This window comes from Pseudomonadota bacterium (assembly GCA_026388315.1).
Lineage (GTDB): Bacteria > Desulfobacterota > Syntrophorhabdia > Syntrophorhabdales > Syntrophorhabdaceae > MWEV01.
In genome coordinates this window covers 1-57,671 of the sequence record JAPLKA010000094.1, presented here as the reverse complement: position 1 = coordinate 57,671, position 57,671 = coordinate 1, and the positions used below count along the sequence as shown (strand labels likewise).

General features: G+C 47.1%; 50 protein-coding genes (1 of these 50 running past the window's edge). 24 read left to right on the top strand and 26 right to left on the bottom strand.

The features are described from left to right. A protein-coding gene (locus tag NTX75_13835) for a TraX family protein (protein ID MCX5817297.1) crosses the window boundary here: on the top strand, nt 1-615 show its 3' portion. Its footprint begins 84 nt before the window's first position; 615 of the gene's 699 nt are visible here — the last part of the coding sequence; the start codon falls outside the window, past its left edge; its stop codon occupies nt 613-615. Between the two features lie 95 nt (nt 616-710). Here NTX75_13835 and NTX75_13830 read toward each other — a convergent pair whose 3' ends face one another. Together NTX75_13830 and NTX75_13825 are read right to left on the bottom strand one after the other, a co-directional pair. Beyond that, the gene (locus NTX75_13830; GenBank protein MCX5817296.1) at nt 711-2,711 is read right to left on the bottom strand and encodes a PAS domain S-box protein; all 2,001 of its coding nucleotides are present in this window, start codon (nt 2,709-2,711) and stop codon (nt 711-713) included. 337 nt (nt 2,712-3,048) lie between these two features. Beyond that, a complete protein-coding gene (locus tag NTX75_13825) occupies nt 3,049-3,210 on the bottom strand; it encodes a hypothetical protein (GenBank protein MCX5817295.1) in 162 nt (53 codons plus the stop codon). Nucleotides 3,211-3,466: 256 nt separating this feature from the next. Here NTX75_13825 and NTX75_13820 point away from each other — a divergent pair, with 256 nt between their 5' ends. After that, nucleotides 3,467-4,462 (top strand): hypothetical protein, encoded by a 996-nt coding sequence (locus NTX75_13820; GenBank protein MCX5817294.1) that lies wholly within the window; start codon nt 3,467-3,469, stop codon nt 4,460-4,462. A gap of 195 nt (nt 4,463-4,657) precedes the next feature. On the opposite strand, the gene NTX75_13815 is transcribed toward NTX75_13820, so the two are convergent. After that, nucleotides 4,658-5,725: a tartrate dehydrogenase gene (locus NTX75_13815; GenBank protein MCX5817293.1), complete on the bottom strand. Its 1,068-nt coding sequence runs from the start codon at nt 5,723-5,725 to the stop codon at nt 4,658-4,660. Between the two features lie 248 nt (nt 5,726-5,973). Here NTX75_13815 and NTX75_13810 point away from each other — a divergent pair, with 248 nt between their 5' ends. From NTX75_13810 to NTX75_13800, 3 genes are all read left to right on the top strand, one after another. Next, nucleotides 5,974-7,395 (top strand): anion permease, encoded by a 1,422-nt coding sequence (locus tag NTX75_13810; protein MCX5817292.1) that lies wholly within the window; start codon nt 5,974-5,976, stop codon nt 7,393-7,395. Between the two features lie 136 nt (nt 7,396-7,531). After that, complete coding sequence (locus NTX75_13805; GenBank protein MCX5817291.1) at nt 7,532-7,705, top strand: DeoR family transcriptional regulator; 174 nt, start codon at nt 7,532-7,534, stop codon at nt 7,703-7,705. Nucleotides 7,706-7,807: 102 nt separating this feature from the next. Continuing rightward, nucleotides 7,808-9,175 carry an FAD-binding oxidoreductase gene (locus tag NTX75_13800; GenBank protein ID MCX5817290.1) on the top strand — a complete coding sequence of 456 codons (1,368 nt, stop codon included), beginning with the start codon at nt 7,808-7,810 and terminating at the stop codon, nt 9,173-9,175. 97 nt (nt 9,176-9,272) lie between these two features. Here NTX75_13800 and NTX75_13795 read toward each other — a convergent pair whose 3' ends face one another. The 7 genes from NTX75_13795 to NTX75_13765 form a co-directional block, all read right to left on the bottom strand. After that, nucleotides 9,273-9,878 carry a PqiC family protein gene (locus tag NTX75_13795; GenBank protein MCX5817289.1) on the bottom strand — a complete coding sequence of 202 codons (606 nt, stop codon included), beginning with the start codon at nt 9,876-9,878 and terminating at the stop codon, nt 9,273-9,275. 2 nt (nt 9,879-9,880) lie between these two features. Next, nucleotides 9,881-10,846, bottom strand: a complete 966-nt coding sequence (locus tag NTX75_13790) for an MlaD family protein (GenBank protein MCX5817288.1) — start codon at nt 10,844-10,846, stop codon at nt 9,881-9,883. After that, complete coding sequence (locus tag NTX75_13785) at nt 10,827-11,690, bottom strand: ATP-binding cassette domain-containing protein (protein MCX5817287.1); 864 nt, start codon at nt 11,688-11,690, stop codon at nt 10,827-10,829. Before NTX75_13785 ends, NTX75_13790 begins: the two co-directional genes overlap by 20 nt. Then, complete coding sequence (locus NTX75_13780; GenBank protein MCX5817286.1) at nt 11,687-12,046, bottom strand: four helix bundle protein; 360 nt, start codon at nt 12,044-12,046, stop codon at nt 11,687-11,689. Before NTX75_13780 ends, NTX75_13785 begins: the two co-directional genes overlap by 4 nt. Nucleotides 12,047-12,130: 84 nt before the next feature. After that, on the bottom strand, nt 12,131-13,288 hold the full coding sequence (locus NTX75_13775; GenBank protein MCX5817285.1) for an ABC transporter permease: 1,158 nt from the start codon (nt 13,286-13,288) through the stop codon (nt 12,131-12,133). A gap of 84 nt (nt 13,289-13,372) precedes the next feature. After that, a complete protein-coding gene (locus NTX75_13770; protein MCX5817284.1) occupies nt 13,373-14,038 on the bottom strand; it encodes a TRIC cation channel family protein in 666 nt (221 codons plus the stop codon). Between the two features lie 284 nt (nt 14,039-14,322). Continuing rightward, entirely contained in the window at nt 14,323-14,493 is a 171-nt protein-coding gene (locus tag NTX75_13765; protein MCX5817283.1) for a hypothetical protein, read from the bottom strand. A gap of 131 nt (nt 14,494-14,624) precedes the next feature. Between NTX75_13765 and NTX75_13760 the strand changes: the two genes are divergently transcribed. Then, the gene (locus NTX75_13760) at nt 14,625-16,220 is read left to right on the top strand and encodes a bifunctional aspartate transaminase/aspartate 4-decarboxylase (GenBank protein ID MCX5817282.1); all 1,596 of its coding nucleotides are present in this window, start codon (nt 14,625-14,627) and stop codon (nt 16,218-16,220) included. 11 nt (nt 16,221-16,231) lie between these two features. After that, nucleotides 16,232-17,935 carry an aspartate-alanine antiporter gene (gene aspT, locus NTX75_13755; GenBank protein MCX5817281.1) on the top strand — a complete coding sequence of 568 codons (1,704 nt, stop codon included), beginning with the start codon at nt 16,232-16,234 and terminating at the stop codon, nt 17,933-17,935. Between the two features lie 67 nt (nt 17,936-18,002). Here the strand turns inward: aspT (NTX75_13755) and NTX75_13750 are convergent, their stop codons facing one another. From NTX75_13750 to NTX75_13710, 9 genes are all read right to left on the bottom strand, one after another. Continuing rightward, entirely contained in the window at nt 18,003-19,436 is a 1,434-nt protein-coding gene (locus NTX75_13750; protein MCX5817280.1) for a DcaP family trimeric outer membrane transporter, read from the bottom strand. Between the two features lie 15 nt (nt 19,437-19,451). After that, nucleotides 19,452-20,525 carry a type II asparaginase gene (locus NTX75_13745; protein ID MCX5817279.1) on the bottom strand — a complete coding sequence of 358 codons (1,074 nt, stop codon included), beginning with the start codon at nt 20,523-20,525 and terminating at the stop codon, nt 19,452-19,454. A 236-nt stretch (nt 20,526-20,761) separates the two neighbouring features. Further along, nucleotides 20,762-21,025, bottom strand: a complete 264-nt coding sequence (locus NTX75_13740) for a DUF1805 domain-containing protein (protein ID MCX5817278.1) — start codon at nt 21,023-21,025, stop codon at nt 20,762-20,764. 44 nt (nt 21,026-21,069) lie between these two features. Then, entirely contained in the window at nt 21,070-22,455 is a 1,386-nt protein-coding gene (locus NTX75_13735; GenBank protein MCX5817277.1) for a glutamate decarboxylase, read from the bottom strand. Nucleotides 22,456-22,482: 27 nt separating this feature from the next. Further along, complete coding sequence (gene aspT, locus NTX75_13730) at nt 22,483-24,189, bottom strand: aspartate-alanine antiporter (GenBank protein ID MCX5817276.1); 1,707 nt, start codon at nt 24,187-24,189, stop codon at nt 22,483-22,485. A 17-nt stretch (nt 24,190-24,206) separates the two neighbouring features. Beyond that, complete coding sequence (locus NTX75_13725) at nt 24,207-25,649, bottom strand: efflux transporter outer membrane subunit (protein MCX5817275.1); 1,443 nt, start codon at nt 25,647-25,649, stop codon at nt 24,207-24,209. A gap of 32 nt (nt 25,650-25,681) precedes the next feature. Then, the gene (locus NTX75_13720) at nt 25,682-28,813 is read right to left on the bottom strand and encodes a multidrug efflux RND transporter permease subunit (GenBank protein MCX5817274.1); all 3,132 of its coding nucleotides are present in this window, start codon (nt 28,811-28,813) and stop codon (nt 25,682-25,684) included. Nucleotides 28,814-28,815: 2 nt separating this feature from the next. Beyond that, nucleotides 28,816-31,974, bottom strand: a complete 3,159-nt coding sequence (locus tag NTX75_13715; GenBank protein ID MCX5817273.1) for a multidrug efflux RND transporter permease subunit — start codon at nt 31,972-31,974, stop codon at nt 28,816-28,818. Between the two features lie 6 nt (nt 31,975-31,980). Then, on the bottom strand, nt 31,981-33,165 hold the full coding sequence (locus NTX75_13710; GenBank protein ID MCX5817272.1) for an efflux RND transporter periplasmic adaptor subunit: 1,185 nt from the start codon (nt 33,163-33,165) through the stop codon (nt 31,981-31,983). A gap of 614 nt (nt 33,166-33,779) precedes the next feature. Here NTX75_13710 and NTX75_13705 point away from each other — a divergent pair. The 10 genes from NTX75_13705 (at nt 33,780) to NTX75_13660 (ending at nt 44,743) form a co-directional block, all read left to right on the top strand. Next, nucleotides 33,780-34,526, top strand: coding sequence for a CerR family C-terminal domain-containing protein (locus NTX75_13705; protein ID MCX5817271.1), 747 nt, complete (start codon nt 33,780-33,782; stop codon nt 34,524-34,526). Continuing rightward, nucleotides 34,523-35,878, top strand: coding sequence for a TolC family protein (locus tag NTX75_13700; GenBank protein MCX5817270.1), 1,356 nt, complete (start codon nt 34,523-34,525; stop codon nt 35,876-35,878). The genes NTX75_13705 and NTX75_13700 overlap by 4 nt, the downstream gene beginning before the upstream one ends. Before the next feature lie 175 nt (nt 35,879-36,053). Continuing rightward, nucleotides 36,054-37,043 (top strand): efflux RND transporter periplasmic adaptor subunit, encoded by a 990-nt coding sequence (locus tag NTX75_13695; protein MCX5817269.1) that lies wholly within the window; start codon nt 36,054-36,056, stop codon nt 37,041-37,043. A 91-nt stretch (nt 37,044-37,134) separates the two neighbouring features. Next, nucleotides 37,135-37,491 (top strand): DUF559 domain-containing protein, encoded by a 357-nt coding sequence (locus tag NTX75_13690; protein MCX5817268.1) that lies wholly within the window; start codon nt 37,135-37,137, stop codon nt 37,489-37,491. Nucleotides 37,492-37,574: 83 nt separating this feature from the next. Beyond that, nucleotides 37,575-38,525 carry an ABC transporter ATP-binding protein gene (locus tag NTX75_13685; protein MCX5817267.1) on the top strand — a complete coding sequence of 317 codons (951 nt, stop codon included), beginning with the start codon at nt 37,575-37,577 and terminating at the stop codon, nt 38,523-38,525. A 23-nt stretch (nt 38,526-38,548) separates the two neighbouring features. Beyond that, nucleotides 38,549-39,475, top strand: coding sequence for an ABC transporter ATP-binding protein (locus NTX75_13680; GenBank protein MCX5817266.1), 927 nt, complete (start codon nt 38,549-38,551; stop codon nt 39,473-39,475). A 37-nt stretch (nt 39,476-39,512) separates the two neighbouring features. Then, a complete protein-coding gene (locus tag NTX75_13675; protein ID MCX5817265.1) occupies nt 39,513-40,622 on the top strand; it encodes an ABC transporter permease in 1,110 nt (369 codons plus the stop codon). A 2-nt stretch (nt 40,623-40,624) separates the two neighbouring features. Continuing rightward, nucleotides 40,625-41,737: an ABC transporter permease gene (locus NTX75_13670; GenBank protein MCX5817264.1), complete on the top strand. Its 1,113-nt coding sequence runs from the start codon at nt 40,625-40,627 to the stop codon at nt 41,735-41,737. A gap of 441 nt (nt 41,738-42,178) precedes the next feature. After that, complete coding sequence (locus tag NTX75_13665) at nt 42,179-43,582, top strand: ATP-binding protein (GenBank protein ID MCX5817263.1); 1,404 nt, start codon at nt 42,179-42,181, stop codon at nt 43,580-43,582. Nucleotides 43,583-43,819: 237 nt separating this feature from the next. After that, nucleotides 43,820-44,743 (top strand): alpha/beta fold hydrolase, encoded by a 924-nt coding sequence (locus NTX75_13660; protein MCX5817262.1) that lies wholly within the window; start codon nt 43,820-43,822, stop codon nt 44,741-44,743. Nucleotides 44,744-44,785: 42 nt separating this feature from the next. Here the strand turns inward: NTX75_13660 and NTX75_13655 are convergent, their stop codons facing one another. After that, complete coding sequence (locus NTX75_13655) at nt 44,786-45,076, bottom strand: hypothetical protein (GenBank protein MCX5817261.1); 291 nt, start codon at nt 45,074-45,076, stop codon at nt 44,786-44,788. A gap of 245 nt (nt 45,077-45,321) precedes the next feature. Between NTX75_13655 and NTX75_13650 the strand changes: the two genes are divergently transcribed. From NTX75_13650 to NTX75_13635, 4 genes are all read left to right on the top strand, one after another. Then, nucleotides 45,322-45,780, top strand: a complete 459-nt coding sequence (locus NTX75_13650) for a universal stress protein (GenBank protein MCX5817260.1) — start codon at nt 45,322-45,324, stop codon at nt 45,778-45,780. 45 nt (nt 45,781-45,825) lie between these two features. Beyond that, nucleotides 45,826-46,269 (top strand): universal stress protein, encoded by a 444-nt coding sequence (locus NTX75_13645; protein ID MCX5817259.1) that lies wholly within the window; start codon nt 45,826-45,828, stop codon nt 46,267-46,269. 336 nt (nt 46,270-46,605) lie between these two features. Further along, nucleotides 46,606-47,727 carry a 4Fe-4S binding protein gene (locus NTX75_13640; GenBank protein ID MCX5817258.1) on the top strand — a complete coding sequence of 374 codons (1,122 nt, stop codon included), beginning with the start codon at nt 46,606-46,608 and terminating at the stop codon, nt 47,725-47,727. Nucleotides 47,728-47,753: 26 nt separating this feature from the next. Continuing rightward, complete coding sequence (locus NTX75_13635) at nt 47,754-47,954, top strand: DUF465 domain-containing protein (GenBank protein ID MCX5817257.1); 201 nt, start codon at nt 47,754-47,756, stop codon at nt 47,952-47,954. 10 nt (nt 47,955-47,964) lie between these two features. Here the strand turns inward: NTX75_13635 and dusB are convergent, their stop codons facing one another. Both dusB and NTX75_13625 read right to left on the bottom strand, forming a co-directional pair. After that, a complete protein-coding gene (gene dusB / locus NTX75_13630; GenBank protein MCX5817256.1) occupies nt 47,965-48,939 on the bottom strand; it encodes a tRNA dihydrouridine synthase DusB in 975 nt (324 codons plus the stop codon). Between the two features lie 216 nt (nt 48,940-49,155). Beyond that, nucleotides 49,156-49,491, bottom strand: a complete 336-nt coding sequence (locus NTX75_13625; GenBank protein ID MCX5817255.1) for a YajD family HNH nuclease — start codon at nt 49,489-49,491, stop codon at nt 49,156-49,158. A gap of 408 nt (nt 49,492-49,899) precedes the next feature. Between NTX75_13625 and NTX75_13620 the strand changes: the two genes are divergently transcribed. After that, on the top strand, nt 49,900-50,640 hold the full coding sequence (locus NTX75_13620) for a lysophospholipid acyltransferase family protein (protein ID MCX5817254.1): 741 nt from the start codon (nt 49,900-49,902) through the stop codon (nt 50,638-50,640). A gap of 27 nt (nt 50,641-50,667) precedes the next feature. Here the strand turns inward: NTX75_13620 and NTX75_13615 are convergent, their stop codons facing one another. Beyond that, nucleotides 50,668-51,390 (bottom strand): flavodoxin family protein, encoded by a 723-nt coding sequence (locus NTX75_13615; GenBank protein ID MCX5817253.1) that lies wholly within the window; start codon nt 51,388-51,390, stop codon nt 50,668-50,670. Between the two features lie 320 nt (nt 51,391-51,710). Here NTX75_13615 and NTX75_13610 point away from each other — a divergent pair, with 320 nt between their 5' ends. After that, nucleotides 51,711-53,000, top strand: coding sequence for a transglycosylase SLT domain-containing protein (locus NTX75_13610; GenBank protein ID MCX5817252.1), 1,290 nt, complete (start codon nt 51,711-51,713; stop codon nt 52,998-53,000). A 36-nt stretch (nt 53,001-53,036) separates the two neighbouring features. On the opposite strand, the gene NTX75_13605 is transcribed toward NTX75_13610, so the two are convergent. Further along, nucleotides 53,037-53,450 carry a hypothetical protein gene (locus NTX75_13605; protein ID MCX5817251.1) on the bottom strand — a complete coding sequence of 138 codons (414 nt, stop codon included), beginning with the start codon at nt 53,448-53,450 and terminating at the stop codon, nt 53,037-53,039. Between the two features lie 103 nt (nt 53,451-53,553). Next, nucleotides 53,554-54,027 (bottom strand): hypothetical protein, encoded by a 474-nt coding sequence (locus tag NTX75_13600; GenBank protein MCX5817250.1) that lies wholly within the window; start codon nt 54,025-54,027, stop codon nt 53,554-53,556. Nucleotides 54,028-54,200: 173 nt separating this feature from the next. On the opposite strand from NTX75_13600, the gene dinB reads away from it, so the two are divergent. Further along, entirely contained in the window at nt 54,201-55,421 is a 1,221-nt protein-coding gene (gene dinB / locus NTX75_13595; GenBank protein ID MCX5817249.1) for a DNA polymerase IV, read from the top strand. Nucleotides 55,422-55,665: 244 nt separating this feature from the next. Here dinB and NTX75_13590 read toward each other — a convergent pair. Beyond that, the coding region (locus NTX75_13590) for a PAS domain S-box protein (protein MCX5817248.1) at nt 55,666-57,671 on the bottom strand (2,006 nt) is incomplete at its 5' end.

Below are 57,671 nucleotides of genomic sequence, written 5' to 3'. Positions count from 1 at the left end.
ATAATGCGCCTTATCGGCAGGCTTGTTTTCCCGATGTTTGCCTATTTTATTGCTGAAGGCTACCGTCATACAAAAGACCCCACATCCTACCTGGGAAGGCTCTTCCTTTTCGCCCTTATTTCTCAGCCTTTTTATATGTTCGGCTTCAAATACCCGACCGTACATTTCAATGTTTTCTTTACACTCGCTGCAGGCCTCTATGCCATTTATGCCTATGAAAAATCAAAAAGTTATATTCCACTGCTTTTCGCGATGGCAGGATCTGAGCTTGTCGAGGCATCTTACGGCTTTACCGGTGTACTTATGATTTTTGTAATCCACAAGTTTTTTAATGACTATAAACGTATGGCATTATGGGTCTTTGTTGTCAATATCCTTGCAGGAATGCACACAATTGCCATGAAATATTCTGCTGATCCGAATTTTATTATCAGTTTTTCCTATATTGCAGAACACGCGGTATCCGGTCTTGTTCAACCATGTGCAGTACTTTCTGTTCCTCTTTTAGCCCTATATAACGGCAAGCGCGGCCCCAACGCAAAATATCTTTTCTACATCTTCTATCCGGGACACCTGGCCGTCCTTGGCCTTATCAGGATGTTTCTGGGCAGATAAGCAGATAAAAAGAAGCATTAGCAATACGAACATGCGCATCATGCTTGTTTTTGCATGTTGTTAAAAAATTGAGAAGTTTTTTTGACGTAAAAGACCTATTTATAATGTCTATATGCGTTTCTGCCACTCTGCTTTGCTTCATACATGGCAATATCTGCACATTTTATAAGGGTATCCCCGTCATGGCCGTCTTCAGGATAAATAGCAACACCGATACTCGTTGTAATGTAGAGTGTATTGTTTTCGATATCAAATGGTTTGTGAAAAACATCCAGTATTTTTTTCGCGATTGTATCGGCATCACTAACCTGTGCCATATTCGTCAACAGCACAAGAAACTCATCGCCTCCCATACGGGCAAGAGAGTCAGACTGCCGGAGGACGCCGGTAACACGTTCTCCGACTATTGTAAGCAATGCATCTCCCACCTTGTGCCCAAGAACATCATTCACATCTTTGAACTTATCAAGATCAAAGAGCATTACAGCGATTTGCTGGCGGAAGCGTTGTGCACTCGCAAGGGCAACTTTAAGACGGTCAAAATATAGCGTTCTGTTTGGCAGACCTGTCAGCATATCATGAGTAGCAAGGTGGGCCAACTGTAGCTCGTTAAACTTCTGCTTTGTAATGTCTTCAACGAACATAAGTAATTTTTTCTCTCCTGTTTCCTCAAAGGGAATACCGATAAAATTCCTGATAGTGGTTCTCTTCCCGAAGTGAGAAGTGTACTCCACTGAATCCATCCGGAAGAATTCTCCGTCCAGGCCGCGCTTCATTTTGTCCACAAGCCCTATCCTCTGGTATCCGAGGAGTTTGAACACATTCAGGCTCAGGAACTGTTCACGGGTTGAACCTGAAATCTGGAGCATCTCGGGATTGACAAAATCAACATCACCCTTTTTGTTGACGATAAAAATACCAATAGGGGCGCTCTCTATAATGTCCCGCATCGTCTTAAAAGACTTTGCCAGACTCTTCTGAAACTGCTTCTGCTCGGTAATATCGAGGAGAGAGCCAATACTCTTTTTTGTCCCGGATATCATGGCAATAATCAATAATACATTTTTTGTATTCATAAATCTGTCTGTGAAACGGAAATCGTAATTTCGCGGTGCAGTATCGGGGGTTATCTTTCTCATCTGGCGGTATTCACTAAGTTTCTGTACATCCTCCTTATCGAGGAATTCGGCGAAGCTCTTTTTTCCCTCTATCTCATCCCTCCCATAGCCTGACAGGGTTTCGAATTCTCTATTTGCCATTGTTATGATGGTGTTTTCCTCAATAATAATTGTGGCTGAACCGGTTGTTTCAAAAATACTCCTATACATTGTTTCTGATTCTTTAATTGCCTCTTCCATCTGCCTCTGCGCTGATATGTCACGGATAATCCCCTGATAGCAGAGGATAGTACCGTCATTTGCCCTCCTCGTTGTGGCTGTAAGAAGGCAGTGCATCACAGTTCCATCCTTTTTTCTCAACATAACTTCATAATCCCTCACAGCGCCTTTTGCCTCTATCTCAGCCCGAAATCTTGCGCGCTCGGATGGGTTAAAATAGGTGTGACCGGCAGTTATCTCTGCCAATCCATCCCTTGTATATCCAAAAAGATCAAGAAACGCCTTGTTTGCATTAATGAATTTCCCTTCGCTGGTGGTCATAAAAATGGCATCCCGTGAATCTTCAAAAAGTATTCTGAATTTCCGCTCGCTCTCTTTAAGGTCTTCTTCGGACCGTTTCTGCTGCGTTACATCAGACAATATCGTTACCGCCCTTCCATCGTCTAATAGGAACGGCCTGAATTCGATCTCTTTGACGCTCCCATCCTTGCAGACTATCCGGAATATCCTGTCAATGCCTTTTTGAGTAACATCTTGCCTCCAAAAATCAATTACCTTCTTCCTGTATTCGGCGTCCGGGTAGGCCTTATTAAGCCAGTCTTTCGATGTGGGAACATCTAAAAGCGTATAACCGGTAATATGCGTGAATTCCGGGTTTGCATAGATAAGTTTTCCATCACTATCTGTAAGTATTACCCCGTATGGAGCCTTTTCGAGAACGGCAAAACACGAATTAAGGTCTATCGTACAATCATCCATCAAGATATTCCTCCTGCCAAAGCATAAAATATTTTCATTTTCAGATTTTCTCACAATTGGAAAAACAACACAATTAAAAACTCTGCGAGGATGGGAACGGCGGGAACGTCAACTTTATATTTGTATTTTTTCTTTCAGAGGAATATCATGTGTTTATAAAGCAGTGGGAATAGGATGAGAATCGCGAAAGTTCAACATACCGCCTGCGGGGTCAATATTCCTTTGATTTTTACGGTCGACAGGATAAAATGGGGATGTTGGATACAGGATATTTTTGATTCTGGCATCTTGATTCTGGTTCAAACCAGTATCGAGCATCCGGCATCCAGACTGTGTTTCATGATGTCCTTTCACCTTTTTCCCTTCCCCTCTTCGCTCTATGCTCTATGCTCATCCTTCCATGGATCAGGCCAAAGAGATACTCTCTTTTATCCAGGCAAAGCTTCCCAATAAAGGGTATGTTGTGAATGGGATGGGGGAAGGTGACACCTACAACCATTCGATTCCTTCTTCAACCTGATCTCATGCCTCGACATAGCATGTTAGCAAGGGGTAATCAATACCCAAGTAGATATTGATTTTTTTGGTAGATATTATCAGATTTTTAACCATAAAATCGGCGTGTTCGGCACTTTCATGTTGATAGTTTGCTTTTCTTGTGTTATCCATCCGGTAACACGTGAATGAAATACCAGGGTTCAATCGGTATCTTGCTGAGCCGAAAAGCCTTCAAATAACCTCAAGAGGAGTGATATATGCAGGGTATTACATATGAAGTCAACCTCTTTGAGCCCCGTGATGCCGCAGGGGTGGCACAACTTTTTACTGAAGTGTACGGCAACTCCTATCCACAGAAAATCGTCTATAACCCGGAACAACTTATCACTGCCTTTGAGAGTCGGGATAATCTCCCCATTGTCGCCCGTACCGTATCCGGCCAGATCATCGCCTATACAGCCTTTTATCGTTCCACACCGAATAAAGCGCTCTATGAATTCGGCCAGACACTGGTCCTGCCGGAATACCGGAAAACAGCCGTTTTTGGCCTGCTGGCCCGTCACGTAGCCAAAATTGCACCGACACTCACCGATGTCGAAGCAGCCTTTTGCGAGAATGTTTGTAACCATATGGATACACAAAGGGCAGCAGCACTATTTAAATATATTGAAGCTACCATTGAGATAGACCTTATGCCTGAGGAAGCATATAAAAAGGAACAGAGCGCGACAGGAAGGGTATCGGCCATTAACATGTTCCGGACGTTTATACCGAAACCCCACACTGTGTTTGTACCTGACAGGTATGGCGATTATCTCCGGTATATTTACGAGGGCTTTGATGACACACGAACGCTTATTATCTCAACCGGCGAGCTGCCCACGGGACAGCAAACAAAGACAACCGCTCAGATCTTCGATTTTGCATGTGTAGCCCGTATCGCTGTTCATGAGGCCGGTATTGATTTTAAGGAATCTTTTAGCAAGGAAGAAGAGACTGCCCTTGGCCGGAATGCCCTTGTCATTCAGGTATGGCTCAAATCCTCATGGCCATGGATCGGCAAGGTTGTTGACATTCTCCAAAACAAAGGGTACTTTTTTGGTGGTGCACTCCCTCGATGGTTTGATGAAGACGGGCTTCTCATGCAAAAAATAATCGGACAGCCAAACTGGGAAGGGATTCATCTCTATTCTCCCAGGGCAAAAACGATACTGAAATTTGTGAAGAACGATTGGATGAATCTTCAGGGGTAATGTATTATGATAAGAATTGACGCTTCCCTTGATTCGCTGGAGCACAAGTCGGCACGGGAGCTTGCAGGTGAAGTCCAGTATCACAACCTAATCGTACACTGCCTATCAGGTCAAATTCTAATTTTTACAGATAAAGCTTCCATGTGCTCTTGATGTAGTAAATTTATACGTTCACAAGCGTTTTCCAAATCTTCTTCATTCACATAATTCTTTAGCCACTTCTGCAATAGTTCTCCCCAACTTCTCTGTGGTTGCCATCCCCCCGAGGTCAGGGGTTTTAATATTTTTGTTGGCCAGCACCATCTCGATTGCCTTTTCAATCATCTTTGCTGCATCACTATAACCAAGATGGTCAAGCATCATGGCGCCTGACCATATCTGACCGATAGGGTTGGCAATGCCCTTACCTGCTATATCGGGAGCAGAACCATGGACAGGCTCAAACATGGACGGGAAATCCCGTTCAGGGTTCAGGTTCCCTGATGGAGCAACGCCAAGGCTTCCCGCAAGAGCCGGTCCAAGATCCGAAAGAATGTCGCCAAAGAGATTACTTCCCACAAGAACATCGAACCTCTCAGGATGGGATACAATGGCTGCTGTGAGGCCGTCTATGTGGTACTGGTCGGCTTTTATCCCGGGGTATTGTTGAGATATTTCTCTGAATATTTCATCCCAGTAAGGCATAGTAAATACAATTCCGTTCGACTTCGTCGCTGATGTGACATGTTTTTTTGGTCGTTTTTTTGCCAGCTCAAAGGCAAACCGTATTATCCTTTCAACGCCCTTACGGGTAAAGATAGATGCCTGTATCACCATTTCCTGCTCAGTTCCGATATACATCTTTCCACCTACATTAGAGTATTCCCCCTCATTGTTTTCTCTTACTACACAGAAGTCTATATCTTCAGGCCTTTTATCCCTCAACGGGCTTATGATACCCTTCAGGAGCCTTACCGGCCTCAGGTTTACGTATTGACAGAATGTCCTTCGTATTGGGATGAGTAAACCCCACAGGGAAATATGATCGGGCACATCAGGGGCCCCCACAGCACCAAGATAGATAGCATCGAATCCTTTTAATGTTTTTAATCCGTCGGAGGGCATCATCTCGCCATGCGATGCGTAATATTCACAGCCCCATGGAAAAAATTCCCATTTACATTCGATACCAAAACTTTTTCCAACAGTTTCAATGACCCTGATACCCTCGGGTACTACTTCTTTCCCGATACCATCCCCAGGAATAACGGCTATCCTATGCATATTTCCTCCTAAAATTGTTTGATGTACCCCTTCTCATATAAAAGATAATTCCGCTAAAAATACTCAATAATACATTATTTTCCATAAAATGAATTTTAAAGGAAAATGTAAAAAAGGCAACAAAAAACAAAAAAAGTATGACACATACCTTTTTTAGTTTAAAATTTGCGTTATTTTGTGACAACCATGATATAATTTTGCCTAAAGTACATTATAGATTACCAAACATATTAAGGGGGTAAACTTATATGGACAAGAAATTGCTTAGAAATGCATTGATACCGGTAATTGTATGGATTGTTCTTGTTTTAATACCTGTTCCCCAGGGTTTACAGCCACATGCCTGGTACTATTTTGCTTTATTTGTTGGTGTTATCTTAGGCTTAATCATGGAACCAATACCGGCAGCTGCGATAGGCGTCATCGGCGTTACGTTAGCTGCTGTTTTACAGCTTATCAGCACTAAACCAGGCGACGCTATCAAGTGGGCTCTTTCCGGATTCTCCAATGGCACAGTCTGGCTGATCTTTGTAGCTTACATGTTTGCCATGGGCTACGAGAGAACAGGTCTTGGGCGTCGTATTGCACTGTTTCTGGTACAATGGCTCGGTAAGAAAACATTGGGGCTTGGTTATGCCATTGCCATATCAGACCTTGTTCTGGCGCCTTTCATTCCGTCAAATACCGCACGAAGTGGTGGGACAATCTATCCTGTTATCGAAAACATTCCTGGACTCTATGGTTCAGAACCTGGAGAGACATCCCGTAAGATTGGCTCTTATATCATGTGGACCGCTTTAGCTACTACCTGCGTCACCAGCTCAATGTTTTTAACCGGACTTGCACCCAACCTCCTGGCATTGGAATTGGTGAATAAAACCATTAAGGTGAGCATTACCTGGCGGGAATGGTTTTTAGGTTTTTTGCCGATGGGTGGACTGCTTTTCATATTAGTTCCTTATCTGGTTTATAAGATATATCCACCAGAGGTAAAGTCCAGCGAAAATGTCCAGGTATGGGCTCACGATGAACTGTCTAAGATGGGTAAGATAACACGTAACGAATTAATCATGGCAAGTCTGGCAATCATTGCACTGGTCCTTTGGATTTTTGGTGGCAAATGGGTTGACGCCACTACGGTAGCCTTGATGGTTCTCTCTCTCATGATTCTTACCGGCATCATAAACTGGAACAATTTACTGAACCACAAGCAGGCATGGAATGTGTTGGTATGGTTTGGTACATTGGTCACTCTGGCTGATGGCTTAAGACTTGTAGGATTCATCAAATGGTTCGCAACAATCACGGCAGGGATGATGAAGGGGGTACCGATTATCTGGATGGTGGTTCTGTTCGTTGCGATTTTTTTCTTAGTCCACTACATGTTCGCAAGTATTACAGCACATACTACAGCGCTACTCCCTGTATTTTTAGCAACGGCTATGGTAGTGCCAGGTATGCCTATAAAATTACTCGCTATGTTTCTCTGTTATACGCTTGGGTTGATGGGTATTCTTACCCCCTATGCCACAGGGCCAAGTCCTATTTACTACGGGAGTGGGTTTATAAGTCGTAAGGAGTTCTGGACATTGGGATTTATATTTGGAGTAATCTTCTTGGTAGTGTTTCTGATTATCGGGATTCCCTATTTGAGGTGGTATGTGTCTTAAGAAAATTGCCTGATATATTTTTGTAATGTATATTATTTTCATGGGGGTGTTAGAAATTCCTTGGGGACGTTTTTGCAATCGTTGCGTATGAAAAGTAATTGGGGTCGGACCAAACCTCAGTAAAATAGAGTAGCAAATGCATTTACGTGTTCCGCGGGGCAGGCAAATCAAGGCAGTCGATATTGCCGTACATTGGAAAGCATCTGAAAAAACCGCGAAACGGGATATTGCCGAGCTCAAAGAACAAGGTACAATAGAACATATCGGCTCGGCCAAGAAAGGCCTTTACCTGATAAAGCGAAGTAAATGAAGAGAAAAGATGAATTATTGCGGATTGCGGATATTTGAAACTGTTAACTGTAAACCAATTACATGCTGGGTTAAAGATTAAAGGAGATTGAGGAGGCGTTATATGATTGATATAAAAAACATTCAGGAACTTAAAACAATCGTTGGCGAGGAATGGGTCTCTGCAGGTCAGTCAGTAAGGGAGCTCCACTCTCATGATGAGTCCTTCCATTCCCCCGTGCTTCCGGATGTGGTTGTATGGCCTCACTCCACGGAAGAGGTAAGCAACATCGTAAAGTGGGCCTATGAAAAGGATATACCGATTACCCCATGGGGTGTGGGCACAAGTCTGGAAGGAAACCCCATCCCTGTCCGCAATGGCATTTCAATAGATTTTCAGGAAATGAACAAGATCCTCGCCATAAGACAGGAGGATTTTCAGGCAGACGTTCAGGCAGGAGTAATATATAAGGAATTAAACAAAACATTGGGTCACCATGGACTCCTTTTTCCCCCTGATCCCGGTGCAGCAGCTACAATCGGGGGCATGATCGGCAACAACGCCAGCGGTATCCGTACGGTAAAATACGGCGCAACAAAGGATTACGTCATGAGGCTTACCGTTGTATTGCCCGGAGGTGATGTTATCCACGCCGGGAACAGGGCACGAAAAAGCTCTTCGGGATATAACCTTTGCTCGCTTTTTACCGGATCAGAAGGCACCCTTGGGATTGTAACAGAAGCAACACTCCGTCTTGTGGGATTACCGGTGAATTTTATGGCAGTAAGGGCTGTCTTCCCCGCAGTCCTGAACGCAACAAACACGGTCTTTCAGGTCATGAGCTCAGGGCTTTCACCGTCTGCCATGGAACTGCTCGATGGTAAAGTAATGGAGGTGTTAAACCGTGATCGAGGATATTCTCTCCACGAACAGCCGACTCTGCTCATGGAATTTAACGGATACAGCGAAACAGGCCTCAGAGAAGAAATGGCCTATGTGGAAGAAATATGCCAGGAAAATGCATGCTCTTTCCTTGACAAGGGGATAGGGGCTGCAGAGAGAAGTCGTCTCTGGGATATGCGCCACCTCACATTCGAATCGATCAAAAGGTCTCATACAAATTTGTTGCCCCTTATCATGGATGTGGCAGTGCCTCTCTCACGGTACAGCGAAATTGTGGCTTTCGCCAAGGAAGAGGTGAAAGACCTTGTTGCGTATGTATTCGGTCATGCAGGTGATGGGAATGTCCACATAGTGGTTATGGACAACCCCGAAGATAAAAGAAGGTGGGCGCGCGTAGAAGAGGCCAACCGTAAAATAGTTCTCAAAGCACTTGATCTTGAAGGCACCTGCACAGGCGAGCACGGTGTGGGGATCGGCAAATGTTCATTCCTCAAAAAAGAACACGGGGAAAGCCTTGCATTAATGAAAAGAATCAAAGCCCTTCTTGACCCCAAAGACCTCATGAATCCTGGAAAGTTTTTCGTATGATACCAATTCGGATTCAAAGATAGCACCCAGAGGGTACCCGGACGAAGTCAACAAAGTTATATGAATGAAGGCGAATTGGTATGAATCGTTTTATGAGCTAATCGGCCTTACTCACCACAGCCTTTATAGCTGACGCTATTTCTTTGCTCAAATCCGCAAGGACATCGCTCATTGCATTTACGGTATCGTTATATTCTTTTCCCTTTACAGGCTTTGTTATGGAGGACTCACGGATTGATTCAACAGTTATTCCGTCTTTTGCTACGATACCCCACTTAGCCCTGAGCAAGATAGTGCCATCAGGGGTTGCATCGAGACGGAAGAGATAAATGGGGATTCTGTAAGAACCGGAGACATGGGCTCTCCAGGTAACAATAGTAACCGGTTCTGATCCGAGGAACGAGGATATGTTCTCTATGAGCACCCTCGTGACGTCCATTTTGAGGGAGCCGCCCCAGAGGTTGAATTCGGAGATTAACAATTCGTTCGTGGCGGTGCGGGTCACAATCTGTGGTTTATCAAGGTAATCGGGAATCTCCACAGGGCCAATGCCGATAACAAGTGTATCGCTTCTTGAAGGGAAGAATTCGGCGGTTTTGGGAGAAACAAGAGAACTCAGGGTATAAAACTTTGGAGGCGGTGAAGTACTGCTGCAACCAAGAAGAAGGGATATCATAATGATAATGGGCAGGATACGTATCATGGCTATTCTCCTTTTAATGGCTTCTTCCCCCAGATGAGGGATTCAGGATAACGCTGAAGGTAATCGCTGAGGAACCTGACAGAACGGGCAGTATCAGAAACTTCTTTCAAGGTGTTGTCAACCTCAAGGACAACCGTTGAATTCTCCGAAGCAAGACCCTGGACTGAGTGCAACGTATTCTCGGCCTGCTTCAGGGTATTCTGGATAATAAGCAAGGTCTGCCCGATCTGGGCAGGAACATCTTCACCTTTTTTAAAGATTTCCCGAATCGATTGAGAACTGACTTTGACATTTTCCAGGACAGGATCAATCTCATTGTCAATCTTCGAAAGTATCCTCTTCGCATCCTTTAAACCAGCGCTCAAAGTCTCAAGGCTTGATGCCAGATGAGGAGAATTGACGGCCTTGTCGACCCCCTCGATTGCATGGAGGAGCTTGCTGAAGAGCTCTTTGAGCGAAATGTCGTCGGCGCTCTCTAAAAGTTGCTCAAGACCCGATTTGATGGTGGGAATCTCGGAGTAACGCTTGTCAAGACCTACGAATTTTGCCGGTTTGCCGGGATGAAAGTCAAGATTGATCATAAGCTGGCCCGTGACCATACTTTGAAGCTCAAGTGTAGCACGGAGCCCTTTCTTAATGAGTGCCTGATAAATCTCTTCATCGTCGGAAATCACCCCCACATGAACAACCTTCCGCGGGTCTAATTCTACATAAACCGGGATAATAAACGACAGATCTTCTGTCTCAAAACGCAGGATAATGTTTTTAACAGAGCCTATCCTAACTCCACGGAACACAACGGGGGAACCCACATTGAGCCCGGCAACAGAGCCCTCAAAATACATAACCAGGGGTAATTTCTTAACGAAGAACCTTCCTGAGCCGAAAGCAACAACCGCTATCACGGCAAGTGAGATTGCACCTATTACAAAAGCACCGATCAGTGTTTTACTGGCGGGTTTGCTCATGATTTGTTTTTCCTCCTCCACGGTTTTCTCTCATCATCTCTTTATCCGGTTCTCCTCTCGTGAGGAAGGCATGAACCGTTGGATTCCTGCATTCTGCAAGAAGCTTCTTTGGATCTCCCGTTGCAATCATCGTCTTTGTTTCACCATCGAGAAAAACTGAGTTATTTCCTATTGCAAAGATACTGGCCAGTTCATGGGTCACCACAACAATCGTAGATCCAAGGCTGTCGCGCAGCTCAAGGATGAGATCATCGAGAAGACGGGCGCTGATAGGGTCAAGCCCTGCTGATGGTTCATCAAAAAAAAGTATCTCAGGATCAAGAGCCATTGCACGTGCAAGCCCGGCCCGCTTTTTCATGCCGCCGCTTATCTCTGAAGGGTAATAGTCTTCAAATCCTGCAAGACCCACAAGGGCAAGCTTAAACGACGCAATCTCGCTAATCTCAGAATGACTGAGGACTGTATATTCTTCAAGCGTAAGCCCTATGTTCTCTGCAAGGGTCATAGAACTCCAGAGGGCACCGCTCTGATAGAGAATCCCGAAACGTCTCATAAAACGCTCCCGTTCATCGGGGTCCATATCCCATAGGCTCACATCTCCATAAAATACCTGACCCTTTGCCGGTGTCTGAAGTCCGATAAGGTGTCTCAAAAGTGTGCTCTTACCACACCCGCTTCCTCCCATAATAATAAAAATATCCCCGCGGTTCACATTAAAAGTAAGATCGCGTTGAATCACATTCGTTCCATAAGCCATGGTAAGATCTCTCACAATAATGTGAGGATCGGAAAGGCAGGGTTCGAGGGTTCGAGGGGTCGAGGGGTCAAGGGGAGATTGGGTCATGGCTTAGCCTCTAAAGACTTAATGAGTGTTTTTAACATCCTTTCTACGTCACCAATTCCCTGTTGAACACTAACTGCATTTTTAGTATCGATATACCCCAAATCCTTTGATATCGATAGCTGTGTTTCCAATTCACACATTGAGCCGTATGCAACATACAACAACTGAATGTATTCTTTCCGTGATTTTCTTCCATAGCCCTCAGCAATATTAGATGGGATTGAAACCGCAGATATTCTCATCTGCGCTGTCAACCCGTATTGTTCTTCTTTAGGAAAATGCTTTGTTATCCTGTATATATCTAAACAGAGTTTGTATCCTTTCTGCCAGACTTGCAGTTCTTTATAGCTCTTCAACACCTCAGTTACACCCTTGAACCCTATTCTTCGTTCCCTTGACTCTTTTTACTTTACCCTCGGCCCCTTGAACCCTATGTTTTACTATATACCCAGCACATTACAAACCACTGTAATCACTGCCGTTGCAACAACAATGCTTACGATGCCTGTCACTACTGCTGATGTCGTGGCGTCACCAACCGCTGAAGCGCTCCGTCCGCACTGCATCCCCCGTAAACACCCGGCAATGGCAACAAGTACACCGAAGACAAAAGCGCTTACAAGTCCGATCCATATATTGGTAAGGGTAAGTGAACTTTTTGTCTCGTTGTAATACTCAATGAGACTTATATCAAACCCGGCTACACCCACAATTAACCCGCCCAGGATGCCCATTAAATCTGCATACAGTGTCAGGAGGGGCAGCATTATGGAAAGGGCAAGTATCCTTGGGAGGACGAGAAATTCCATGGGCGAGATGCCGGAAGTCTTCAGCGCATCAATCTCTTCATTTACCTGCATCGTGCCTATCCTGGCAGCAAAGGAAGCTCCGGTGCGACCTGCCATGATAATGCCTGTCATAACGGCAGCCATGGCACGGGCCATGGCAATACCCACAAGGTCTGCTATATATATCTGGGCACCGAACATTTTAAGCTGTATAGAACCCACAAAGGCAAGGATGAGCCCCACAAGTATGCTGATAAGCGAAACAATTGGAAGCGCATCTGCACCGCATTCCTGGATGATCAGGAGAAAATCAGAGCCGCGAAAACGGGCCCTACCGGTAAGCATCTTCATGAAAGCAGCAGAAACTTCACCGACAAAAGTAATCATTTCAAAAATAGATTTCCAGAACATAACAGCAGAATCACCTGTTTTTGCCAGAAAGGAAAGACGTGAACTCTCTTTACGATCACCTTTCCTCTCTGGAACGGCAAAGGCAAGGTGCAGAAGTCGCTGTGCCCCCTGGGGCAACCCATCTTCCTGCACTTGGATATTTTTCTGTGAACAGATTTCTATCACTTTTACAAGAAATGTGAGCAGGCCACTATCCCATTTACCGAGGTCCTTGGTATCAAAAGCAATATGCACAGGCAGCAAACCCTTTTCAATCTCTTTTTGGACATCGCTTAACGGTGGGAGTTTATCATTGATTGTCCAGTTGCCGGCGAGCTCTATGACGAGAACTCCCTCTTCCAGCCGACTGAAACTCAATCCACTTTGTCCCTGATCCTGTTCTGAAGGTCTTCTCATCATCCCCCTTCTGTCCGATTAATACTGCTATTACTCTATCAGATATAACAAGATGTGGGCAATGGAAATTTTAAAGTTTTTCGTGCATCAATGTAATTTATCCCGTATCTTTTCCTGCCCCGCCGGAGGGGTCTGCCAGTTGAAGCGGATCGCCGCAACCCGGAGCAGAAAGGTGACTGCAATGGCGATAAAAGCCGACACCTCAGCCGCAATCCCGATCCCTGGACCGAGAATAAGAAAAACAATACAGCCGACAGCAGCCGCAAAGGCGTAAAATTGACCCGGTTTCAACAGAATGGATTCCTGTTGTGTCAATACATCGCGAATCAAGCTGGCCCCCACGGCATTGATGACACCTATCAGGAATGCCGCCGACACACCCAGACCGGCATTGATGGCCTTCTGTGCACCGACGATGGCGTATGTCCCTAATGCTGCTGCGTCAACTACGGACACCCCTCTGTCGAACCACTTTTCGACTATAACAACATGTCGACCAAACAAAATGCCAAGGCATCCCGCTACCCCGACAGCGTAAAGGTATCGCTCATCCGTCACCAGAGCGGGAGGTCCCTGCTGGAGAAAAATCCCGTCCCGGATCAGGCCGCTCCCTGCCCCTGTGATGAGCGCCATGACAAATACGCCTACAATGTCATAGCCCTTCTTCATGGCGAAAAGCGCACCCGTAAGGCCAAACAGAAATACCGCCGCCAGGTCGAATCCAACAGGCAGATTAAACTGTCCGCTTAACACTTATAATTCCAAGTTGCTATCATAATGATCCTATACGTAATGGAAATACTGTTTCTTGCAGCGGACATCGAGGACGGATTGGGACCCTGCCGATAAGACGCAATGTGCCACGCGGACAGGCCGCGGCTTGGCCAATTTCCGCTGTTTGAAGCCCAGTGGCAAGTTCGGAAATTGAATGGAGGCGAATCGCTGCAAGGGTAATCCGCCCGGAGTGGAAGCAAAAGAAATGGTTTTCCATATTCGTATCAACTTGATCGCACATTAGAATAACCTCTTCTGACACCTCATGACCTCAGCATCACCATGACCGGTCCCCCACCCCACAAAACAAGCAGGATATTACCCACGGCATAGGTCATTAAACTTCCTGTGTTGACGCCAAGGAGCATGATAGGGTCCAATTTTAGCACATATTTGCCGAAAAATAAACCGGGCGTATGTGGCGTCAGCGTCACAACGATGCCGCCCTCCTTTCACAAAAAATTTCGCTTCGTAAAATATTATTTTATGTGATAGCATTATAGTGAAACGTTGAAAGTTTTGAAAAAGCGCCAGGCTTAGTAAATAAAAAAAGGGGGTCAACGAAATGGCAGAAATGACAGAAGAAAAACGTTACGAAGGACTGAGTCCGTTTGAGCTGAAAGACAAGCAGATTGAGATGGCAAGCTCAAATCGGGAACGGATAATGTTGAATGCGGGGAGGGGAAATCCGAACTGGGTTGCGACAGTTCCGAGATATGCCTTTTTCCTGCTTGGAAACTTTGCCCTTGAAGAGGCGCATCGGGTTCTGAGCCGCCCCGGAATCGCCGGCGCTCCCGAATCAAAAGGCATGGGAGGACGTCTGCTCGACTTCTGCCGCATTCACTCTGAATCGCGCGGCTCCCAGTTCCTTGCCGATTCATATAAGTACGCGACGGAAAATCTTGGTCTTGACGGAGACTCATTTATCGGGGAGATGATTGACGGCATACTCGGCGACCACTATCCTACACCTGATCGCATGCTGAAAAACTGCGAAAAGATTGTCCAGACATATCTTGACAATACAATGTGCGACTGTCAGCCACCGGCAGGAACCATGGACCTTTTCGCGGTCGAGGGCGGAACCGCCGCGATAACATATGTATTCAATACGCTCAAAGAAAATTTCCTCGTTAATCCCGGAGATAAAATCGCTATCGGCACGCCTATTTTTACTCCCTACCTTGATATTCCCACCCTCAACGATTATGGGCTGATAGTCGTTGATATCAAGATGGATGAAAACAATAATTGGCAGTATCCCGATTCTGAACTTGAAAAGCTGAGTGACCCCTCCGTAAAGGCCTTCTTTATCGTCAATCCGTCAAATCCGCCGTCTACGAGCGTCGCGAAGGAATCTCTTGAGAAAATAGCGGAGCTGGTTCAAACGCGCAGAAAAGATCTTATAATACTGACCGATGATGTTTACGGAACATTCGTGAACGGATTCAAATCTTTGGCGGCCATCGCCCCGAAAAACACCATTCTGGTCTATTCATTCTCAAAATACTTCGGAACTACCGGATGGAGGCTGGGCGTCATAGGGATATACCAGGACAATGTAATGGATAAAATGATTGCGGCTCTTCCCAAGGATAAACGCGGGGGGATGCACAAACGCTATGAATCCATCTCGCCCGATCCGGACAGTATCAAGCTCATTGACCGTTTAGTCGCCGACAGCCGGGCAGTAGCCCTGAACCATACCGCCGGTCTCTCGACGCCACAGCAGGTGATGATGGCGCTATTCTCATTTCAGGAACTCCTCGACTCGGACAGTCACCTTTACAAGAAAGAGGTGCAGGACCTGGTGAGAGAACGCTATGAGGCGCTCTATAAGTCGCTCGGCGTCGAAGCACCCGAACTGCCTTGTTACGCAATGTATTACACGACGATCGATATTCCGCAACTTGCCGAAAAACGATTCGAAGCGGACTTTGCGAAGTGGCTCAAATCAACTTACGAACCGATTGACTTCGTGTGGAATCTTGCCGATAAAAAGGGCGTTGTCCTGATGGATGGCGGCGGCTTTGCTGCTCCGGAAATGTCCGTTCGCGTCTCTCTTGCGAACCTTTTCAAGAACGATTATGTAAAAATCGGCAAGGCAATCAGCGAACTGCTTGCTGAATATTATGACACCTGGAAGAAGTCCGGCAAATAACGGAGGGATGTATGTTTAATGATATTTTGGAAATTTGCCGTAAACAACCTGAGATATTGTTGTTTCTATCGCTTGGTGCCGGTTACTACATCGGCAAATTCAAATTTAAGGGATTCAGCCTGGGAGCTACCGCATCAGTTCTGATAATGGCGCTTGTTCTGGGGCAAATCCCGGGTGTAAAAGTCCCGGCTCTGTTGAAAACTGTCAGTTTTGCTTTGTTTGTATTCTGCATCGGCTATAGTGTCGGACCGCAGTTTTTCGGGGGATTGAAGAAGCAGGGGCTAAGCTACATCTGGGTTGCGCTGGTTGTGGCTGTGGCTGCACTGGTCACAGCTCTTGCGCTTGGGAAACTCTTCGGCTTCAGTCCGGGGACGACAGCGGGGCTTCTGGCCGGAGCTCTGACCACATCAGCAGCAATCGGGACCGCGGAAGGCGCCATCACCCATCTGCCCGGACTTTCCGAGGCCGCCAGGACCGCTATGGAAACAGATACAGCCATAGCATACGCTATAACTTACATCTTTGGCACAGTTGGCGGTATCCTTATGTTTTCTTTACTGCCCAGAATAATGGGTGACGATCTGAAAGCGGAAGCCGGGAAGCTTGAAGAAAGTTATTCCGGAGGAGGAAATGTTCCAGACAAAAGTCCTGATCTATTTTCTTGGTCGAAGCAGTTGAGTCTGCGCGCATACCGCGTGGAAAACGAAAAAATATTCGGCAAGACCGTCAGCTTTATCGAAGGACTTTTCCCCCAGCATGCCTTTGTTGAGGCTGTTCAAAGAGGCAAGCAGACACTGACGCTTCAGCCTGATCTTGCCGCTCAATCAGGTGACATCCTTATTATAGGAAGTCCATCCCGGAAATGCATGCTTGCCGCGACGGAACTTATCGGCCCGGAACAGGATATCGCAGACCTGGTGGAAATTGTCGGAGAAGTTATGGAGGTCTGCGTCCTGAATAAGGAAATTGTTGGTAAAACCATTGCCGAACTTGGAAGTCTAAACGAGGCGCGCGGCCTCTTCCTCCGCAAGATTACGCGTCAGAGCAATACAGTTCCTATTTTGCCTAAAACCGCAATTGAGCGCTGCGATATCCTTCAGTTGATTGGAAGCAAGGAAGATGTGGAACGCGCAGTTAAAATGGTCGGATTTGCGGAACGCCAGACGGATGTGACCGATATGGTTGTTGTAGGCTGCGGAGTTGTGCTCGGCACGCTAATAGGACTTCTTGTAGTGAATATTGCCGGTATTCCGATCTCTCTCGGCGTTGGCGGCGGTGTCCTTGTCTCCGGCCTTATTTTCGGATGGGTGCGCACTTTGCATCCGACCTACGGACAGATTCCATCCGCAAGCCGGTGGATTCTCCAGAACCTGGGATTGAACCTCTTTATTGCCTGCGTCGGACTGGGTGCGGGCAGTCAGGCGCTGGCTGCCTTGAAAACTACGGGGTTATCGGTCTTCATTGCCGGGGTTATTCTGACAATCATTCCAGTTCTGGTAGGCTATTTCTTTGCAAAGCTGTTTATGAAATTGAATCCGGTTTTCCTGTATGGCTCGCTCACCGGTTCACGGAACGAGTCGGCGGCGCTGCTTACACTTGAGGAACAGGCCGAAAGTTCACTGCCTGTGATCGGCTATGCAACTGCCTACGCGGTTGCAAACGTGGTGCTTACCATCTGGGGTTCTCTGATTGTAAATATTATGCACAAGTTTTAGAAAAGCGCCCAGAAATTCTCTGCAATTCATAAGCCTGATTGTGCTGACTTTTCTTATATATTATTCATCAAAAGTTGAACCGGACCGACGACTGAAAGCGACTCGCCGTGCCACTGTCCTTATTGTAATCCTGATAGTTGCCATAGAGATATTCCACACCGAGCATGACACGCTTTGTGAGATACCATAGCAGGTTGGCGGCGCCATACTGGGCACTACGGTATGCTGCCGGCTGCCCTGGCAACGTGGCCTGCCCTGGCATATTATCCAGGAATGAGTAACTGTAGACAAAATTGGAGTTCAACTTCTCGTTCCACCAGTGGCCATATGTGAGAGTACCGCCGAAGGTTCCCGGTGTACCAAGGTCAGCACTGCCTGGCCTTTTCGGGACAGCATCCAGTCCAAGCCCACCCATATCATTCATATACCTCGCTATGCCCTTGCCATAGGTCCCCGAGAAAAGGATGCTGTCTTTACCCCAGGTTTTTAGTTCGCCTGTCAGGTTAAACCCCCAACCCACATTCATCTGATTATCCCCCGACGGGGTCGTCGGATTGAAAGCCATACCACGGAAAAGCCCTGCCGCCTGGAGGTGTCCCCAGTCCTGTTCCCATCGCAGGTTGGTAGCAAAGTCCGGATACGGGTTGCGGGTATCCCCTGTCTGGCCTTGAGGTGCAGTTATTTCGCCACTGGGTTTCTCAATAGCCGTGGCCCATGTTAGACCTTTTGTAAGGGACTGAGTCCACCGGACCATGGGCAATCGAATGATCACAAATCCACTTGGCCCCTCGTGATCAAGGGTATCAGGCATGGCTGAAGCATCCATAAATGTACTCCATGTCTGCCCGACAAGAAATGATCCCATCTGGCCGTAAGCATGGCGGAGCCTTAAGTTTGTCGTATTGCCGGAGCCAAAAAAATCCCACTCGAATAAGGTCTTAAGATGCCCTAAGTCTGTGGGTGTATCGGTCTTCACAAACACGCGCGAATTCCGTATACTGAAATTCGTGTTGTTTGACCCCGAAGGTCCGGTGGTGGGAATCGTGTTGGTCACAAAACTGTCTTTACTTCCAATGTTCCCCTTGAAATCGTACATTATGTCTGTCTGGATAGACCCGCCGAGCTGCATAGAGGTATTGGTACCGGGAATCTTGAAGGAACCTGGGAAGTCTCCTTTTGTAACAAAAGACTTTGTGTCAAACCAGGCAGGTGCAGTGCTTTCCGGTTGTTGTTTGGCAGTGGGTACAGACGCCTGGACCATAGGTACAGCCGGTGCCTGTGTTGCCGCCTGAGGCGCCTGTGGTGTTTTGTCCTGAGTTTTCTCAATCTCAGCGATCTTCCTGTTCAGCTCTTCGATGGTCTTTTGCATAGACTGGACGGCCGCTTTGAGGTTTTCGATCTCTTCTTTCTGGGACTGGGCCTGCGCTGGCGTTGTAAAAATTAGGAGAAGAAACATGACCGTGAAGAGTGCCATTTTTGCGTACATGCCCATACTACTCATACTAACCCCCTTTCTCTAATATAAATAGAAAAGTTCCTGCAGCTTTTTCGGATCATTTGTCCTCATCAGCCCCAGCATGAGGAGAATGCGGGATTTTTGCGCGTTCAGTTCCATCGAGGTGATAAAACCGAGTTTGTCGTCGTCCACTTCGACGTTGCGCACAACAAGGCCGCTTCCTGTGCGGGTGGCCCGTACTACCGCAACACCCTTTCTGGCCGCATCTGCAAGGCCGGCAATAGCGGCGTCAGTGCTGTTGCCATCACCCACACCTGCCAGGATAATCCCTTTGACACCCTTTTCGACGAGAAAGTTTATGACGTCATTACCGAGATTCGCATAGGAATAGACTACCTCAACACGGGGCAGGTCCTTTGCCTCCTTGCCGTCCACCGAAAACTCACTCTCCATGGTGTGGCGCGTGGTGTTTTGCGAGAAGAAGTATGCCTTGCCCGTATTCATCACACCGGCGCGTCCACGGTTCGGCGATTTGAATGTGTCGAGTTGAGTGCTGTTCATCTTCTGGATTTCGCGGGCGTAGTGGATTTCGTCATTAAGAACAACGAGCGGGCCACGCCCCCTTGCTTTGGGATTCGCAGCAAGCGCGACTGCGTTATAGAGATTTGCCGGACCATCAGCGCCAATAGCAGTGGCCGGACGCATCGAACCAACGAGCACGACGGGTTTGTCGCTTTTCACGACAAGGCTTAGAAAAAACGCGGTCTCTTCCATGGTGTCAGTGCCGTGGGTGATGACAACGCCGTCTGTGTCTCTCTTGAGCACTTCATTAACCCGTTTGGCAAGCTTGAGCCAAACCTCATGGTTCATGGTCTGACTGCCAATGTTTGCCACCTGTTCGCCGGTAATGTCGGCAAGATCTTTGAGTTGCGGGACAGCCTTGATCAGGTCGTCCACCGAGAAACTGCCGGCTCTGTAGCCAGCCTCGGACGTGCTGGTCTGGGCGCCGGCAATAGTGCCGCCTGTGGCCAGAATTTTGATCTTAGGCAGGGCAAAAGCTGAATCGGTTGCAACAAAGAGCGTTGCAACCAGTATAAGCAAACCGATGTTAAACAACCGTTTCGTCCACCTCATTTACTCCTCCTGTTCATTTACTGGGGCTTGCGTCGCCCCCTCCACGGGCAAAGCCCGCGGAGCCTTCCCCTCTCGCTCGCGGGGCTCGCTAAATTATATCCTTGCATATATTATCTGTAATCTGTCTCCTCTTTAGTGTTTCCACTATCGACTATTCACTAACGACTGCCTTATTTACTGGGGCTCACGCCTGTCCCCGTAAGGGGGTCGCCCCTTTTCTTGAATGTTTGAACCGCTCAGCGAATACGCTCGACCACTTCGGCTCCGGTCATTCCAGGCTCTATGCCAGCCTGCTCGGCAGCATTGGAAACTTTCACCGCCTTAGCATTGAGCATATCATCGAAATTTTTCACACCGGTCACGATTGCCGCTGTCTCACCGGTCTTATCGAAAGTCTCCACGTTCAGATAGCCGCAGGCTAATAGTCCACGTGTCCCGCTGATGATTAACAGCGGGAGTTTAAGATCGATGCGGTGTTTTTCAAGTCCGTTCCAGTCCATAGAATTCTCCTTCACCTTTCACTTTTCACTTTTTTTACCTGCCTTTAACACTTCGACGTAGCAGTCTTATGCATGTCGTGCAATGCGGGCGGTGTGGCTGTGCCGCCATGAACTTTCAGGTAATCGCAGGCTTTGATAATATCCCTGGCCAGCAAATTAATGGTATTGCGGTTCAGGTGCGGACGCACCACTATGCGCAAGCTGCGGATTTTCTGTGCATCGGGCGGCATGGTGTAGGCCGAGAGTACCCAGCCACGCTCACGCACCTTGTTGGACACATCGAACTCGTTAAAGTTCTTTATCTTTTTATCAAGCGTCAGGGCTACAACCGGAATGCGTTGCGTCTCATTCATAATCTTGAAATAGCCACTGTCCACCAGTTGTTTACGCAGGTAGATGGCATGGTTAACCGTTTCCTGCATGATGCGCGTGTAGCCTTCGCGCCCCAGCCGCAGAAACTGATAATACTGCGCCGCGATCTGGAAGGCATTACGGCTGAAGTTCAATGTGGCAGTGGGCATCTCACCACCCAGGTAATTCACATAGAACACCAGGTCTTCATTGAAAATCTTGCGTTCCTTGAAGACCACCCAGCCAAGTCCGGGCGGCACAAGACCATACTTATGGCCTGATGCATTGATGGAAAGCACCCGCGGCAGGCGAAAGTCCCACTTATAGTCAGGATAGAGGAACGGGTTCACAAAGCCGCCGGAAGCGCCGTCAATGTGCATAGGGACAGAGATGCCTGTCTTCTTCTCGTAGGCATCGAGCCAGTCATGGATTTCCTGAAAATCGTCGTCCTCACCGGTGAAGGTCTGACCGGCAATGGCCACCACACATATTGTGTTCTCATCCACGTACTTCTCGAGGCGCTCGGCTGTCAGGCGGTAATTGCCAGGCTTTAGCGGAACAATACGCGGCTCAACATCGAAATACTTCATGAATTTTTTCCACACGATCTGGACATTACCGCCGGTGACCATGTTGGGCTGGCCTGCATCCTTGCCTGCCTTCTGCCTTTTCTCACGCCAGTTCCACTTGTGCGCAAGACCGCCAAGCATGCAGGCCTCGGACGAACCGACCGTGGCGGTGCCGTAAGGTTCCACATTCTTCGGGCCATTCCACAGGTCATGGAGCCACCGCACCATGCGGCCCTCCATGGCGAACAATTGCGGATACATATCGTGGTCTATGTAGTTTTTCAGGAAGTTTGCGGCAGCAACCTCTCTCAACTCCGGCTCGGCAAAGGTTGTCACAAATGAAGATAGATTGAGCACGGGATTGGCGTCGGTCCATTCCTCGCTGTTCACGATTCCCTTGGCCGCCCTGGCCATCATTCCCTGCATGGGAAAAGTATCCTCAGGGATCTCCATATTGAATTCATCAAACGGATGGATATATTCAGGATCGATAATTTTTTTTGTTGCCATAATTATTTCTCCTTTCTGGTTTTTAATTTATGCCAGCATTATAACGATCACCACCCCCCAGATGATGAGAAGCGTATTGCCCACGGCGTAGGTCACGGTATAACCAAGGGCCGGAATTTTACTTTTCGCAACGTCCTGTATGGCGCCCAGCGCTGCCGTGGTGGTACGCGCCCCGGCGCAGGCGCCCAGAATGATGCCTGCATTCATCTTAAAAACATACTTACCCATGAAGATTCCCACCACAAATGGCATTATGGTAACAAAAATGCCTGCAAAGAACAGCATAAGTCCTGCCTCCTTCAGACCTGCGACAAATCCCGGCCCGGAACTTATACCCACCACGGCAATAAAGGTGGTAAGACCCACATTGTTCATCATCCAGAGGGCAGGAGCAGGGATGCGGCCAAAGGTTGGATGAACTGATCGCAGCCAGCCAAATACGAGCCCCATGATCAATACACCGCCACTGGTACTCAAGCTTAAGGGAACCTTGCCAATCTTGATAGACAGGGCGCCGATAAGACCACCAAGGAGAATGCCGATACCAACGAATACTATATCGGTCATATCAGTAGGACGGTCCGCATAACCCAGCACCTTGGCGGCCCGTTCAACATCGCGTTTTGCCCCTGCTATGGTCAACACGTCGCCTCGGTCTACCTTAGTACCCAGTGTAACAGGCATCTCGTGCCCCCCACGCATGAGCTTCCTAAGGAATACCCCCCGTCCATTTCCCGCAATATCCGATTTTGCGATCTCTTTGAGAGTCATTTTTGCAATGGCTTTGTTGGTAATTACCACGTCAAGCGCCTCTGCAGGAAAGTCAAGGAGTTCCCTATCGTCCACCTCGGGGCCGATCGCATTCTCATTCTCCAGCTTTACCAGCAACTCCCGGCGGGCAACAAGCACCAGCACATCACCTTGCTGAATGACAATGGAAAGGTCAGGCTCCATGATCTTACCCCCCTGGCGGATCCGCTCTACGAAGATTCGCAGGGAGCTCAAGTCGGCCATGAAACTCGACTCGAATTCTCCGATGGTTTTGTTGACGAACTTCGCATTTGTTACCTGATAAGCACGGGCGATAATCTGCTGGTACGCAGAGACAACTCCCGCTTCGGGTTGCCCGGCGCCCATTTTTTCCTCCAGTTTTCTGCATTCCGCTGCCAGGTCCACTCTCAGAAGCTTGGGCCCGATGGAGGAGAGGAACCATGCTGATCCGGCAGTGCCGAAAATGTAGGTCACCGCATAGGCTACAGGGATATGGTTGATAAAAGATGTCTTCTGAGCAGCAGAAACACTGAGTTGATTGATCGTATCGGTTGCCACACCGATTACCGCGGAGATCGTGCAGGCACCCGACAGAAGCCCTGCTGCGGAACCAATGTCAAAACCAAGTATTTTTGCGGCCAGAAAAGTAGAAAGCAGGCATGTAAGACATAGGATGATTGCGAAAACCACCTGGGGAAGACCATCGCTTTTAAGCCCCCGGAAGAACTGCGGCCCTACCCCATAGCCCACTGCGAAAAGGAACATGAGGAAAAAGACCGATTTCACGTTCGGTGAGATGGTAATGTTCAGTTGCCCGATCAATACCCCCACAAGGAGGGTACCTGTGACAGCACCGAGCGCAACCTTGCCCAGCTTGAGTTTTCCGACAAAGTAACCCAGGCCGAGCGTCAGGAAGATTGCAAGTTCCGGGTATTGCCGAAGGGTATTCACAAACCATTCCATAGGCACCTCCTTTCACATCAGTTTAGTTTCGCAGGCGTTACTGCCGCCGTCATTTTGTCCGCCTCTGTGACCCATCCACCCCCCATCGACGCGTACAGGCTCACGAAGGCCTGGAAAAGAGCCCCCTGTGTCCTTGCGTAATCAAGCTCCGCATTGAAGAGGCTTCGCTCTGCATCAAGCACCTCAATGTAACTCACGTAACCGTTATCATACCTGAGTCTCGCCACCCGAGCAGAGGTGCGAAGGGCCTCCACCTGCCGCTTCTGCGCGTCTAATTGTTCCCGTATGCGTTTCTGGTCCACAAGTGCATCCTCTACCTCCCGGAAGGCAGTCTGGATCGTCTTCTGGTAACGTAAAAGGACTTCCTGGTGTTGCGCTTCAGCTACTATGTTCTGCCCCACATTGGCGCCACCGGTGAAAACAGGGGCACTGAAATTGCCGGCCCAGCTCCAGATCTGCGCGGGCCCGTTGAAAAGGCTGGTGAGTTCCGTGCTTGACCACCCAAAAAGACCGGTCAGGGTAATGGTAGGAAAATAGAGTGCACGTGCCACGCCAATTCGTGCATTGGCGGCAACAAGCGCCTGCTCGGCCTGACGGATATCCGGCCGCCGTTCAAGGAGGTCAGACGGTAAACCTTCCGGGACCGGGGGCAGCATAAGCTCATCGATTGTCTTACCTCTCGGGATAGGACTTGGGTTTCTTCCAAGCAGTACGCTCAGCGAATTTTCCTGCTGTGCAATGTTCTTCTTAATAACGGGTATCTGGGAAAGTGTCTGTTCATACTCAGACTCCACCTGTGAAAGTTCCAGCAGGGAAATGATCCCTCCCTTATAACGAAGTGTAAACAGTTTATAGGAGTCCTCTCTGCTTTGTACGGTACGTTCCGCCACTTCGAGCTGTTTATCGAGATCGCGGAGGTTTATGTAGGCGTTTGCTACAAAAGAGACGAGCGAGAGGATGACAGCGCGTCTCCCCTCTTCGGAACTCAAAAGGTCAGCACGCGCCGCCTCTGTTGCCCGGCGCAGGCGACCCCAGACATCAATCTCCCAACTGCCGGTCATGGAGTTTAGAGAAGCCTGATAGGCCCACGCCGGATTCTCAGTCTGGGATGATAACGGGGTCGAACCTAACTCACTGATACGGCTTTTGCCTGCGCTGCCGCCGGCAGCGATCTGTGGAAAAAGACCCGCCCGTGCTACCCAGTATTGTCCTATATAACTCTCGATCCTCGCAGATGCAATCTTCAGGTCCTTGTTCTCACTGAGCGAAATCTGAATAAGATCATTTAAAACCGGGTCATTGAACTGCTCCCACCAGGTCGTGTTGGCAACATCCCTGGTCTCTTTCTCTTCAAAGCGCCAGGAGGCGGGTGTATCGATTGCCGGGCGTTTGTAGTCGGGGCCGATGGCGCAGCCCGTAAGTACAGCTATAGATATCAGGAAGGTTATAAATCTTTTCATGTCACTCACCCTCATTTTTTGTTTTCATCATTTCACTTTTCACTTTTATCCTCTTTCTTTCCTCGATGTGACAGCTTCTCCACTATATAAAACGTTACAGGGATAAGGAAAATTGCTATGAAAGTTGCTGCGAGCATCCCTCCGATAACCGCTGTACCCATCACCTGACGGCCTGCTGCACCGGCGCCGCTCGCAATAGCCAACGGCACACAGCCGAGGATGAAGGCAAATGAGGTCATAAGAATCGGCCGCAGACGCAACCGGGCACCGTAAAGTGCAGCATCAACGAGGGGTGTTCCCTTCTCGTATTCCGTTTTAGCAAACTCCACAATCAGGATGGCATTCTTTGCAGCCAGACCGATAAGCATGACGAGACCGATCTGGGCATAGATATTGTTTTCCTGCCCGCGCACCAGAAGACCCAGGAATGCCCCCATCACTGCAATCGGTGTACCGAGAAGTACGCTGAAGGGCAGCGACCAGCTCTCGTACTGCGCCGCAAGTATAAGAAAAACGCAGAGCACCGAGAAAGCAAAGATGGCCGACACCGGTATACCCTGCTGTGCCTTCTTTTCCTGGTATGACATGCCCATATAGTCGAAACCCATCTCGCGAGGCATGGTCCGGGCAAAAACTTCCTCAAGGGCTTTCATCGCCTGGGCAGAGCTGTATCCAGGAGCAGCGCTTCCATAAATCTGAGCGCTGCGGTACTGGTTATACCGCACGGTAAATTCCGGGCCTGATGTATTTTTGACATCAGCGAGCGCAGAAAGGGGCACCATGTTGCCGTTGTTATTACGGACATAGAACTGGCCGAGGTTTTCAACCTGCGTCCGGTAGTCGCCCTCGGCCTGGACATAAACCTGCCACTGGCGGCCGAAACGATTAAAGTAATTTACAAAGGTACCTCCCATGAAACATTGCAGCGTCTGGTATACGTCATCAAGTTCAACACCCTGTTTGAGCACCTTGTCACGGTCCACGTTTACATACATCTGCGGCACGGCAGGGCTGAAGGTTGTAGCGAGAGAAGTCAGCTCCGGCCGCTTATGGGCAGCCTCCATGAAAGTCTTCACATTATTGGCGAGAAAGGAGATATCTTTACCTGCACGGTCTTCCAGAACGAAGGTGAACCCGCCGGCGGTGCCGATACCGGGGATGGCCGGCGGCGAGATAGGAAAACCGAAACCCTCGCTCACCTTGGACATCTCTTCGTAGATGTGCATCATAATTGCCTCATATTGTTCCTCCGGCTTTTTTCTTTTTGCCCATTCCTCAAGGGTTATGAAGAAAAAACCGCTGTATGTGTTGGTAATCTGGCTCAACAGGTTGAAGCCGGTGACTGCCGTGCAGTATTTCACACCCGGGGTTTTCTGAATGATTTCTTCAACCTTCTTCACGGCCTCATCGGTGCGCTGCAGCGAGGCGGCAAAGGGTAACTGGAGTGCAGCGAACTGATACCCCTGGTCCTCCTCGGGAAGAAAACTGCCCGGCACCATTCTGGCGAAAATACCGGACATTGCCACAACCCCGACAAGTATGATAAGACTGATCAGGGTCTTTCTGATGGCAACGCCGCAGAGACCCACATACCCGTCTGTTGCACGCTTAAAAACACGGTTGAACAGGTCATAGAATTTCTGGAGCAGACCTGAGCCCTTTGTCTTTGGCCGGAGCAGCAGGGCCGCCAGTGCAGGACTGAGCGTCAGGGCGTTAAAGGCTGAAATGAGGACTGAAATGGCAATGGTAACAGCAAATTGCTGATAGAGCCTCCCCGTGATCCCCGGGATAAATGCGGTAGGAATGAACACGGCGGCAAGGATGAGTGCAATGGCCACAACCGGACCGGACACCTCCTCCATTGCTTTGATTGTAGCCTCCTTGGGCGGCATACCTTCCTCGATATGCTTCTCCACAGCCTCCACGACAACAATGGCATCGTCAACAACGAGACCGATAGCAAGCACCAGACCGAAGAGCGATAGCGTATTAATGGAAAAACCGAAGAGCGGAAAAAGGGCAAAAGTGCCCACAAGCGATACCGGCACGGCACAGAGCGGGATGAGTGTGGCCCTCCAGCCTTGCAGAAAGAGGAATACCACAATAATAACAAGGATCAGCGCCTCGATGAGGGTCTTTACAATCTCTCTCATGCCCTCAATAACCGCCAGCGTTGTATCGAGGCAAACGGTATACTCGAGGTCCTGAGGGAAGCGTTTCTTCCATTCTTCCATGAGTTTTTTGGTCCGTTCGGCGGTATCAATTGCATTGGAGCCGGGAAGCTGGTATACGGCAATGACGGCAGCAGGTTTACCATTAAAGCGGCCTATAATGTTGTAGGATTGCGCACCGAGTTCAACACGGGCAACATCCTTAACGCGCAGCAAAGAACCGTCGCTGTTGGCCCGGATCACAATCTCTCCAAACTCCTTTTCGCTGATAAGCCTGCCCTGCGCTATTACCGTATAGGTGAATTCCTGACCTGGAGGAGCCGGTTCTGCACCGATCTGCCCGGAGGGATTCACGGTATTTTGAGAGTTGATGGCATTCGTGATGTCGTTCACCGTGACACCGAGCTTTGCGAGATAGTCGGGTTTTACCCAGAGCCTCATGGCATACTGGCCGGCGCCGAAGATCTGCACCTGACCGACACCCTTGACCCGCGAGAGCGGATCGTTGATATTTATGTAGGCATAATTAGCGAGAAATACCTGATCGTACGTCTCTTTCGGCGAATAAATGGCAAAAACCACGAGAGGACTGCTTGCCGATTTCTTTATGGTGACACCCATGGCATTCACTTCGGATGGCAATTGGGATTCAGCCTGTCCGAAACGCATCTGCGCGAGCACTTCATCGGTATTCGGATCAGTGCCTACATCAAAATCAACTCTTAGCTGTGTCTGTCCGTTATTGGCATTGATGGAGTACATGTAGAGCATGTTGTCAACGCCGTTCATCTGCTGTTCGATGGGGGTGGCAACCGCCTGCTCAAGGGTCAATGCGTCAGCACCCGTATAGGTGGCTTCTACCAGGATTTCCGGCGGAACGATATCAGGAAACTGGGCAATGGGCAGCCTCGTCATCGCAACAATACCCACGATGACTGTGATAATGGCAATCACCATGGCTACGATGGGACGGTTGATAAAGAACTTTGACATAATCAGTTACCTGCGGGCGGGCCAGGTAAATGGGGCGTTGCAACAGGTTCGGTCTCCTGCCTGTGCGCAAATTTTTCAATAACATAAAAGGTTACGGGGATTAAAAAAACGGCAATTAACGTAGCAGCGAGCATCCCCCCGATCACTACCGTACCCAGGATTTGCCGCGACATCGCCCCTGAACCCGAGGCAATTGCCAGGGGCACCGTACCCAGGATAAAGGCAAAGGCAGTCATCAGAATCGGCCGCAAACGTATGCGGGCGCCTTCAAGGGCAGCCTCCGTTATTGATTTGCCTTCTTCAAATTTGGCCTTCGCAAATTCAACAATAAGAATCGCATTCTTGGCTGCCAAACCGATGAGCATTACCAGCCCGATTTGCGCATAGACATTATTTTCCATGGAGCGGAGCCAGATCCCCGCAAAGGCCCCGAAAATTGCGATGGGCGTACCGAGGAGCACGCTGAAAGGCAGAGACCAGCTCTCGTATTGTGCCGCAAGGATGAGAAAGACAAATAAGAGTGAGAGTCCGAAGATGACCATAGGTGATATGCCTTCGGCGGCCGCCTTCTGCTGATAAGACATACCCATATAGTCAAAACCCATCTCGGACGGCATCGTCTGTTTGAACACCTCTTCCAGTGCAGCCATGGCCTGCCCCGAGCTGTATTTCGGCGCCTGGATCACATTAATCTGGGAGGCTCGATACTCATTATAACGCTGCGTGAACTCCGGTCCGGTGCTCTTCTCAATGGTCACAAGGCTTGACAGGGGGACCATCTGGTCGTATTTATTACGCACATAGAATTGGCCGATATTTTCCGCCCGCGTACGGTATTCGCCGTCGGCAAGTATATAGACCTGCCACTGGCGGCCGAAACGGTTGAAGTAATTCACAAATGGGCCGCCCATAAAGGACTGCAGCGCCTGGTAGAGGTCGGCAAGATTCACACCCTGTTTTACCGCCTTGTCACGGTCCACGCTGGCATACATTTGCGGCACCGCGGGATAAAACGAAGTGGTTACCGAGGCGAATTCCGGCCGCTTTCGGGCTGTATCCATAAACCTTTTCGTGTTTTCCGCAAGGAAATCAATACCCTTTCCGGCACGATCCTCGAGCATGAAGGTAATACCACCGGATGTGCCTATACCGGGAATCGCAGGAGGCGAGAAGGCAAAGGCCTGGGTTGACGGCAGTTTGTTAAGCTCTTGATTTACACGGGCCATAATAGCGGCATATTTTTCCTCCGCCTTCTTCCGTTTATGCCATGGTTTCAGGGTAACCGAGAAGTAGGCGTTGTAGGTGGTATTCACCTGGCTCAGGATGCTATAGCCGACGATGGTATTAAAAACCTCAACACCGGGTGTCTGCCGGAGGATAGTTTCGATCTGCTTGCAGGTCGCATCAAGTCGCTGGAGAGACGACGCTTCGGGCAACTGCACATCGAGATAAAAAAAACCCTGATCCTCTTCGGGGAGAAATCCGCTGGGGAGCTTCATGCCGAAGAACGCCACAGCCACCGCAACGAGGGCAAGGAACATGAGGCTCCGCCCCGCTTTTTTGATCAGAAAACCGCAGGTACCGACATAGCCTTCGGTAGCCCGTGAAAACCAGTGATTGAAACCCTGAAAAAACCTGCCCATTATCCCCCGCGATTCCTTCTTCGGCCGGAGTAAAAGGGCAGCAAGGGCAGGGCTCAAGCTCAAGGCGTTGAAAGCAGAGATGAGCATCGATATAGCAATAGTGACTGCAAATTGCTGATAGAGCCTCCCGGTAATCCCCGGGATAAATGCGGTAGGAATGAACACTGCGGCAAGAATGAGGGCAATGGCCACAACCGGACCGGATACCTCCTCCATTGCTTTGATTGTAGCTTCTTTGGGAGGCATACCTTCCTCGATATGCTTTTCCACTGCCTCCACAACGACAATGGCATCGTCAACAACGAGACCTATAGCGAGCACAAGACCGAAAAGCGATAAGGTATTAATGGAAAACCCGAGCAGGGGGAAGACGGCAAAGGTGCCGATAAGGGATACAGGCACGGCAACCAACGGGATGAGCGTTGCCCTCCATCCCTGCAGAAAGATGAAGACAACAAGGATGACAAGGAGTACCGCCTCCCACAGGGTATGCACTATTTCGTTGATACCCTCTGTGACTGCCAGTGTGGTATCGAGAGAAACGCGGTAGTCGAGGTCCTGTGGAAACCGCCGCTTCATCTCTTCCAGCATTTTCCTCACGCCTCTGGCAGCCTCAATGGCATTGGAACCAGGCAGTTGATACACTGCGAGAATGGCTGCCGGGGCCCCGTTCATCCTGCCGATGATATTATACATCTGCGCCCCCAGCTCAACACGGGCAACATCTTTTACGCGCACGATGGAGCCGTCGGACTTGGCACGAACAACAATATCCCCGAATTCCTCTTCTGTCACAAGCCGCCCCTGAGTCCGCAAAGTATAAGTAAACTCCTGGCCCTTCGGTACCGGTTCGGCCCCTACCTGACCGATAGGATTCACTTTATTCTGAGCGTTGAGGGCTGCCCAGATTTCCGGTGCTGTAATCTGGAGCTTGGCAAGCTTGTCAGGCTTCAACCAGAGCCTCATCGCATACTGGCCGGCACCGAATATCTGCACCTGACCGACGCCCGGGGTACGTGACAAAGGATCATTTATATTGATATAGGCATAATTCGCAAGGAATGTTGCATCATATGTACCTTTCGGCGAGTAGAGGGTAACGAGCATAAGCGGACTGCTCAACGACTTCGGGTTCGTAATGCCGTAATTCCGGACACTCTGCGGCAACTGGCTCTGAGCTTGCTGCTGACGCATCTGTGTAAGAACCTGGTCAATATTGGGATCCGTCGCCACATCAAATGCCACCCGCAGCGTCATCTGGCCATTGTTGGCGTTAATGGAGTACATGTAGAGCATGTTATCCACACCATTGATCTGCTGCTCAAGGGGTGTCGCTACCGACTGCTCAACGGTAAGTGCATCCGCGCCAAGAAAGGTCGTCTGTACCTGGATTTCAGGGGGAACAATACTGGGAAACTGCGCAACAGGCAGACTCAACATGGCAACAATACCCACGATGACCATAAGGATTGAGATCACCATAGCCACGATAGGACGGTTAATAAAGAACTTTGTCACTGTGGCCTACCTTTTTTCTGTCTTAGAGGGGCTTTCTGATTTCTTCTCTGTCTTTGCAGGTGCTTCCGGTTTCGGTTTGGCCTCTGCACCGAAGGGTTTAGGATTTACGGGTATGCCCTGCCTGACTTTCTGTATACCCTCTGCAATAACACGCTCACCAGGCTTCAAGCCTTCCTCGATTACCCAGAGATTACCAACGCGGTAAGTCGCCTTTACGGGCCTTATATCCACCTTGTTGTCCGGTCCGACCACTGCCACCTGGTAGCTCCCCTGGAGCTCGGTAACGGCACGCTGGGGTACCAGCAAGGCGCCTTTTTTTGTCGTTACTACCGCTTTTACTTTGGCAAATTGTCCTGGACGCAGGAGGCGGCCGGGGTTTTTGAAGATGGCGCCGACCTTGATAGTGCCGGTCTTTACATCGACCTGACGGTCGGCGAGAAAAAACCTGCCTTTATGAGGATAGATACTCCCGTCAGAAAGGATCAGCTCAAGGGACATTTTTTCAATATCTTTATCCTTTATCTCTGCAGCCTTCAGGTATTCCTGCTCGCTGATATTTATGTAGACCTTGATGGGGTCCACCGTCGAGACCGTAGTCAATTCTTCCTGAGGACCTGGGCCCACAAGGTCTCCAACCTGGGTCTTGGAAATGCCGGCAATGCCGTCAATGAGAGAGACAACCTTCGTAAAGCTGAGGTCCAGGGCGGCTTTATCAACATTAGCCCTGGCTGAGAGTACCGATGCTGCCGATGATTGCTCGGTGCCGATACTGTCATCCAAAGTCTTCTGGCTTACCGCATTCTGCGCAGCAAGGGGTTTGATACGGGCAAGATCGGCCTTTGCCGCTGTCCACCGCGCCTCTGCGCCTGCCAGACTTGCCTTTGCCAGATCCAGTGCAGCCTGGAAGAGCCGCGGGTCGATCTCAAAAAGGAGCTGCCCTTTCTTGACGAAATCGCCTTCCTGATAATTCTGCTTGATGAGGTATCCTTGAACCTGTGCACGAATCGTAGCGTTAACATAACCGTCCGTTGTACCCACCCATTCCATGTAAATCGGTACATCCTTCTGAATTACATTGACCACTTCCACAACAGGCGCTTGCTGTCCTTCCTTCTGCCCTTTCCCGCACCCCGGCAGTATAAATATGAGCAAAAGAATGGCTGCAATAAAGCATGTTCTGTTCTTCTTCACGTTGCCCCCTGATGAAAAAGATTTAAAAAATCTGAAGAATAATTATACCATTGTTGCTTGAAACCAACAATAAATCAAGATTTTTTTGTTACTGTTTACCTCTTCAAGCCGAAGACAATCTTTTATGTAACATGGATAAAGACGGATAAACATATCATTTCACAGGTAAAAACAGTACTTTAAGTCCTGAAAATATGTATTTATTGCCAGATATCGTATGAATATCAATCGGCTATTGACGGCCTGTTGCCAAACAACTATCGGGTACATTTGAGGTAGCAAGCCGGAATATCTTTTCGCGAGTCGCGAATCGAGCACGGTTTGGGTACCCTGCCGATGAGCTGGAGCGTGCCTACGGCCAAGCCGTGAATAGGCGAATTTTCATGTCCAAAGCCCAGTGGCAAGTTTGAAAATTCAGCAGAAGCGAACTCGCTGCAGGGTAAAGCGCGCGCAGCCTGAGCAGGGAGTGAAACAGTGTTCCGGCGTGAAACGGTTTTAACTTTTTACGAATGCATTAAAAATCTCTTGACAAATTAAAACAAATGTATAAAACGTATGATTAAAACAAATGTATAAAACGTATGATTAAAACAAATGTTATATAAGGATGTTCAATGAACAGGCAAAATGAAATAACCGTCAATACCCGTACCAAAATATTGGAGAAGGCAGGAGAGGTCTTTACGGAATGCGGCTTTCAGAATGCTACAATCCGCGAGATATGCAGACGGGCGAATGTAAACATCGCTGCCATCAATTATCATTTCCGCGACAAAGATAATCTTTATCTGGCCACCTTGCGGTACTGGAGGTCTGTGGCCTTTGAAAAATATCCACCTGACCTCGGCATTAAAGAAGCTGACACTCCGGAGGAACGGCTCAGGGCCTTTGTCCACTCCTTTGTATTCCGCATACTTGAAGAAGGGCCAACTTCCTGGTTTGGAAAACTTGTTGCAAGGGAATATGTCCAGCCTACAAAGGCATTGGACGTGCTGGTTGAAGAAACGATCCGGCCGGGGTTCACCCTCCTCGCTTCAATCGTGAGAGGGCTTCTTGAAAAACAGGCAAATAAGAGTAATCCCCCCCAATCCCCCTCTGTGTCAAAGAGAGGTGAGGGGGGATTTGAACCCTTTAACGGGGGGGCAGCGGAATTCCCAAGCGATGAAACGGTGCAGTTTTGCTGCGCAAGCATCGTCAGCCAGTTTCTCTATTTTCTCTACGCAAGACCCATCATCAAAAGACTTTTTAATAAGGATTTTTTTGAGACTGAAGAGATTAAAAAGATAGCAGACCACATAACCCTTTTTTCTTTGCATGCCATCAAAGCCATTGCAGAGAATGGAAAAGGAGAGCAACCATGAAATCAACATCAATGAGAAACCATACCTTGATGCTCATAATAATTCTTATTCTTGGCTTTATTGCTATCCCATGCCTTTCTCAAGCAAAAGACCCAGACAAACCGGACGCATACACCCTCTCATCCATTATCGATTATGCCCTCAAAAACAATCCCCATTTACGAATCTCGAATAAAGACATCATTACCGAAATGTATGGGATAAAAACAGCAAAGGCGGAGAGGATGCCAAGGATTGATTTCGGCAGCGGCGCTACACGGTACCGATATCCCATGCCCCTCACCCCGATTGTAATTACAGGTCCCATAGGGCCGGGTTTTGACTTTCCCGATTTTGAAAGAAATGTATATGATATTGGAGGTTATTTCAGACTTCCCCTTTTTAAAGGCGGCCGTCTTGTTCGTGGCGTTCAGGTAGCTGAAATGAAAAAATCCGTTGCGCAGGATAACTATATGGCAACAAAGCAGGAACTTGTGTATAACCTCACCAGTGTTTTTTATAAAATCTCACAACTCGAAAAACTCTTTCAGGCGAACAATGCAACGGTAAAGCAGCTTGAAGCACATAAACGGAATGTTGAAATGTATCTCAAAACAGGAACTGTGCCTCAGCTTGATCTTTTGAAGACTGACGTTGAGTTATCTCATGCACGGGAGAGGAAGTTGCTTGTTAAAAATAATCTTGAAAGCACCTATGAACTTCTTAAAACCCTTATGGGCATTGATAATATGGAGACCCCCATCTCGATTGTGCATGGAGCAGGATCAAAAGAGACGTATGCTGTGCTTGATGAAAGCATAAACAAGGCATTTTCTCAGAGGCCTGAATATATGGCTGTTTCAAAAAAGAAAAAAATATACGAGGAACGGGTAAAAATTGCACAGGGCAAGCGATTTCCCGATATATATGCAGCAGGGGAATATGGCGGCAAAGCAGGCGACAATATAGCATTTAAAGAAAACTGGAATTTTGGGCTGAAGTTGATAATGCCTATTTTTGACGGAGGGATTATCCAGTCGGAGATAGACAAGGAGATAAATGAACTGGAAAAGATAAAGGAAGAGGAACGGTTTTTAAAACTTGCCATAACCCGTGAAGTTAGGGATGCACGCCTCGGTATCATGAATGCAAAAGAAAGGATTGAAGTTACTGAAACGGCTATTGCGAGCGCCAAAGAATCGCTCCGGGTAGAACTTCTTAAGTATGACACCGGAGCAGGCACAAACACCGATGTAATCGACGCTCAGACAGCCTTTCTGAGGACAGAAACAGATTTCTACCAGGCGCTGTATGATAGAGAGGTGGCATTGGCATCCATGAGAAAGGCGATGGGAGAAGAAGGTGAAAGGTGAAAAGAGGCAGGCCGAAGGCATGGAAGGCTGAAGACTGAAGGTGAAAAGTGGAAGGTGGAAGGTAGAGGACAGAAAAAAGAGGACAGATTTAAGTCTGACTTCTGGCAGCCTGAAAGGCGGTCTGACATCTGTTAGCTGATATGAGCCTGCGTGATTTGAAGGAAGGGAGCAAAATATGAAAAAGAAAAAGATTGTTGTCGCTGTAATCGTCATTGCCATTATTGCCGGTATCCTGACAATAAACCATTTTCGTAACAAAAAAGACGATAATGCCATGGTGCTCTCCGGCAATGTAGAGGTGACTGAAGCGAACATCGGCTTTAAAATACCGGGGAGGGTCGTGGAACGTCCCGTTGATGAGGGATACAAGGTTAAAACGGGCGACTTACTGGCGAGGCTTGACAGCGCAGAACCGGCAAGTGTGGTGAAGCAGAACGAGGCAGCCTTGCAGGAGGCTGAAACAAGGCTTGCAGAATTAAAGGCAGGCTCACGGAGGCAGGAGATTGAGCAGGCAAAGGCGCTTGTGAGCGCCCAGGAAGCTGAATTGATAAGAATCAGGAAAGATTACGAAAGAGCAGAGATTTTATATCAAAACGGCGCTATATCTGCTACCCAGTACGATGGGGCAAAGAGCGCATACGATAACCGTAAGGCATTGCTTAAGAATGCTTTGGAAACGTTGAGTCTTGCAAAAGAAGGACCAAGGCAGGAAGATATTAAAATGGCCGGGCATCGCGTAGAACAATTGAAGGCCGCCCTCGCTACAGCTCGTGAAAGACTAAATGACACAGTAATATATGCCCCCTTTGCGGGAGTGATACTGAGAAAAAATGTGGAGCTTGGTGAAACCGTTGCACAGGGAACCCCTATATTTACGCTGGGTGACCTCGATAACCCCTGGATTAAGGTATACGTGAAGGAAGATAAACTCGGTCTTGTAAAAATCGGCCAGAAGACAACAATAACGACCGATTCATATAAAGGCAAAACATACGAAGGTACGGTTTCATACATTTCGTCAGAGGCGGAATTTACACCTAAAACCGTGCAGACACAGGAAGAGCGGGTGAAACTCGTGTTTGGCGTGAAAGTGAGTGTGAAGAACAACAATTGGGACCTGAAGCCCGGCATGCCGGCGGACGTGCGGATAGCGATAAGACCGTGACGCGTAACGCGTAAATGGCAACCAGTAAATGATTTCGACTGGTTTTTCACAAAACCCCCTTTATGAAAGGGGGTATGGGGGATTGAAAGAGTTGAATTTACGCTATAATAGACAGCTAAAAAGTTATTCCCGTGAGTTAAGGGAAAACATGACCGATGCAGAAAGGACTCTTTGGTCAAAATTGAGGAGAAAGCAGCTTAAGGGGTTACAATTCTACAGACAAAAAATTATTGGTGAGTATATTGTTGATTTTTATTGTCCTAAGGCAAGGCTTGTTGTCGAACTTGACGGAAGTCAACATTATAGTGATTATGGCAAGAGAAAAGATGGCATTCGAGATAAATCCATAGGGAGTCTATGTTTAAAAGTTCTGAGATTTTCTGACAGAGAAGTGTTTGAGAATATTGAAGGAGTATTACAAAAGATATGGGAGAATCTATCGTTCTGACATTAAGTAGCATGTTGCTCTATTTTGGAAGTGAGTTGCAATCCCCCCCAACCCCCCTTTTGTAAAGGGGGGAGTGAGAGAGAATGATCGAACGTGTAACGCATCACGAAAACGATTTCCCTGCAATCAGAATATTAAAGCTCACCAAATCCTTCGGTGACAACGTTGCCGTCGATAATCTCAATCTCGAAATTCAGCGGGGAGAACTCTTTGGCCTCGTAGGGCCTGATGGTGCAGGGAAAACAACAATAATGCGCCTCCTGGCGGCGATTATGCTCCCCACCTCAGGAGAGGCCTGGGTTGCGGGATATTCGATATTGCATGAAGGGGAGAAGATTAAAGAGAAGATCGGCTACATGTCTCAGCGATTCGGACTTTACGAAGACCTCACGGTCATGGAGAATATTCTCTTTTATGCCGACCTCTATGAAGTTCCCAAAAAGGAAAGGCCCCTGAGGATTGAAAGGCTCCTTGGCTTCAGTAACCTCACACCCTTTAAAGAACGACTTGCAGGAAAGCTGTCAGGTGGTATGAAGCAGAAACTCGGCCTGGCCTGTGCACTCATCCATACGCCCGAAGTCTTGTTTCTTGATGAACCTACGAATGGCGTTGATCCTGTATCCCGCAGAGATTTTTGGAGAATTCTTTACGATTTACTGAAAGAAAAAGTGACAATCTTTGTTTCGACTGCGTACCTCGACGAAGCAGAGCGTTGTACAAGGATCGGGCTGATTCATAAGGGAAGGCTTATAATGACGGACAATCCGGCAAACGTTAAGAAATCGATGCCACTCGCCATGGTGGAAGTGTGGTCTCCAGAGGCAAGGAAGGCAGCAGAGGCAATAAAGAATATGAACGGTGTAAAAGACGTTAGTATTTATGGAAACAGGTTTCACGTAACCCTTACAGAAATGGGCTTGATGAATGCGATTATTGCACAACTGAAAGACACGGGGGTGAAGATAACTGATTACCGGTCGGTTTTGCCTTCCCTTGAAGATGTTTTTATTAATATGGTTCGGAGTTTGGAGTGACAAGCTTGGAGTTAAAAAAACTGGTGTCAAGCGCTGGCACTGCGGTATCCGTCACGAACCTTACACGTACCTTCGGAGATTTTGTTGCGGTGGATAATATCAGCCTTAGCGTAAAAAAGGGCGAGATATTCGGTTTTCTTGGTCCTAATGGCGCCGGGAAATCAACAACGATAAAGATGCTCTGCGGCCTCTTGATGCCAAGCGGCGGTACAGGGTTTGTCGGCGGCTACAACATCGTAAAGCAGTCAGAGGAAATAAAAAGGACAATCGGCTACATGTCTCAAAAATTTTCCCTTTATGATGATCTTACGGTTGAGGAAAATATCGACTTTTTCAGCGGCATCTACGGAGTGCCTGATAGAAAAAAGGCAGGGCGCAAAGAATGGGTTTTGGAGATGGCAGAACTGGGAGACAGAAAAACAAATCTTACCAGAACCCTGCCCGGTGGTATCAAACAAAGGCTCGCCCTCGGATGTGCAATACTCCACGAACCTCCTATAATTTTCCTCGACGAACCGACATCCGGTGTTGACCCTATCTCAAGAAGAAATTTCTGGAACCTGATCTATGAGATGTCAAAATCAGGCACAACCACCTTTGTCACGACTCATTATATGGATGAAGCAGAATACTGCGACAGGCTTGCCCTCATATACCGGGGGCGTATTATCGCGCATGGAACCCCCGGTGAATTAAAAGAGGACTACATGAAGCGCGATGTCCTCGAAATTGAAGTAAACAAGGTTATTGAAGCCATGGATATACTGCGTATGCACGATATAGAGACAGCAATTTTCGGAAGCTCCCTCCACGCAACGCTTGAAGATGGAGACAAGGCAATACCTGTTATCAAACGTGTCCTCGAGGAAGCCCGTGTCGAGGTAGGCAAAATTGAAAAGATTGTCCCCTCTTTGGAAGATGTATTTGTAACCTTAATCGAGACATCATGAGGAACATAAAGAATAACCTGGTATTGGGGAGCTTTGAATGAAGTTAATGAGAATCAAAGCGATTGTTAAAAAAGAGGCTATCCAGATTCTCCGGGACCCCTTGAGTCTTGCCATGGCGTTCCTTATGCCGGTTATGCTCCTTTTTATTTTTGGATATGCCATCACAATGGATGTGGATAATCTGTCAACTGTTGTCTATGACCGCGATAAAAGCAGCATGAGTCGTGAGTTTATAGCAGAATTCAGGGAATCACGTTACTTTACCATTGTCGGTTATGCAGATAAACAAGCCGATATTGACAGATATATCGACTCAGGGACGGCAAGGGTGGCCATATCCATACCGGAAGACTTCTCAAAAAATATGAAGACAGGCAAAAATGCCGAAATTCAGGTCGCCGTTGACGGAAGCGACTCGAATACGGCCACAATAGCCCTGGGATACATATCCGCAATATCTGAATTATACTCACAGAGGATTAATAAAACCCCTGTAGCCCCCATCTTAACACCCCGTGTACGCGTCTGGTATAACCCCGAACTCAAATCGAGAAACTTCATCGTTCCCGGCCTTATAGCGGTAATTATGGCGATTATTGCCGCCCTTCTTACTTCACTCACCATTGCGAGGGAATGGGAAAGAGGCACAATGGAACAATTGATATCCACACCGGTAAAGCCGCCCGAATTAATTATCGGAAAACTTTTTACCTATTTCATTATCGGCCTCATCGATGTGCTCATATCAACCCTTATCGGTATTTATTTATTTGACGTTCCCCTCAAGGGCAGCCCTCTCCTGCTTATGATGCTTTCCAGCTTATTTCTCTTTGGCGGCCTGAGCCTTGGAATATTAATATCGGTAGTGGCAAAGTCACAGCTCATAGCAAGTCAGGTTTCCATTATTGTTTCATATCTGCCCGCATTGTTACTCTCCGGTTTTATGTTTTCCATATCAAACATGCCAGCGCCGCTTCAGATTGTCACATACATCATACCGGCAAGGTATTTTGTAACCATGCTGAAGGCTATTTACCTGAAGGGCAGCGCTTTGAATCTGCTTGTTTTTGAGACCGTACTCCTCTCAATCTTTGGTTTTCTCGTCTTTATGATAGCAAACAGAAAGTTCAAAAAGAGGATTGAATAGAGATGCTTGAGCGCATAAAACGCATGGTTATAAAAGAATTCCATCAGATTTTCAGGGACAAGAGGATGAGACCCATCATCTTTATAACGCCCATAATCCAACTCATCGTTTTTGGTTATGCTGTTACCACAGATGTAAATAATGTCCGTATGGCCGTATATGATCTTGATAAATCGTACGAGAGCCGGGAACTTATCAGAAGATTTGAAGCATCAGGATATTTTCAGATTCTCCGATACATTAACGCGCCGGAAGAAGTCCGGTTATTACTCGATAAAGGGAAGGTTCTTGCCGTACTCCAGGTAAATCATGGCTTTTCAGCAGATATAAAAAAAGGCAAACAGACCGAAGTGCAGGTGTTATTCGACGGGACAGATTCAAATACCGCACTTGTTGCAATGAGTTATGCCAATACAATCATTACGCGGTATGCGAGAAGTCTTGGCTCTCCAAAGGTTAATGCAGCGGCAATAAAACTCGATGTACGGGCAAGGGCCTGGTACAACCCTGATTTGAGGAGCAGGAACTACAACGTGCCCGGCGTTATCGCCATCATGATTATGCTTATATGCCTCCTTCTTACATCCATGGCCATTGTACGCGAGCGCGAAATCGGCACAATGGAGCAGCTCATGGTAACCCCTCTGAGACCGTTGGAATTGATACTCGGCAAAACGATACCTTTCGCAATAATAGGATTTTTCGATATGTTTCTCGTTACCATTGTGGGGGTATCCTGGTTTTCTATTACCATTCAGGGTTCGCTCATGTTGCTTGTGCTTTGTACCGGCATTTATCTTTTGTCGGTACTGGGCATAGGGCTTTTCATCTCTACTGTATCAAGGACACAGCAACAGGCCCTGATGGGGACTTTCCTCTTTTTTGCACCTGCCGTGCTCCTCTCCGGCCTCATGTTCCCCATAGAAAATATGCCCTTTGCAGTCCAATACGGAACATACCTTAACCCCCTCAGATATTTTCTCATTATCATAAGGGGCATATTCCTGAAGGGGAACGGTATAGGCATCCTCTGGCCGCAGATGCTTGCGCTATTCATCCTTGGCACAACTGTAATGACAATAAGCGCCTTAAGGTTCAAAAAACGGCTGGGGTAAAACACACACGCATACCACTTTACTGTATAGACTATATATGGGGAATTGTATGGCCGGAACGCTGTTATTGCTCAACATGTTCTCAATTAAACCTTACCCTCCCTGCTCATATTTCAATATTATTGGTTGTTATATATGTTTGGGCAACAGGCCCATAATCTCTACTCCATAATCCAATATTCTCAAGAGCTTGGCCCCCAATTCCTCTCGATTAGGTACCCGGTAATCAGTCCGTATCAGTGGCTCAGAATCTACAGCCCAAGACCTATTACAGCCAGCAAAAGGTGTCGCGTAATTTTCAAAAAGAGTGTTATGATAAAGACATCGAGGCAAAGAATCACGCGATGGACGCCAGAAAAAACATAGACTCAATAAGAACCCATTGCAAAATAAGATTACTTTAGAGTAATATACTCGTAAGTAATCTTATGGGGGTGCCCTATGGAATTCATTGACAGACAAAGGGAACTTGCATTTCTGAATGATGCCAACAAGAACAAGGAATCACAGCTTGTTGTCATCTACGGGAAGAGGCGGGTCGGTAAAACAGAGTTGGTAAAGCAGTTCTTCAAGGGTATTCCTCACATTTATTTTCTGGCTGACAAAACATCGGAAAAAGACCAACTAAGGGCGTTTTCCGAGAAAGTAGGACTCCAGTTCAAGGATGAGTTTCTCCTCTCCAGAGGTTTTGGCAACTGGTATGAGCTTTTCCGGTATCTAAAAGGAAAAGACAGGGTTGTAGTTGCCATCGATGAATTTCCATTTCTAATTGAGTCAAACTCTGCAATCCCTTCCATCTTTCAAAAGGGATGGGATGAAGACCTGAAAGATTCCGGAGCCTTTCTCATCCTCCTCGGTTCCAGCATCGGGATGATGGAAACGGAGGTGCTCGGCTACAAGTCGCCCCTCTTTGGAAGGAGGACCGGGCAATTGCTCGTTGAGCCACTCAATTTCAGGGATGCGAAGCAGTTCAGTCCGGATTGGTCCAATGAGGATTTCATGTATGCATACGCAACGCTGGGAGGGACCCCCGCCTATCTTCTACAGTTTGACTACACAAAGGACTATTGGACAAACGTAAGAAAGGCGATTCTTACAAGGGAGGCATATCTTTCAGTAGAACCGGAATTTATCCTTCGACAGGAACTACGGGAGCCGAGAAACTATTTTGCCATTCTGCGCGCCCTCTCTATGGGGAAAACAAGGCCCGGCGAGATCATCAACGAGACCGGTTTTGATAAGAACATTATTGGAAAATATCTTTCTGTCCTCAGCGATCTGAGAATAATCACAAGGGAGGTACCGCTTACCGAAAAATCCCCTGAGAAGAGTAAAAAGGGGATTTATACGATTAACGACAATTTTTTCCGCTTCTGGTTCAATTTTGTTTTTCCCAACAGAAGTTTTATAGAAGAAGATGAACTTGACTATATTCTTGAGAAGAAGATAAAGCCGACAATAGATATATTTATCTCCCGGGTGTTTGAAGAAGTCTGCCGCTCCTTTGTAAAAAGAAGTCTGCTGAAGGGGTTACAATTTAACAAGGTGGGGCATTGGTGGTCAAAAGACGCCGAGATTGATATAGTGGCAGCCAATGAGGATGATAATGTCATTCTTTTTGGAGAGGTCAAGTGGAGCAGCAAAAAAGTCGGCATTGATATCCTGGTGGATCTCAAAAGGAAAGCCGCGCTGGTTGACTGGGGGACAGGTGACAGAAAAGAGCGTAAGGAATATTATGCACTTTTTAACCGCAAGGGTTTTACACCGGATTTGGAAAAGATTGCAGAAAAAGAAGGGGTGTATCTGGTGGCCGTAAACGACATGAATATGCCGGAGACGAGTTGATATAAGATTAAAGAATAAACACACAATATTCCCGAAGGGAATGATGTGTCTAACCTGAATCGCCGAAGCATCACGATTCTGGTTAGCAGCTCTTTATGGTTCTCATCCGTATGTATCCGATGTTATCCCTGTTAAAATAAGATTTTATTATTTCTTGACAACTGTCAGAAATTGCAGGAAGATGAAAGGCAAAAAGTGGCGGGATCAGTATAAACCATAGCCTCAGAGGGACGAACGATGAAAAAAAAGGTGGAATTTTTTAGCGCTGACTGGTTAAGCGTGGTAGGTGAACTATATCTGCCTTCAGGTTTAGACGAAAACGATAACGATAAATACCCTGCAATTGTGTTGTGTCAGGGGCTCTCAGGTGTAAAAGAAGATATATTGCCTGAAGTAGCTGAGGCCTTCAGAGAGGCGGGTTATATAGTGCTTGCCTTTGATTACAGAGGCTCAGGCGAAAGCGACGATACACGGGGAAAACCTTATCTCTTTCCCCTTGAAAGGGCTGAAGATGTTTTCTTTGCCATTTCATACGTAAAGTCATTGCCTTATGTAAATGAGAATAAAATAGGTCTCTATGCTATCAGTTACGGAGGCTCTGTTGCACTTTATGCGGCTGCTCTGGATAAAAACGTTAAATGCGTAGTCGTTGTTTCCAGCCCCGGAGGCGGAGAGGCATTTATGTCATCGCTCAGGAAACAAAAAACGTGGATCTCATTTCAGAAAGAGATTGAAGATGATCGTCTGAGGCGGCTTAAAACCGGCAAATCCCGCTTGGTGCCCCTTGACAAAATCATCCCTTTTCCTGTCTCCTTTTGGGAAAAACATAATCAACCTGACAATGAAAAAGAAAGCGAATCGATTTCTGAAAACGATGACTCTCAAAACAAACCAATGCTTTCACTGGAAAGCGCTGAGGCCATGATACGATTTCGACCCGACTGCTTTGTTCATCTGGTGGCTCCCACACCACTTCTTTTCATCCATGGCGAGGCCGATGATGTTGCCCATGTCGAACTCACACGAGAAATGTATCAGAAGGCCGGCAAGCCAAAAAAGTTCGTCGTCCTTCCCGGCATGAATCATATTGACCTCGATACAGGAAAGGGGTTGAAAAAACAGATTCAATTATCGCTTAAATGGTTTAACGAATATCTCTAATCCGGATCCCGGTTAATCGCAGGATCCCCCATCCCGTCTCTGTCAAGCGCCGCTCACGTCGCGGGATATTTTTCTCCTATCCATAATCTCTGCCAGAACCGGCAAAAGCAAAAGGCCGCAGGGGAGAAGAAAGCAAAACAGCGCCGGCACGTAAGTAGCTAAATGTCTCAGGGATTGTTTCAGTTCATGTTTTTCCGCATCGGTCCACTTGACGCCCGTATTGTGATGCTTCATAAGAAGTTTCATAAAACCATTGATGTGTTTTGCTTCATTTATTAACAGGTCACGGTTTTTGATAAGATGGGTGCGAATTAAAGGGGCTACGATAAACATAGGGATGTAAGAACATTACCATAGAAAGTCTCAAGCTATCAAAGAATAAATGTTACCATTCAGCTCCCCCCGGCTGCAGACCAATTTTCATGCAACAGGGATAAGGGCAGATGCAGAATAAACAGGAACAGCAGACAGGATTTTCTCTTTGAAGTTGACAACTGCTTAATACGTGCTATTAATAAGAAAAGGAAAAGATTTGGTCGTCTAAACGCAGAACTGTTTTATCAAAGGAGGTGATTGACATGTTAAAACCAACAAAAATACTTGTCCCTACAGATTTCTCAGAGTATTCAGACAAAGCATTAAAACAGGCACTAGATATTGCATCTGAGTATAAAGCAAAGATTTATGTGCTCAACGTCGTCCATGAAAGGATACATAGCGCTTTATCGGACGATTATTCTGACATTTCCATAACCGAAAAAGAGATACAAAAGCTCCAGAAAAAAATAACGGAAAAGGCCAAGGAAAGACTCTATAAACAGGTCGACAAATTCCCGGAGAGTAAAAATGTCCAGTTAATCCAAATGGTGATCAATGGTGTTCCCTATGAGGAAATACTTCGGGAGCAGGAAAAGTTAGGGATTGATTTAATTGTGATAGCATCGCTCGGGAGAACCGGGATCGCAAGGTTCCTGATCGGTGGTGTGGCCCGTAATGTCCTCAAGGGTGCGAAATGCCCTGTGCTCTTAACGAAATAACAGTGATTTATTCTTTCAATCATAGGAGAAAGGGAGGTGAATGACATGTTAAAACCAACAAAAATACTTGTCCCTACAGATTTCTCAGAGTATTCAGACAAAGCATTAAAACAGGCACTAGATATTGCGAAACACTATAATGCAAAAGTTTATCTTTTAAATGTTATTTTTCCGATACAACAATGTGTAGTTGATTATTGCCTGCCCGAGAAAACTTTGAAGGATATTGAAAATAGTACCGAACAAAGCGCTGCGGACAGTCTCCAAAAACAACTTGATAAATTTCCGCTTGCCCGTGAAGTAGAAGTAATTACTGATATAAAATTGGGGTTCTCGTATGAGGAGATATTGAAGGAGGCTGAAAGCGTCGGGATTGACTTGATTGTAATAGCATCTCTTGGTCAATCCGGCATGGCAAAATACTTTATTGGCAGCGTTGCAAGGAATGTTCTCAAATCGGCAAAATGTCCTGTGCTGCTGACTAAATAGCACCAGAAGGCCGGAAAGCTTAAATTTCCACTTTCTCGTGACCGGGAACGGGTAATCAGTTACGCTTTAAAAAATATTATGTAGAACTCGCCTATCTTTACACCCCTATCATGATGGTAAATGAACCGTTCAAGCAGTTCAAGTGGTTCGGGCTGTTTGAGAGGAGACAGATTATAGATAATATATGCAAGAATATAATTTAGCGAGTTTCACGAGCGAGAGGGGGAGGCACCACGGGCTTATGCTCGTGGAGGGGGCGACCGGATACCCGCTTGCGGGTGTCCCGGTAAATGAGTGATTTTAACAATACTTTGTGCTATAAGGGGAGAGAACAATATGGGACATGCAATAAATGCTAAAGATGGGATATACCTGGCACTGGCTGAACGCCTGAACAGGAACCCCGTAGGTGCGCCGGTAAATGAAACCCTTATGGGAATACTTCACAGTCTTTACACGGAAACCGAAGCGCTTGTGGGCAGTAAATTTCCCCTGATCCCCATGACGCTGGACAGAATCGCCTCTATTACCGGTATACAGGGAGAGGAGCTGTCGGTAATTCTGGAAGGGATGGCCAGCAAGGGACTGCTTGTAGACATTCCCCGAAGGGACACCTGCTATTACATACTGGCCCCGATGATAGTCGGATTTTTCGAATATACCTTTATGCGTACACGGGATGAAGCCAACCTGAAAGAACTTGCAGAGCTCTTTGAAAAATACTTTCACAGTCCCGAGGTTCTAAAAGAATTCTCCGGAACAGCAGATACGAAGCTTATGAGAACACTGGTTTATGAAAACCTCATGCCGGTAGCTGTAGATACGGAAGTGTTAAGTTATGAGAGGGCATCACAGATCATACAAGAATCAGGCGGCGGTGCAATTTCCCTATGCGCATGCCGTCATAAAGCAGCTCACCTCGGTAAAGCCTGCGGTGCACCGCTTGAGGTGTGCACTTCTCTTGGCGCAGCCAGTGAATGGATAATCCGCCGGAAACTTGGTAAACAGGCCACTGTAAAAGATTTATTGGATGTTCTTGATAAAACACAGGAGTTTGGTCTGGTTCACACCTGCGACAACGTATTGAATCAGCCGGCGTTCCTCTGTCATTGCTGCGGCTGCTGCTGCTCTCTCCTCCGTCCTGTCGTTGCAACGGGCAATAACAGGTTGGGTAACGTCCACCCGAGCAACTTTGTGCCGGTCATGGATTTGGACCAGTGCACAAGCTGTGGTATCTGTGCCGACAGATGCCCCGTCCATACCATCACTCTGTGCAACCAGGGGGATAGTAAAGATGTGCCGGTGGTCAATGAAACTGCCTGCATCGGTTGCGGTGTGTGCAGCTCTGTCTGCCCTGCCGGTTCGAGAACCATGTTCCGTAAATCTGCCCTATATGTTCCTCCAAAAAACGGGCGGGAATTGTCCGCTCAAATTGCCAGGGAGAAGGGTAAGCGTTAAACAGTAAAAAATAGGAGGTTGTGACAATGGATGAAAACAAAAGCAAAGAGGAAATGTACAACGAAGCACGGATTCTGCACAAATCACTTGATGAGAAATTGCAGATGCTTCAGGCGAAACCTTATCTGATGGAGGATGAGGAACTGGAGGTAAAGCTCCTCAAGAAGAAAAAGCTTTATTTTAAGGATATGATGGAAAGGATTAAAGCAGAACTGCAGGAAAAATAAACAGCGGATTCTAATCTTTTTCAACGTAAGCTCTTAGTGATTCAACGGCCTCAAGGAGTTCATCCGCCCTGTGCAATCTGATGGTCCTGTCACGGAGCAGTTTCATGCCACGGAGCCCCCTCGTGTACCAGATAAAGAATTTGTGAAAGCTTGCCACACCCCTTTTTTCTCCCCAATGTTGAACAGACAGGTTCAGATGGGTCTTCATCACAGCTATACGCTCTTGTATATCCGGCATTTCGCAATACGCGCCATCCTGAAAGAATCGGATTATTTCCCTGAATATCCAGGGATTTCCAAGAGAACCACGGGCAACGGCAACACCATCGCAGCCGGTCTCGTCAAACATCTTTATAATAAACGGCACTGATATGTTATCGCCGCTGGCAATGACAGGTATTTTCAAGGCATCTTTTACCTCTTTTATCACACGGTAATCTACTGTTCCGCTATACCCCTGGGTCTTTGTTCTCCCATGGATAAATAGTGCACTGATGCCGGCATCTTCAGCATAGAGAGCAACTTCCCGTGCGTTCACCGAATCGGCGTCCCATCCTGTCCTGATCTTTACAGTCACAGGGACTTTTGAATGGTCAACCATCACCTTGAGGAGTTCTCTCATTTTGCGTGGTTCTCTGAGGAGCGCTGCCCCTTTTCCTTTCTTTACAACCTTGGCCGCAGGGCATGCAGCGTTAAAATCGAGAAGGTCAAACCCATATCCACCAAGGACATCAAGGGCCTTCAAAATATGTTCTCTGTCGTTACCCAGCAACTGAATGCCCAGAGGCCGGTCATCAGGGGTTGAGGAGAGCATGTGGAGTGTCCTCTTGTCCTTATGGCTCAAAGAGTTTACATCAATCATTTCCGTAAAAGCGAGGGGAGCACCAAAGGCACGGGTAATAAGGCGGAAAGGCAGGTCACTCACCCCTGCCATAGGGGCAAGCATGCAGGGGAATGATAGTGCAAGGTTACCGATCGTAAGCATGTCTTATCTTAACCCAAATCTGTCATTGGGAAGGTGTCGGGGTATCCCGGAGCAAACCGTCGTGAGGCAAGGAAGCTCGGTCTTTTGCTGTCAAGCAAAAGTTCCGAAGCCGAACGCGAGCGAATGGAGCCGCCGGAGCGGAATGAGCGTGTTTGCGAGGGATTATCCGACACCGATAGTGACTCTAATACTAAATCCGGGTTTAACGCTTGCCGGCTATTTTCCTTCACTGAAATAATCACCGAGCAACCCCCTGCTATGCTCATCTTCGTGACAGTATACGCAGAGGTTTTCCCAGTTAGAACCATCCTGCGGATTATTCTTGTGATTCCCATCCTTATGGTGAACAGTCAGAAGATGCCTGTCCTTATGGTCAAATTCCCTTGCACACTTTGCACAGATAAGTCCATGGATCTGCAGTGACTGCTCTCTGTAATCATTTCGCGGAGCATTAACCTCTTTCAGTTCCCTCACAATCTCGTCAACGGACTTTCCGCTCTCTTTCATCCTGGACCCTGCGCTTTTACGCACCGTATACCGTTTGTTTTTCATCTTCGCACCTCTAAAATCGCATATGATTTCATCGAAATCTATATTTTGCCGCCCGCTTGCGCTCGACAAATGCGGACAAGAGCCGATAAATAGTCTTTTTGATAGCCGGCGACCCCGGTGAAATATAAAGCATGTTTCACAGGGCAGGCATATGCCGCCTATCAAATATTCAGCCCTTACGGGCGAATATATTAAATTTTCACTCTGCCCGGAGGGCATGGAGTATATCGGGTGCCAGGTCGGCAGCCGATATAAAATAACGTCCATCCTTTGTCCGCTCTTGTCTGCGGCAAAAAAGTTTTTCATGATACGCTGCATACAGTATAACATAGCATAGATGATTTGCCACACCTGCAACATACTGTTGACATAAAAAATTGCTTAGACTAAAATAAATAAAAAAACCAGATGGAACAAACAAAGCCAGATGTAAAAGGCAGTAAAATGAGAAGGGTTTTTTCGACTCTAATCCTTGTTTCTACTACAATATCGCTTTCCATGGTCGCCATTATTCTATATCCCTTTGATCGCAAAGGCGAGAAGGTGAATAAAATAGGCCGGTTTTGGGCAATCGTCAATATCAAGGCATACGGCATCAAAGTTCATCAGGAGGGGTTCGAGAACATATCTGAACCCCCTTATATATTCATGTGCAACCACCAGAGCACACTTGATATATTTGCACTCCTCTCATCCCTGCGTCTGCCTTTTAAATGGATAGCCAAAAAAGAGCTCTTCTCTGTGCCATTCCTCGGATGGGCGTTAAAGAGCGGGAGAAACATAAGCCTCGACAGGGAAAGCCCGCGAAAAGGCCTGAAGGCGATGAACGAGGCGGCCAGCAAAATAAAAGACGGTATGAATGTCGTCATATTCCCGGAAGGGACATGGAGCACAGACGGCAAACTTCTGCCTTTTAAAAAAGGGGCGTTTTCCCTTGCGCTTCGTACCGGCGTGCCCATAATACCGGTAGGCATCAGTGGAACGGGAAAATTGCAGCCGGGAGACTGTTTTGTTCCGAGAAAAAAAGGGCAGGTACATATAAAAATAGGTGAACCGGTATATACAACAAAAGAAGGGAGTTCCGCAAAAGTCCGGTTGATGCATGAGGTAAGATCCCGCATTGAAAGGCTCATAGATTCTCACGGGTAAGCCCGGGGTACTAATACCACTTTGCCATCATAGACTATACGTGGCTAACTGTTTTCTGCACCATGATTCATATTTGGCAGATATTGCAAGGTATTGGTCGACACTCAGTGGCGGACTGTTCAACTTCTCAATAATATCGGCCATTAACTGTCCATTTCTGGCGATGTTCACTCCCGCTTCCTCAAGCAATTCTAAATGACGGTTCAATGTTTGCGGTTCCACCTGGAGGGCTATCGTACCAGGGATGCAAACTTCAGCGATCGATTCCGACCCGAAATTTGCAACCTGTGCACGAAAGGTTGCAATGAGTGGACTAAAGGTTTCCGTTTCGGCGAAGCCTGCTGTGGAGATAAGCATCATTTTCTTCGGCATCCGCCAGGCGTACGTATGCCTTACCCTTCCGGAACTGTCTCTTGTGAGGAACGGCTCCATACAACACATGCACCGGTCAATGACCATCTTCAATTGGGCGCTCATGCCGTCAAGGTAGACAGGTGTTGCCAATATCAGGACATCGGAGGTTTTCAGTTCTTCGTAAATCAGATTCATGTCATCTTTCAAGGCACATTCACCGGTTTTTCGATGCATACATGAAAGGCATGCCGTACAGGGCGATATTTTCAAATCCTGTATCTGAAATTGCGTTACAAGGGCTCCCCCTTCAGAAAGTCCTTTTGCAATGCTTCTCAACAATCTTCCCGTTACACCTTTTTCCCTTCTGGCACTCCCGTTTAAGATCAGTACACGCATGTCATCCTCCTCTTTTCTTCACCTACAGTTCTATACGCCCACCACACACTTTGTCAATTGTTAAGAATAAAGGTTGTGGCAATTAACTGGATACTTTTCCTATGAAAAAGGTGGAATTACCTCGCTTCGTATGCTATCTTGGGTACCATAGTCATTCGGAGGGATACAATGAAGAAGCATATAAAATGGATAACTCTAATTGGCATCGCGCTGATGATTCTCTGCATGGTAATCTATATTATAACGCTTGATGATTCTCAACCGGTACCAACTCCAAAGGTTACGACAACAGCACCAAAATAAGGGATCTTTCCCTGATAATGAAAAATACCATGAAGCCCCTGAAAAAAAACATCCGCACATCACTCTTCTTTTTTCTTCTCATATTACTCTGTTTTGTCGTTTTTCGTCCCCTCCTCTCTTCTTCCTACATGGCTGAAACCAACGAAGACGAGGTGGAGGAAGTAAACGTAGAGGACTCGATCGAATTTACCTCCTCATCGGAATTGCACGACATGATAAATTTCAATATCTTTGAGGACATAATCAGGGCAAAGGCACTTCTTGAAAAAGAGCAGTGCGGCTTCCAGGTTGTGAAATCGAGAAAGATTGTGAAATCAAAAAAGGTTGTGAAATCGAAAAAGACGGTAAAAGGGAAAAAAGACGGGAGAGGGAAAAAAGCGAACAAACCGAAAACAGTTGAGAAGAACGAATTGGGTGAATTCACCATCCTACTTGCCATTGAGAACGTAAAAACCAGAGACATTCAGGTTGTCAGGGTCCACCCGACTCTCGGCGCGCAGTCAGAAGGCGTTGTGGTTGAGCGTGGTAAGTCAAACGGCGTCAATACAAAATTCACCATCGTATACCCGGAGCAACATGTCGTGCTGGCGATTAAAAGACCGGTACGTCAGGGGACAACATTTAAAGAAGTCGTCTATACCCCCTATTCTGATGGTCTGGATATTCCCGAAGTGAGAAAGGCAGGACTGGAATACCTGAAAAACACCCTCGGCATGGCAAAAAATGACCTTGTTGAGAGAAAGGTCAGACCCTTGTCGTGCAATGAGTTTATCGCAGACGATGTCTCTCTTACACTGGCCATTATCGAACATATCGATCCTCTCAAATTTGAGAGCGGAAAATATACAACGAAAAAACTTATCCATGAAACGCTCGTCATCATGGGGACAAACAAGCAGAGCGCTTATCGCTACTCAGCATCAAAGGCCGGAGCAAGGGGTCTCTTTCAGTTTATCCCCGACACATATAAGAGAATTGTAAAACTATACCCACAGGCTGGATTAAAAAAAGATTTTATCCAGGGTATGGAGGATCATGAAAACGCTGCAAAGGCCTCATTTCTTCTTTTTGATGCTGATATGCGTGTTCTGAACAACGGGAGGAAAGAGCGAATCATGAACGACCCGCAAACACTGGGAAGGTTCCTCGCCTCTGCATACAACTGTGGATCAGGAAAGACAAAGGGAGCCATGGACAGATACGGGGGAAACTGGTCTTCAAGGGTTCCGGCAGAAACACAGATTTACCTTAAAAAATATGATGCAGTCTGGGATTGGCTCCACCGCCAGCCACAGGCAATTCAATAAAAACTTACACGATTCACCGAGAATTACTGCCGTCAATTATAAATCTTGATGCATGTCTGTAATCTGACCTTCTATGAGCATCACCGGTTGGTCGCTACCACTCTCCGGCCTACCGGCTGTTAATGTAATCTCTCTTGTTTCCTTGTTCCGGTCTGCAAGTATCACCCCGCGGATTGACCAGGGAGACAATCCTTCAACCGGTTCATCGCTTTCGATCTTCAGACCGCAATCCCTGCCGATATCCAGCACCTGCCTGCATACCGTGTTGCTGTCATGGTCTGTGTAGAGGATTCCTTTTTGTCCGGCCAGGCCAAGATTTCCTCCGTGTCTGTGAGTTCTGCAGGTAATTATGAACTCATTGCCATTGTCTATGACCCTGTAAGTATTTGTTACGTCTGATTCGTCTCCCTTGTTTATGTGTATTCCTATGTGCTTTATCGTGATTTCCATATAATTGAACCTCTTGCAAAATAATTGAGCCTCTTGCAAAACGTACGAATATACGAGTTTTGCAAGAGGCTCAATAGCTAAATGGCAATAAAATTATCGAATCTTACTTTACAAGGGGGATCATATCGGCAAGCTCGTAATTCACAACAGCCTGGATTTTATTCTCAAGCTGGTAATAGCGGGCAACCTTTATGTCAGACAGGGCCTTCCGGAATGTGGGCAGGTAGGTCTGGCGAAGTTTGAGCTTCTCTGATTCGATAGCCATTTGTTCATCCAATATCTTCTTTGCGATATCATTCGTCATGACCTGGTAATTCTTTGCATAATCCTCCAGCAGTTTCAATCCACGTACAGACAACTTGGCAAGATCATCCTGGTAAGTATCATAGATGGGCCAGAAGGCCTTACCTTCAGTTTCTGTCAGCTCCATGTTTGATGCAATCAACAATTTCTTGTCTATACGGATTTTGTCACGGACAAGTTTCATGGTCTCTGCATCCTGTGAAAACAAAGTACCTGCTGCAAAAACAACAAATACTGCCAGACATACTGCTATTACTACACTCATTCTTTTCATACCTGCTTCCTCCTTTAAATTTTAAAATGGATCACTTATAGTACCACAAACTTTGTCTTAACACTTCAAGAAAATTATTAATTCAGTCTATCTCAGTTGCCACTCATGCTCCATCACTCCAGTAAAAAGCTGTCCAGGTTGTTTCTTCATTCAGAATTTTGGTATAATTACACATGGCAAAGATAATCGTATGTGTCGACATGGACGCTTTCTTTGCTTCCGTAGAACAACGGGACAACCCTGCCCTGAGAGGTAAACCCATAGCCATAACCGGTGCCGGAGAGAGAACGGTCATAACGACCTCTTCATACGAGGCAAGGGCATACGGGATTAAAACGGGCATGACCATCTACAAGGCGAAGAGGCTGTGCCCGCATATCATCTTCGTAACAGGGGACAACAGGAAGTACACTCAGGTCTGTATGAGGCTGGAAGAAATCTGCCTCCGGTTCACGCCGGATATCGAAATCTATTCCATTGATGAGGTCTTCCTCGACATCACCGGTTCACACCACCTTTTGAACGGCCCTGAGAATCTGGCCCGTACCATCAAGGATACGGTAAAGAACGAGCTGGGAATTACCTGCACGGTGGGCATGGGGTCAAATGTTCTTATCGCCAAGCTGGCCAGCGACCTTGCAAAACCCGATGGTTTCAAGTGGATAGGCGAGGATATCGTGCCATCTGTTTTTGAGACGCTTCCGGTGAAAAAGCTATGGGGTATCGGATCTCATACCGAGGAGAAACTACGTGCCATGGACATCACAACGTGCGGTGCGCTGGGGAGAGCGCCTCTTTCTCTTCTGACAAAAAAGTTCGGCATTATCGGAGAACGCCTCAAGGCCATGGGTAACGGAAAGTTGGAGCGGCCATTAGAGATAGCGCCTCCTGAACCGAAATCTATAGGCCACAGTATTACTCTCCCGAAAGACATATGGCAACGGGAGGAAATCACGAACTGCCTTCTCCGGCTGAGCGAAAAGGTCGGACGGAGGGCAAGACACTATGGTCATAAAGGCAGGAAGATTACCCTCACAGTCAGATATGCGGATTTCAAAACCTTTACGAAGCAGATCACCCTGCCTGTCTATACGAACGATACCGGCGAAATCTACCGCTCTGCAGTCGCCATCCTTGATGGAATGCACCTCCGCAAGAGCGTACGGCTTCTCGGCATTTCTCTCTCGTGTCTCGGAAAAGATGGTGACCAGATGCTTCTCTTTCAAGAAACGGATCGGGAGAAGAAGGCCGCCCTTGCAAAGGCCGTTGATACCGTCAACGACAAGTTCGGTGAACATACAATCACATTTGCGTCAATAAAGATCCGGGAAGAAGGCCCCGGGGTTATTTCTCCTGCGTGGCGTCCATCCGGGGTGAGGAATAGCGACGTGTAACCGGAACAGTGAATAGTCGTTAGTGAATAGTGGATAGTCAAAAAAAACCGTCACTCCCACGAAAGTGGGAGTCCAAAACTAATTGAATTTACTGGATGTTGCCTGCCCTGCTAAACTATGCGAAGTCGGTCTTGGCCAGGGCTTTGCAAGTGAAGATACCCGTTTTCACGGGAATGACAAAACGTACGAATATACGAGTTTTGCAAGAGACCCTTATCTTCCATCATTTATCTTCCTGTTTTTACTATTCACTATTCACTGCCTTTTCACTATAATACTTATATCCATTCCTTCCTGTCTGCTTAACGCTATACATCGCAATGTCTGCATTCTTTACAAGGGTGTCTATATCCCCGCCATGGTCAGGGTAGACGGCAATGCCGATACTTGTCGTGATAGATATAATATGATTATTAATGGTAACAGGGGCCTGAAAATCTTCAAGTATCTTTTCTGTAATGGTGTTAACATCGTCTGTCTGCTTAAGGTCTGCAAAAATCAACATAAACTCATCACCGCCCATCCGTGCGACTGTATCACCTTTCCGTATCTGCCTGGTAAGTTTTTCTGCAATACCCTGTAATAATAGATCCCCTACACTATGGCCAAATGTGTCGTTCACATCTTTAAACCTATCCAGGTCAAGCATCATAACTGCAACCTTCTCGTCAAAGCGTTCAGCGTGGACTATTGCCATAATAAGACGGTCATTAAACAATGAACGGTTGGGAAGGCCAGTCAGGGCATCATGGAACGCCATGTGTCTGATTGCCTCTTCTGTCCTCTTTCGCTCCGTGATATCACGGACTATCCCCTGGTATTGAGTAATCTTCCCTTTTTCGTCCCTTTTACATGTGATAGTTAAAAGACAGTCCATGACCGTCTGATCCCTTTTTTTTAGTCTAATTTCAAAATCCCTTATAAAATCAATCTCTTTAATCACCTGTTTTAATCTTTCACGGTCTTCATTTGTCAAATAGGCGATTTTTGCATTGAGTTTCAGGGTTTCATCCTTTGTATATCCAAATAGTTCGACAAACGCCGGATTTACATCTATAAAACTGCCTTTCCCTGTGGCAATATAGATTGCATCCCGTGAGCTTTCAAAAAGGGAACGAAACTTCTCTTCGCTTTCACGCCGCGCCCTTTCGGCTTCCCTTAATTCGGTAACATCAGAAATTACCGTTACTGCACTCCCATCCTCCAGATGAGTTGTTTTAAACTCCATGTCCTTTACCTGTCCATCCTTGCATACAACCTTGAATCCTAAACTCTTTCCTCTTCTTCCTAATAGCGTATCCTTCTTCCATTCATCAATAACAAACTTCCTGTATGCGGAATCAGGATAGGCCTTCTGAAACCACTGTTTTCCATCGGGTACATCTTCAATTGTGTAACCCGTAATATGCGTAAATTCAGGGTTGACATAATCAAATCTTCCATGGCTCCCAACAAGCATGACACCGTCAGGGGAGTTTTCGAGGATAGAGAAGAAGGTTGCCCGTTCTTTCTTCAGTTGTTCCTCTGCCCTCTTTAACTCTGTCAAATCCTCAACAAATATAAGTGCTTTTCGTTTACCTGCCTCCTCGATCGGGATGCCGGTATATTTCCGGGACGTTGTTTTATTGCTGAAATGTGAGGCGTATTCAAAAGGTTCTGTTGAAAAGGGAGTCCCATTTAAGGTGGATTTGATTTTTTCTGCAATCCCCAGGTTCAGATAGGTTGGGAGATTCAGGACATTGATGGTGCTAAATTGTTCTATGTTGATGCCTGATATCCTGCTCATCGGGATGTTAGCATACTCAATAAAGCCCTCCTCGTTGACGACATAAACCCCGAACGGCGCATTTTCAATGATGGAACGGGTTGTCTGGTATGCCTTTTGAATCGCAACTTCAGCCTCTTTTCGGTTTGTTATATCAACTATTGTTCCTTCGTAATGGTCTAACCTCCCCGATTTATCAAGAACAGCCCGGGCGCTTATAGAAATCCAGCATTTATCGCCACCCTTACGATATACCTGTGCCTCAAAACCTCTTACAAAACCATTTTCTTCAAGAAGCTTCCTGTATCTCATCCGTTCTTCAGGAATCACATATTGATGCCTTGCAATATCGGTGAAGGTTTTCATCATCTGGTCAGGTGAATCAAATCTCATCATCCTGGCAAGGGCAGGATTGACACTGATGAAGCATCCATCAGGTGTGGTCTGGAATATGCCTTCCACAGCATTTTCGAAGATACCCCTGT

Bases quoted from the DNA above. Each gene is read 5' to 3' on its own strand.
- NTX75_13830 (MCX5817296.1), bottom strand. From the start codon at position 2,711: ATGGATGATTGTACGATAGACCTTAATTCGTGTTTTGCCGTTCTCGAA.
- NTX75_13825 (MCX5817295.1), bottom strand. From the start codon at position 3,210: ATGGTTGTAGGTGTCACCTTCCCCCATCCCATTCACAACATACCCTTT.
- NTX75_13820 (MCX5817294.1), top strand. From the start codon at position 3,467: ATGCAGGGTATTACATATGAAGTCAACCTCTTTGAGCCCCGTGATGCC.
- NTX75_13815 (MCX5817293.1), bottom strand. From the start codon at position 5,725: ATGCATAGGATAGCCGTTATTCCTGGGGATGGTATCGGGAAAGAAGTA.
- NTX75_13810 (MCX5817292.1), top strand. From the start codon at position 5,974: ATGGACAAGAAATTGCTTAGAAATGCATTGATACCGGTAATTGTATGG.
- NTX75_13805 (MCX5817291.1), top strand. From the start codon at position 7,532: ATGCATTTACGTGTTCCGCGGGGCAGGCAAATCAAGGCAGTCGATATT.
- NTX75_13800 (MCX5817290.1), top strand. From the start codon at position 7,808: ATGATTGATATAAAAAACATTCAGGAACTTAAAACAATCGTTGGCGAG.
- NTX75_13795 (MCX5817289.1), bottom strand. From the start codon at position 9,878: ATGATACGTATCCTGCCCATTATCATTATGATATCCCTTCTTCTTGGT.
- NTX75_13790 (MCX5817288.1), bottom strand. From the start codon at position 10,846: ATGAGCAAACCCGCCAGTAAAACACTGATCGGTGCTTTTGTAATAGGT.
- NTX75_13785 (MCX5817287.1), bottom strand. From the start codon at position 11,690: ATGACCCAATCTCCCCTTGACCCCTCGACCCCTCGAACCCTCGAACCC.
- NTX75_13775 (MCX5817285.1), bottom strand. From the start codon at position 13,288: ATGATGAGAAGACCTTCAGAACAGGATCAGGGACAAAGTGGATTGAGT.
- NTX75_13760 (MCX5817282.1), top strand. From the start codon at position 14,625: ATGGCAGAAATGACAGAAGAAAAACGTTACGAAGGACTGAGTCCGTTT.
- aspT (MCX5817281.1), top strand. From the start codon at position 16,232: ATGTTTAATGATATTTTGGAAATTTGCCGTAAACAACCTGAGATATTG.
- NTX75_13750 (MCX5817280.1), bottom strand. From the start codon at position 19,436: ATGAGTAGTATGGGCATGTACGCAAAAATGGCACTCTTCACGGTCATG.
- NTX75_13745 (MCX5817279.1), bottom strand. From the start codon at position 20,525: ATGAGGTGGACGAAACGGTTGTTTAACATCGGTTTGCTTATACTGGTT.
- NTX75_13740 (MCX5817278.1), bottom strand. From the start codon at position 21,025: ATGGACTGGAACGGACTTGAAAAACACCGCATCGATCTTAAACTCCCG.
- NTX75_13735 (MCX5817277.1), bottom strand. From the start codon at position 22,455: ATGGCAACAAAAAAAATTATCGATCCTGAATATATCCATCCGTTTGAT.
- aspT (MCX5817276.1), bottom strand. From the start codon at position 24,189: ATGGAATGGTTTGTGAATACCCTTCGGCAATACCCGGAACTTGCAATC.
- NTX75_13725 (MCX5817275.1), bottom strand. From the start codon at position 25,649: ATGAAAAGATTTATAACCTTCCTGATATCTATAGCTGTACTTACGGGC.
- NTX75_13720 (MCX5817274.1), bottom strand. From the start codon at position 28,813: ATGTCAAAGTTCTTTATCAACCGTCCCATCGTAGCCATGGTGATTGCC.
- NTX75_13705 (MCX5817271.1), top strand. From the start codon at position 33,780: ATGAACAGGCAAAATGAAATAACCGTCAATACCCGTACCAAAATATTG.
- NTX75_13700 (MCX5817270.1), top strand. From the start codon at position 34,523: ATGAAATCAACATCAATGAGAAACCATACCTTGATGCTCATAATAATT.
- NTX75_13695 (MCX5817269.1), top strand. From the start codon at position 36,054: ATGAAAAAGAAAAAGATTGTTGTCGCTGTAATCGTCATTGCCATTATT.
- NTX75_13685 (MCX5817267.1), top strand. From the start codon at position 37,575: ATGATCGAACGTGTAACGCATCACGAAAACGATTTCCCTGCAATCAGA.
- NTX75_13675 (MCX5817265.1), top strand. From the start codon at position 39,513: ATGAAGTTAATGAGAATCAAAGCGATTGTTAAAAAAGAGGCTATCCAG.
- NTX75_13670 (MCX5817264.1), top strand. From the start codon at position 40,625: ATGCTTGAGCGCATAAAACGCATGGTTATAAAAGAATTCCATCAGATT.
- NTX75_13665 (MCX5817263.1), top strand. From the start codon at position 42,179: ATGGAATTCATTGACAGACAAAGGGAACTTGCATTTCTGAATGATGCC.
- NTX75_13660 (MCX5817262.1), top strand. From the start codon at position 43,820: ATGAAAAAAAAGGTGGAATTTTTTAGCGCTGACTGGTTAAGCGTGGTA.
- NTX75_13655 (MCX5817261.1), bottom strand. From the start codon at position 45,076: ATGTTTATCGTAGCCCCTTTAATTCGCACCCATCTTATCAAAAACCGT.
- NTX75_13650 (MCX5817260.1), top strand. From the start codon at position 45,322: ATGTTAAAACCAACAAAAATACTTGTCCCTACAGATTTCTCAGAGTAT.
- NTX75_13645 (MCX5817259.1), top strand. From the start codon at position 45,826: ATGTTAAAACCAACAAAAATACTTGTCCCTACAGATTTCTCAGAGTAT.
- NTX75_13640 (MCX5817258.1), top strand. From the start codon at position 46,606: ATGGGACATGCAATAAATGCTAAAGATGGGATATACCTGGCACTGGCT.
- NTX75_13635 (MCX5817257.1), top strand. From the start codon at position 47,754: ATGGATGAAAACAAAAGCAAAGAGGAAATGTACAACGAAGCACGGATT.
- dusB (MCX5817256.1), bottom strand. From the start codon at position 48,939: ATGCTTACGATCGGTAACCTTGCACTATCATTCCCCTGCATGCTTGCC.
- NTX75_13625 (MCX5817255.1), bottom strand. From the start codon at position 49,491: ATGAAAAACAAACGGTATACGGTGCGTAAAAGCGCAGGGTCCAGGATG.
- NTX75_13620 (MCX5817254.1), top strand. From the start codon at position 49,900: ATGGAACAAACAAAGCCAGATGTAAAAGGCAGTAAAATGAGAAGGGTT.
- NTX75_13615 (MCX5817253.1), bottom strand. From the start codon at position 51,390: ATGCGTGTACTGATCTTAAACGGGAGTGCCAGAAGGGAAAAAGGTGTA.
- NTX75_13610 (MCX5817252.1), top strand. From the start codon at position 51,711: ATGAAAAATACCATGAAGCCCCTGAAAAAAAACATCCGCACATCACTC.
- NTX75_13605 (MCX5817251.1), bottom strand. From the start codon at position 53,450: ATGGAAATCACGATAAAGCACATAGGAATACACATAAACAAGGGAGAC.
- NTX75_13600 (MCX5817250.1), bottom strand. From the start codon at position 54,027: ATGAAAAGAATGAGTGTAGTAATAGCAGTATGTCTGGCAGTATTTGTT.
- dinB (MCX5817249.1), top strand. From the start codon at position 54,201: ATGGCAAAGATAATCGTATGTGTCGACATGGACGCTTTCTTTGCTTCC.